The sequence below is a fragment of the Streptomyces xylophagus genome (assembly GCF_000716435.1).
GTDB classification, from domain to species: Bacteria; Actinomycetota; Actinomycetes; order Streptomycetales; family Streptomycetaceae; genus Streptomyces; species Streptomyces xylophagus.
The window spans coordinates 393,624-447,195 of the sequence record NZ_JNWO01000008.1 but is presented as its reverse complement, the minus strand read 5'-3'; the positions used below and the strand labels follow the sequence as shown (position 1 = coordinate 447,195).

The 53,572-nt window shown below is 70.3% G+C and carries 50 protein-coding genes (1 of these 50 running past the window's edge); 22 read left to right on the top strand and 28 right to left on the bottom strand.

Annotated elements, in window-relative coordinates; all coding sequences use genetic code 11:
• Positions 1-448: 448 nt before the first annotated feature.
• Positions 449-874, bottom strand: coding sequence for an ATP-binding protein (locus OO70_RS22055; protein ID WP_043674132.1), 426 nt, complete (start codon positions 872-874; stop codon positions 449-451).
• Between the two features lie 112 nt (positions 875-986).
• Here OO70_RS22055 and OO70_RS22050 point away from each other — a divergent pair, with 112 nt between their 5' ends.
• Positions 987-1,799, top strand: a complete 813-nt coding sequence (locus OO70_RS22050; RefSeq protein WP_043673916.1) for a helix-turn-helix domain-containing protein — start codon at positions 987-989, stop codon at positions 1,797-1,799.
• Complete coding sequence (locus tag OO70_RS22045; protein WP_043673914.1) at positions 1,796-1,987, top strand: DUF397 domain-containing protein; 192 nt, start codon at positions 1,796-1,798, stop codon at positions 1,985-1,987. The genes OO70_RS22050 and OO70_RS22045 overlap by 4 nt, the downstream gene beginning before the upstream one ends.
• Here OO70_RS22045 and OO70_RS22040 read toward each other — a convergent pair.
• The gene (locus tag OO70_RS22040; protein ID WP_043674130.1) at positions 1,977-2,900 is read right to left on the bottom strand and encodes an NADP-dependent oxidoreductase; all 924 of its coding nucleotides are present in this window, start codon (positions 2,898-2,900) and stop codon (positions 1,977-1,979) included. The two genes, OO70_RS22045 and OO70_RS22040, sit on opposite strands and share 11 nt — an antisense overlap.
• A gap of 125 nt (positions 2,901-3,025) precedes the next feature.
• Positions 3,026-3,559 carry a MarR family winged helix-turn-helix transcriptional regulator gene (locus OO70_RS22035; RefSeq protein ID WP_051741482.1) on the bottom strand — a complete coding sequence of 178 codons (534 nt, stop codon included), beginning with the start codon at positions 3,557-3,559 and terminating at the stop codon, positions 3,026-3,028.
• 95 nt (positions 3,560-3,654) lie between these two features.
• Here OO70_RS22035 and OO70_RS22030 point away from each other — a divergent pair, with 95 nt between their 5' ends.
• Entirely contained in the window at positions 3,655-4,083 is a 429-nt protein-coding gene (locus OO70_RS22030) for a nitroreductase family deazaflavin-dependent oxidoreductase (RefSeq protein ID WP_043673912.1), read from the top strand.
• A 24-nt stretch (positions 4,084-4,107) separates the two neighbouring features.
• Here the strand turns inward: OO70_RS22030 and OO70_RS22025 are convergent, their stop codons facing one another.
• Positions 4,108-4,668: a hypothetical protein gene (locus OO70_RS22025; protein WP_043673909.1), complete on the bottom strand. Its 561-nt coding sequence runs from the start codon at positions 4,666-4,668 to the stop codon at positions 4,108-4,110.
• A gap of 80 nt (positions 4,669-4,748) precedes the next feature.
• Positions 4,749-7,334, bottom strand: a complete 2,586-nt coding sequence (locus OO70_RS22020) for a bifunctional FO biosynthesis protein CofGH (protein ID WP_043673907.1) — start codon at positions 7,332-7,334, stop codon at positions 4,749-4,751.
• A gap of 238 nt (positions 7,335-7,572) precedes the next feature.
• Between OO70_RS22020 and OO70_RS22015 the strand changes: the two genes are divergently transcribed.
• Entirely contained in the window at positions 7,573-9,114 is a 1,542-nt protein-coding gene (locus OO70_RS22015; RefSeq protein ID WP_043673904.1) for a CehA/McbA family metallohydrolase, read from the top strand.
• Positions 9,115-9,131: 17 nt separating this feature from the next.
• Here the strand turns inward: OO70_RS22015 and OO70_RS22010 are convergent, their stop codons facing one another.
• A complete protein-coding gene (locus OO70_RS22010) occupies positions 9,132-9,983 on the bottom strand; it encodes an endonuclease/exonuclease/phosphatase family protein (protein ID WP_043674125.1) in 852 nt (283 codons plus the stop codon).
• Between the two features lie 52 nt (positions 9,984-10,035).
• Here OO70_RS22010 and OO70_RS22005 point away from each other — a divergent pair, with 52 nt between their 5' ends.
• On the top strand, positions 10,036-10,428 hold the full coding sequence (locus tag OO70_RS22005) for a nitroreductase/quinone reductase family protein (protein ID WP_043673902.1): 393 nt from the start codon (positions 10,036-10,038) through the stop codon (positions 10,426-10,428).
• Positions 10,429-10,464: 36 nt separating this feature from the next.
• On the opposite strand, the gene OO70_RS22000 is transcribed toward OO70_RS22005, so the two are convergent.
• The 4 genes from OO70_RS22000 to OO70_RS21985 form a co-directional block, all read right to left on the bottom strand.
• A complete protein-coding gene (locus OO70_RS22000; RefSeq protein ID WP_051741492.1) occupies positions 10,465-11,946 on the bottom strand; it encodes an aldehyde dehydrogenase family protein in 1,482 nt (493 codons plus the stop codon).
• A 5-nt stretch (positions 11,947-11,951) separates the two neighbouring features.
• Complete coding sequence (locus tag OO70_RS21995; protein ID WP_043673900.1) at positions 11,952-13,673, bottom strand: N-acyl-D-amino-acid deacylase family protein; 1,722 nt, start codon at positions 13,671-13,673, stop codon at positions 11,952-11,954.
• Positions 13,674-13,776: 103 nt separating this feature from the next.
• On the bottom strand, positions 13,777-14,895 hold the full coding sequence (locus tag OO70_RS21990; RefSeq protein WP_078651497.1) for an LLM class flavin-dependent oxidoreductase: 1,119 nt from the start codon (positions 14,893-14,895) through the stop codon (positions 13,777-13,779).
• A gap of 88 nt (positions 14,896-14,983) precedes the next feature.
• Positions 14,984-15,754 carry an SDR family NAD(P)-dependent oxidoreductase gene (locus OO70_RS21985; RefSeq protein WP_043673895.1) on the bottom strand — a complete coding sequence of 257 codons (771 nt, stop codon included), beginning with the start codon at positions 15,752-15,754 and terminating at the stop codon, positions 14,984-14,986.
• Between the two features lie 160 nt (positions 15,755-15,914).
• On the opposite strand from OO70_RS21985, the gene OO70_RS21980 reads away from it, so the two are divergent.
• A complete protein-coding gene (locus OO70_RS21980; RefSeq protein ID WP_199827370.1) occupies positions 15,915-16,649 on the top strand; it encodes a hypothetical protein in 735 nt (244 codons plus the stop codon).
• Between the two features lie 61 nt (positions 16,650-16,710).
• The gene (locus OO70_RS21975; RefSeq protein WP_043673891.1) at positions 16,711-17,511 is read left to right on the top strand and encodes a hypothetical protein; all 801 of its coding nucleotides are present in this window, start codon (positions 16,711-16,713) and stop codon (positions 17,509-17,511) included.
• A 21-nt stretch (positions 17,512-17,532) separates the two neighbouring features.
• Here the strand turns inward: OO70_RS21975 and OO70_RS21970 are convergent, their stop codons facing one another.
• The 3 genes from OO70_RS21970 to OO70_RS21960 all read right to left on the bottom strand — a co-directional run bounded on the left by OO70_RS21970 (position 17,533) and on the right by OO70_RS21960 (position 20,474).
• Positions 17,533-18,183: a response regulator transcription factor gene (locus tag OO70_RS21970; protein WP_043673889.1), complete on the bottom strand. Its 651-nt coding sequence runs from the start codon at positions 18,181-18,183 to the stop codon at positions 17,533-17,535.
• Between the two features lie 126 nt (positions 18,184-18,309).
• The gene (locus OO70_RS21965) at positions 18,310-19,233 is read right to left on the bottom strand and encodes an LLM class F420-dependent oxidoreductase (protein WP_043673887.1); all 924 of its coding nucleotides are present in this window, start codon (positions 19,231-19,233) and stop codon (positions 18,310-18,312) included.
• Positions 19,230-20,474, bottom strand: coding sequence for an amidohydrolase family protein (locus OO70_RS21960; RefSeq protein ID WP_043673885.1), 1,245 nt, complete (start codon positions 20,472-20,474; stop codon positions 19,230-19,232). The genes OO70_RS21965 and OO70_RS21960 overlap by 4 nt, the downstream gene beginning before the upstream one ends.
• A gap of 209 nt (positions 20,475-20,683) precedes the next feature.
• Between OO70_RS21960 and OO70_RS21955 the strand changes: the two genes are divergently transcribed.
• Together OO70_RS21955 and OO70_RS55385 are read left to right on the top strand one after the other, a co-directional pair.
• Entirely contained in the window at positions 20,684-23,641 is a 2,958-nt protein-coding gene (locus OO70_RS21955) for an AfsR/SARP family transcriptional regulator (protein ID WP_043673883.1), read from the top strand.
• Between the two features lie 273 nt (positions 23,642-23,914).
• Entirely contained in the window at positions 23,915-24,076 is a 162-nt protein-coding gene (locus OO70_RS55385) for a hypothetical protein (protein WP_199827369.1), read from the top strand.
• A gap of 69 nt (positions 24,077-24,145) precedes the next feature.
• On the opposite strand, the gene OO70_RS21950 is transcribed toward OO70_RS55385, so the two are convergent.
• A complete protein-coding gene (locus OO70_RS21950; RefSeq protein ID WP_043673881.1) occupies positions 24,146-25,726 on the bottom strand; it encodes a FadD3 family acyl-CoA ligase in 1,581 nt (526 codons plus the stop codon).
• Positions 25,727-25,839: 113 nt separating this feature from the next.
• Between OO70_RS21950 and OO70_RS21945 the strand changes: the two genes are divergently transcribed.
• From OO70_RS21945 to OO70_RS21935, 3 genes are read left to right on the top strand one after another with little or no spacing between them, the layout of a single operon-like run.
• Positions 25,840-26,988, top strand: a complete 1,149-nt coding sequence (locus OO70_RS21945) for a lipid-transfer protein (protein WP_043674120.1) — start codon at positions 25,840-25,842, stop codon at positions 26,986-26,988.
• A gap of 17 nt (positions 26,989-27,005) precedes the next feature.
• Positions 27,006-27,422, top strand: coding sequence for a Zn-ribbon domain-containing OB-fold protein (locus OO70_RS21940; protein ID WP_043673878.1), 417 nt, complete (start codon positions 27,006-27,008; stop codon positions 27,420-27,422).
• Entirely contained in the window at positions 27,419-28,189 is a 771-nt protein-coding gene (locus tag OO70_RS21935) for an enoyl-CoA hydratase/isomerase family protein (RefSeq protein ID WP_043673876.1), read from the top strand. Before OO70_RS21940 ends, OO70_RS21935 begins: the two co-directional genes overlap by 4 nt.
• Here the strand turns inward: OO70_RS21935 and OO70_RS21930 are convergent.
• The 3 genes from OO70_RS21930 to OO70_RS21920 all read right to left on the bottom strand — a co-directional run bounded on the left by OO70_RS21930 (position 28,186) and on the right by OO70_RS21920 (position 31,972).
• Positions 28,186-28,647: a hypothetical protein gene (locus OO70_RS21930; RefSeq protein WP_234336900.1), complete on the bottom strand. Its 462-nt coding sequence runs from the start codon at positions 28,645-28,647 to the stop codon at positions 28,186-28,188. The genes OO70_RS21935 and OO70_RS21930 overlap by 4 nt on opposite strands.
• 77 nt (positions 28,648-28,724) lie before the next feature.
• Positions 28,725-31,070: an outer membrane protein assembly factor BamB family protein gene (locus OO70_RS21925; RefSeq protein WP_043673873.1), complete on the bottom strand. Its 2,346-nt coding sequence runs from the start codon at positions 31,068-31,070 to the stop codon at positions 28,725-28,727.
• A gap of 179 nt (positions 31,071-31,249) precedes the next feature.
• Positions 31,250-31,972 carry a VOC family protein gene (locus OO70_RS21920; RefSeq protein ID WP_078651496.1) on the bottom strand — a complete coding sequence of 241 codons (723 nt, stop codon included), beginning with the start codon at positions 31,970-31,972 and terminating at the stop codon, positions 31,250-31,252.
• A 122-nt stretch (positions 31,973-32,094) separates the two neighbouring features.
• Here OO70_RS21920 and OO70_RS21915 point away from each other — a divergent pair, with 122 nt between their 5' ends.
• Positions 32,095-32,742, top strand: a complete 648-nt coding sequence (locus OO70_RS21915; protein ID WP_199827368.1) for a TetR family transcriptional regulator — start codon at positions 32,095-32,097, stop codon at positions 32,740-32,742.
• Between the two features lie 45 nt (positions 32,743-32,787).
• On the opposite strand, the gene OO70_RS21910 is transcribed toward OO70_RS21915, so the two are convergent.
• Both OO70_RS21910 and OO70_RS21905 read right to left on the bottom strand, forming a co-directional pair.
• On the bottom strand, positions 32,788-33,273 hold the full coding sequence (locus tag OO70_RS21910; RefSeq protein WP_043673865.1) for a nitroreductase family deazaflavin-dependent oxidoreductase: 486 nt from the start codon (positions 33,271-33,273) through the stop codon (positions 32,788-32,790).
• Positions 33,270-34,460: an acyl-CoA dehydrogenase family protein gene (locus OO70_RS21905; protein ID WP_043673863.1), complete on the bottom strand. Its 1,191-nt coding sequence runs from the start codon at positions 34,458-34,460 to the stop codon at positions 33,270-33,272. Before OO70_RS21905 ends, OO70_RS21910 begins: the two co-directional genes overlap by 4 nt.
• A gap of 76 nt (positions 34,461-34,536) precedes the next feature.
• Between OO70_RS21905 and OO70_RS21900 the strand changes: the two genes are divergently transcribed.
• Complete coding sequence (locus tag OO70_RS21900) at positions 34,537-35,709, top strand: thiolase C-terminal domain-containing protein (protein WP_043673860.1); 1,173 nt, start codon at positions 34,537-34,539, stop codon at positions 35,707-35,709.
• Between the two features lie 975 nt (positions 35,710-36,684).
• On the opposite strand, the gene OO70_RS21895 is transcribed toward OO70_RS21900, so the two are convergent.
• From OO70_RS21895 to OO70_RS21875, 5 genes are read right to left on the bottom strand one after another with little or no spacing between them, the layout of a single operon-like run.
• The gene (locus OO70_RS21895; RefSeq protein ID WP_043673858.1) at positions 36,685-37,371 is read right to left on the bottom strand and encodes a pyridoxine/pyridoxamine 5'-phosphate oxidase; all 687 of its coding nucleotides are present in this window, start codon (positions 37,369-37,371) and stop codon (positions 36,685-36,687) included.
• Positions 37,372-37,381: 10 nt separating this feature from the next.
• Positions 37,382-38,260 (bottom strand): GNAT family N-acetyltransferase, encoded by an 879-nt coding sequence (locus tag OO70_RS21890; RefSeq protein WP_043673855.1) that lies wholly within the window; start codon positions 38,258-38,260, stop codon positions 37,382-37,384.
• Complete coding sequence (locus tag OO70_RS21885; protein ID WP_043673852.1) at positions 38,257-38,856, bottom strand: GNAT family N-acetyltransferase; 600 nt, start codon at positions 38,854-38,856, stop codon at positions 38,257-38,259. The genes OO70_RS21890 and OO70_RS21885 overlap by 4 nt, the downstream gene beginning before the upstream one ends.
• Positions 38,857-38,868: 12 nt before the next feature.
• The gene (locus tag OO70_RS21880) at positions 38,869-39,297 is read right to left on the bottom strand and encodes a Zn-ribbon domain-containing OB-fold protein (protein ID WP_043673849.1); all 429 of its coding nucleotides are present in this window, start codon (positions 39,295-39,297) and stop codon (positions 38,869-38,871) included.
• A complete protein-coding gene (locus tag OO70_RS21875; protein WP_043673844.1) occupies positions 39,297-39,746 on the bottom strand; it encodes a hypothetical protein in 450 nt (149 codons plus the stop codon). Before OO70_RS21875 ends, OO70_RS21880 begins: the two co-directional genes overlap by 1 nt.
• A gap of 232 nt (positions 39,747-39,978) precedes the next feature.
• On the opposite strand from OO70_RS21875, the gene OO70_RS21870 reads away from it, so the two are divergent.
• From OO70_RS21870 to OO70_RS21850, 5 genes are all read left to right on the top strand, one after another.
• Positions 39,979-41,583 (top strand): subtype B tannase, encoded by a 1,605-nt coding sequence (locus OO70_RS21870; protein ID WP_043673840.1) that lies wholly within the window; start codon positions 39,979-39,981, stop codon positions 41,581-41,583.
• Between the two features lie 280 nt (positions 41,584-41,863).
• Positions 41,864-43,057, top strand: a complete 1,194-nt coding sequence (locus OO70_RS21865; RefSeq protein WP_043673837.1) for a flavin-containing monooxygenase — start codon at positions 41,864-41,866, stop codon at positions 43,055-43,057.
• Positions 43,058-43,183: 126 nt separating this feature from the next.
• Positions 43,184-45,409 carry an acetate--CoA ligase family protein gene (locus OO70_RS21860; RefSeq protein ID WP_043673834.1) on the top strand — a complete coding sequence of 742 codons (2,226 nt, stop codon included), beginning with the start codon at positions 43,184-43,186 and terminating at the stop codon, positions 45,407-45,409.
• On the top strand, positions 45,406-46,203 hold the full coding sequence (locus tag OO70_RS21855) for an enoyl-CoA hydratase/isomerase family protein (RefSeq protein WP_043674116.1): 798 nt from the start codon (positions 45,406-45,408) through the stop codon (positions 46,201-46,203). The genes OO70_RS21860 and OO70_RS21855 overlap by 4 nt, the downstream gene beginning before the upstream one ends.
• A gap of 36 nt (positions 46,204-46,239) precedes the next feature.
• On the top strand, positions 46,240-47,727 hold the full coding sequence (locus tag OO70_RS21850) for a hypothetical protein (RefSeq protein WP_043673830.1): 1,488 nt from the start codon (positions 46,240-46,242) through the stop codon (positions 47,725-47,727).
• Positions 47,728-47,782: 55 nt separating this feature from the next.
• On the opposite strand, the gene OO70_RS21845 is transcribed toward OO70_RS21850, so the two are convergent.
• On the bottom strand, positions 47,783-48,376 hold the full coding sequence (locus tag OO70_RS21845; RefSeq protein ID WP_043673827.1) for an HAD family acid phosphatase: 594 nt from the start codon (positions 48,374-48,376) through the stop codon (positions 47,783-47,785).
• Between the two features lie 244 nt (positions 48,377-48,620).
• Here OO70_RS21845 and OO70_RS21840 point away from each other — a divergent pair, with 244 nt between their 5' ends.
• A complete protein-coding gene (locus OO70_RS21840; protein ID WP_043674112.1) occupies positions 48,621-49,229 on the top strand; it encodes a flavin reductase family protein in 609 nt (202 codons plus the stop codon).
• Between the two features lie 163 nt (positions 49,230-49,392).
• On the opposite strand, the gene OO70_RS21835 is transcribed toward OO70_RS21840, so the two are convergent.
• Complete coding sequence (locus OO70_RS21835; protein ID WP_043673824.1) at positions 49,393-49,971, bottom strand: TetR/AcrR family transcriptional regulator; 579 nt, start codon at positions 49,969-49,971, stop codon at positions 49,393-49,395.
• 91 nt (positions 49,972-50,062) lie between these two features.
• On the opposite strand from OO70_RS21835, the gene OO70_RS21830 reads away from it, so the two are divergent.
• Both OO70_RS21830 and OO70_RS21825 read left to right on the top strand, forming a co-directional pair.
• Positions 50,063-50,509: a DUF1772 domain-containing protein gene (locus tag OO70_RS21830; protein ID WP_043674109.1), complete on the top strand. Its 447-nt coding sequence runs from the start codon at positions 50,063-50,065 to the stop codon at positions 50,507-50,509.
• Between the two features lie 89 nt (positions 50,510-50,598).
• Positions 50,599-51,144, top strand: a complete 546-nt coding sequence (locus tag OO70_RS21825; RefSeq protein WP_043673821.1) for a VOC family protein — start codon at positions 50,599-50,601, stop codon at positions 51,142-51,144.
• Between the two features lie 56 nt (positions 51,145-51,200).
• Here the strand turns inward: OO70_RS21825 and OO70_RS21820 are convergent, their stop codons facing one another.
• Together OO70_RS21820 and OO70_RS21815 are read right to left on the bottom strand one after the other, a co-directional pair.
• The gene (locus OO70_RS21820; RefSeq protein ID WP_043673818.1) at positions 51,201-52,496 is read right to left on the bottom strand and encodes a hypothetical protein; all 1,296 of its coding nucleotides are present in this window, start codon (positions 52,494-52,496) and stop codon (positions 51,201-51,203) included.
• Positions 52,497-52,732: 236 nt separating this feature from the next.
• Positions 52,733-53,572: the 3' portion of an MFS transporter gene (locus tag OO70_RS21815; RefSeq protein ID WP_043673816.1), read on the bottom strand. It continues 501 nt past the right edge of the window; only the last 840 of its 1,341 coding nucleotides appear in the window; the start codon falls outside the window, past its right edge; its stop codon occupies positions 52,733-52,735.

The window sequence follows — 53,572 nt, the reverse complement described above, 5'->3', positions numbered from 1 at the left end:
GGGTGGGGGCAGCCGCATCGGAGGGTGGGGGTTGCTGGAAGCCGGGTCCCGGACTAGCCACTCACATACCCCATGACAGGTTAGAAATTACCCCAGCCTGCAGACCCCCCGACCACCCGATGCGGGTGCCCCCACCCACCAGCCCACCGGCCGTTGGCCGCCGAGCCAGCCCGGCGTGCAGGCGAGACGCGAGCGCGCCCCCACCACACCGGCCCGCAAGGCAGCCCAGGCAAGGGAAGACATGCCTGGGCCACCCGTTCCCCGGGGCCGCCCGCTCGCTTCTCAACCGGGCTGGAGTGCACCGAGTCAAGGGTGCAGCGAAGCGGAATCGGCGCAGCCGACGCGCAGCGCAGCGGAGCGCCCTTTACTCGGGGCACGGAAGCACGACACTGACCAAGAAGCGGGCGGCCCAACGTTCACTTCGCAGCTCAGAGCCACCGCAACCCCCTCACCCCCGCCCCAACACGAGTTCCGCCCACACGGTCTTGCAGGGGGTGGGTGCCTCATCGACACCCCAACGGTCCGCGTACGCGGCCACGAGCAGCAACCCGCGCCCCGATTCCGCGCACACCGAGGCCGAGTTCGGGATATGGGGGACCCGATCACCTCGGGCGTCCGTCACCTCGATACGGAGCATGCCGAATGCGTCGAGCCGTAGGTCCAGCCTGAAATCGCGCCCCGGTACCCGTCCGTGCACGACGGCGTTCGCGGCGAGTTCGGCGACGACGTGCTCCGCCGCCTCGGACGGCAGTCCCCAGTCGGCGAGTTGACGTTCCGTGAGGAGCCGGGCCAGGCGGGCTCCCCGCCGGGTCGCGGACAACAGCACGGTGAAGTGCCGTACCAGGGGCGCGGCTTGAGTGATTTCTTCGTTCACATCACTCAGCGTGGTCACTCCTGTCTACCCTGAACAGCATTCATGTCGGTACGGAGCGCGACTGTCCGGGTGCTGTCCGGGGTCGTCCGGCTCGTGTGCGGAAGGTGGCGGTGTGGACGACGAAGAGGCCATGGCCGTACTGAAGGCGGTCGGCCGTCAGATCAAGATGTGGCGGGAGGCCGCCGGGCTGTCGCAGGCGGAGTTCGGGGTGAGGGTCGGGTACAGCGAGGAGATGGTGTCCTCGGTGGAGCGAGGGCGACGGGCCGCCAAGCCGGAGTTCCTCGACAAGGCGGACGAGGCGACAGGGGCGGGCGGGAAGATCTCCGCGATGAAGGAGGACGTGGAGCAAGCGCGCTACCCGAAGAAGGTTCGCGACCTGAAGAACCTGGAGGACGAGGCCGTGGAAATGGGGGCCTACACCGCCCTGCACATTCACGGCCTGCTCCAAACTCCGGAGTACGCACAGGCGTTGTACGAGATGCGGCGCCCCGCGTATACGGAAGAGGAGATCGAACGTCTCGTTGCCGCTCGCATGGCGCGCAAGGAGGTCTTCGAGCGCGTGCCTCGGACGTTGATCACCTTCGTCCAGGAGGAGTCGACGCTGCGCCGGCCGGTCGGGGGCAGAATGGTGCAGCGGCAACAGCTTGAACACCTGCTGGAGGTAGGCAAGTTGCGGCACGTGGAGATCCAGGTGATGCCCACGGACCGGGAGGACCACGCGAGCGTGAGCGGCTCGTTCCGTGTGCTGAAACTCCGGGGCGGAAAGACGCTGGGGTACTCGGCGGCCGAGCTCCACAGCCGAGTGATCAGCACTCCTCGGGAGGTCCAGATCTTGGAAATGCGCTATGGGATGATCCGAGCGCAGGCTCTCTCGCCTCGGGAGTCGCTGTCGTTCATCGAGAAAATGCTGGGAGAAGAGACATGACCTCCTCAAGCTTGGTGTGGTTCAAGAGCAGTTACAGCGGCAACGACGAGCCTGACTGCGTCGAGGTCGCCATCGCCCCTGCCGACCCCACCATCCACGTACGCGACTCAAAGGACAAGGCGGGCGCACGCCTCGCGATCACAGGTGCCGCCTGGGGCGAGTTCGTGGGGTTCGCGGTCAGGGCTTGAGGACGATCTTGCCGTGGGTGTGGCGGCGTTCGAGCTCGGTGTAGGCCTCTCGGACCTGCGCCAGCGCGTAGACGTTCGCGATGGGTACCTCAAGATGTCCGTCGGCGATCAACCCGGCCAGTTCGGTGAGTACCTTGGCGCCCGGCCCGGCCGCTGCCCCACCGTCGGTTTTCACGCCGTACTTCGCGGCGGCCGCGAAATCGGCGATGGTGTCGATCCGCTCGGCCGCGACTCCGAGGGCGAGGGCCAACTCGACATAGCCCTGGCCGAAGGTGTCGATGAAGGCGTCGACGCCGTTCGGCGCGGCGGCGCTGATCCGGTCGGCGACTCCGTCGCCGTACGCGACCGGGACCACTCCGTGGTTCTTCAGCCACTCGTGGTTGCTCTCGCCGGCCAGGCCGATGACCGTGGCCCCGGTCCGGCGCGCGAGTTGGACGGCCAGCGAGCCGACACCCCCGGCGGCTCCGGAGACGACGACGGTCTCGCCCTCCTTGGGCTGAACGGCGTGCACCGCCCCCCACGCGGTCACGCCGACGACGTACAGGCTGCCGGCCACCTCCCATGAGACGTTCGCCGGCTTGTGGGTGAGGTCGCCGGCCTCGACCAGGACCAGTTCGGCCTGGGAGGCCCGCTTGTTGCTGAACCCGATCACCTCGTCGCCGGGCGAGAATCCGCCGACTCCCGCACCGACTTCCTCGATGACCCCGGCGAGGTCGCTGCCCTGCCCGGACGGGAACGTCGACGGGAACAGTTGGGCCACCGCCCCGGTGCGGATGGCTGCCTCGCTGGGGTTGATGCCGGCCGCCTTCACCCGCACGAGAACCTGCCCGTCCGTGGGTGCCGGGCGTTTCACCTCGTCGACCCGCAACACGTCGATCCCGCCGAACCCGTCGTACCTGACTGCCTTGGGCATGATCTCCACATCTCCATTCGGCTGGAGCAGGCTTTCGTTGTCATGTAAACAAAGCACTCACACGCTAAGTCTTGAATGGTTACACGTCAACAAAATGGAGGGTCGGGTCGGGCCGCGCCGGACCGTCAGTCCGTATCAGGCCGTTCAGTTCGCCCGGGCAGCGCCGCGCTGTAGTGGCTGTCGATCGTCTCGGCGCCGGAGTCGTGGTGGGCGCTGTAATGGCCGTCGATCGTCTCGGCGACGTCGATGAGGGCGTCGAGTTGCTTCCGGGAGAGCACGTCGGCGAAGCAGTGGCGGATTCCCTCCACCCAGGCCGGCCAGGCGGCCTGGAACGCGGTCCGGCCCGCAGCCGTCAGGACGATGTCGTAGCCGCGGGCATCACCCTCGCTCGGTGCGCGCGCGACCGTACCGCGCGTCTCCATCCGGGAGACCTGGCGAGACAGGCGGCTCCGCTCCCAGTGCAGCGCGGTCGCCATGTCGCGGGCGCGCAGCCTGTGCTCCGGGCTTCTGGACAGCCTCAGCAGGACCACGAAGTCCGCCTCGGTCAGCCCGAAGTCGCGCGCCAGCCTGCGGGCGAGCACCTCGTTCACCTCGATGCGCATGCGCTGGAAAGCGATCCAGGCCCGGGTCTCCCGCTCGTCCAGCGCCTCCTGATCCATACCGCCGAGCCTACCCGGGGTGTACTTTGGGATCGGGCGATTGTTTACATGACAACATGCGACCATCCTGGGGCAGCGAACAACAGGAGTCCGACATGACCGACCCGAACGACTGGAACGCGAAGACCATCGCCGAGTTCCGAGCGAACGAGGGCCAGGTCGGCGGGGTGTTCGAGGGCGCCCCGATCGTCCTGTTGCACCACCTCGGCCGCAGGAGCGGGCAGGAGCACGTCACCCCGGTGATGTACCTTCCGCACGAGACCGAGCCGGGCATCATCTACGTCTTCGCGACCAGGGGCGGAGCACCCGCCAACCCGGACTGGTACTACAACCTGGCCACTGCCGGTGGCGGCAGCGTCGAACGCGGAACCGAGACATACGGGGTGACGATCCGCGATCTGTCCGGCGCCGAGCGCGACCGCGTCTACGCCGAGCAGGCACGGCGCTACCCCGGCTTCGCCGAGTACGCGCGCCAGACCGCGGGAGTCCGCACCATCCCCGTTCTCGAACTCACCCGGTCGTGACGGCCCGGCGATCGGGAATCTCCCCTACTTGACGACCGTCACCTTCGTGCCCGTCGTCCCGAACGTCCACAGCGCCGCCCCGTCCGCCTTCCCCATCCGCACGCCGCCCGTCAACTTGCCCGCAGCCGGCGGGGGCGAGGAGCCGTCCAGCGCGTTGGAGAAGGCGATGTTGAGGCCGGACTTGGTGGCGAAGTAGACGATGTTCTCGATCTGGACGCCGTCGGAGCCCGTCGTGGCGTCCTTGCGGACCGAGACGGTGTACTTGCCGGGGTCGGGGCTCACCGTGCCCGGCCAGACCGGGAACGTGCGGGACGCCTTGTCGCTCGCGTCGACCAGCCAGACCCGTTTCTGGCCGACGGCGTAGACAATGCGCCGGCCGGTACCGGAGGAGGCCGGTACCGCGGCTGCCGTCGTGTGCGGCTTGGGGGACGTGGACGCGTGGGCGGACGCCGAGGCGTGCGGGCGGGCGGCGGACGCCTTCGGGTGCGGCCCCTTGTTGGCCTGGACGGCCAGGACCGTGACCGCGGCGATCGCTCCCACCGTCAGACCGGTCACCCAGACCTTCGAGGCAGGCACGGCACGCATCTCCTCAGCTACACAGCCCCCACATCCCTATCGAACAGGGGTCGGATCATCGTACCGGCCCCCATCCGCACACCCTGACCTCAGTCCAGCACCGGCAGCAGCTCCGGCAGGTGCCCGTCCGACACCGCCGCCGTCCGCTGCCGCTCCTCCGGGACCTCGCCGTAGAGCGTCGTGCGCGGCCTCGCGGGCCTTCCCGCCAGTTCCGCCACGGCGACCAGATCCCGCACCGACTTGTACGAGCCGTACGACGAACCCGCCATCCGCGAGATCGTCTCCTCCATCAGCGTGCCGCCGAGGTCGTTCGCCCCGGAGCGCAGCATCTCCGCCGCGCCCTCCGAGCCCAACTTCACCCAGCTCGTCTGGATGTTGGGGATGTGGGGGTGGAGCAACAACCTCGCCATCGCCACCACCGCCCTGTTGTCCCGCATCGTCGGGCCCGGGCGCGCGATCCCCGCCAAGTACACCGGCGCGTTCGTGTGGATGAACGGCAGCGTCACGAACTCCGTGAAGCCGCCGGTCTGTTGCTGGATGGAGGCCAGGGTGCGGAGGTGGCCCAGCCAGTGGCGCGGCTGGTCGACATGGCCGTACATCATCGTCGACGAGGAGCGGATGCCCAACTCGTGTGCCGTGGTGACGACTTCGATCCAGGTCGCCGTCGGCAGCTTGCCCTTCGTGAGGACCCAGCGGACCTCGTCGTCCAGGATCTCCGCCGCCGTGCCGGGGATGGTGTCCAGGCCCGCTTCCTTCGCCGCCGTCAGCCACTCGCGGATGGAGAGGCCGGTGCGCGTCGCGCCGTTCACCACCTCCATCGGGGAGAAGGCGTGGACGTGCATACCGGGGACGCGTTCCTTCACCGCCTTCGCGATGTCGAAGTACGCCGTGCCGGGCAGGTCGGGGTGGATACCGCCCTGCATGCAGACCTCGACCGCCCCTACTTCCCAGGCCTGTTGGGCCCGGTCCGCCACCTGGTCCAGGGAGAGCGTGTACGCGTCCGCGTCCGTACGGCGTTGCGCGAAGGCGCAGAAACGGCAGCCCGTGTAGCAGACGTTCGTGAAGTTGATGTTGCGCGTGACGATGTACGTCACCTCGTCGCCGACCACCGACTTCCGTACGTCGTCCGCGATCCGCGTCAGCGCGTCCAGCGCCGGGCCGTCCGCGTGCAGCAGGGCGAGGGCCTCCGCGTCGGTGAGCTTCGTCGGGTCGTCGGCCGCCGTCACCAGTGCCTGTCGTACGTCCGTGTCGATGCGCTCGGGGACCATGCCGGGCGCCGCCGCCTCGCGCAGGGCGGCCCAGTCGCCGTAGACCTCGTCGAAGTCGTCACGGCGGTCGGACGTACGGCCCTCCGTGTCGATGGTGGTGTGGAGGTCCGTGCGGCCGGATGACACGAAGGCCTCCTCCGGCTCCTGCCACGCGTGGCCCTCGACCTTCGCGTCCTCACGGGCCAGGCCCGTCTCCGGGTCCGCCAGTGCGCGTACGTGCGGCAACAGGCGCGGGTCCAGCCAGGGTTCGCCGCGGCCCACGAACTCCGGGTAGACGCAGAGGCGTTCGCGTAGCTCGAAGCCCGCTTCCGCCGACTGGTCGCGCAGCAACTCGATCTGCGGCCACGGGCGTTCGGGGTTCACGTGGTCGATGGTCAGCGGGGAGACTCCGCCCCAGTCGTCGATGCCCGCACCGATCAGGCGCTTGTACTCCGAGTCGACGAGGTTGGGGGGTGCCTGGAGGCAGGCCGACGGGCCCATGATGTGCCGCGCCACCGCGACCGTGGCCACCAGCTCGTCCAGCTCCGCGTCCGGCATGCCGCGCATCGCCGTGTCCGGCTTGGCGCGGAAGTTCTGGATGATCAGTTCCTGGATGCCGTGGTACGACCGGGAGATCTTGCGCAGGGCGAAGAGGGAGTCCGCGCGCTCCTCGTACGTCTCGCCGATGCCGATCAGGATGCCGGAGGTGAAGGGGACGGAGGAACGGCCCGCGTCCTCCAACACCCTTAGCCGTACGGCGGGTTCCTTGTCCGGGGAGCCGTAGTGCGGGCCGCCGGGCTCGGACCAGAGGCGGGTCGCGGTCGTCTCCAGCATCATGCCCATGGACGGGGCCACCGGCTTCAGGCGCTGGAAGTCCGTCCAGGTCATCACCCCGGGGTTGAGGTGGGGCAGCAGGCCCGTCTCCTCCAGGATGCGGATGGAGATGGCGCGGACGTACGCGATCGTGTCGTCGTAGCCGTGCGCGTCGAGCCACTCGCGCGCCTCGGGCCAGCGGTCCTCGGGCTTGTCGCCGAGGGTGATCAGGGCTTCCTTGCAGCCGAGTTCGGCGCCCCGGCGCGCGATGTCGAGGACCTCGTCCGGGGACATGAACATGCCGTGGCCGGCGCGGCGGAGCTTGCCGGGGACGGTGACGAAGGTGCAGTAGTGGCACTTGTCGCGGCACAGGCGGGTGAGGGGGATGAAGACGCTCTTGGAGTACGTGATCACGCCGGGGCGGCCGGCCGCCTCCAGGCCCGCGTCGCGCACCCGGGCGGCGGACGCGGTGAGGTCGTCGAGGGCCTCGCCGCGGGCCTGGAGCAGCACCGCCGCTTCCGTCACGTCGAGGGCCACGCCGTCACGGGCGCGTTTGAGGGCGCGACGCATGGAGTTCTCGGTCGGGCCGGTTCCGGAGCTCGCGGGAGTCGTCATCCTTCGAGCATACGATCGGTGTGATCAGGCCAAAGAGGGACGCCCGATTCGTTCCGGCCGGGCAGATCGTTACACGGTGTCACTGGCAGCGGGGCGCTCCGCCCTCCCCGTTCCGACTCCGGTTTCCCGACACCCGCCGATTCCCTGTCCTTGCACGGGAGTTCACAGCCGACTATCAGAGTCGTACAGGTCAGCTCTGCACCATCCCTGTCACTCACGACACCCCGGGAGCAGCAGCATGTGCGACGACGATCACGGAACCGGTCACGAAAACGGGATGAACAGACGCGCGCTGATCGTGACGGGCGCCACCGCCGCGCTTACGTTGGGAAGCGTGACCTTCGCGAGCGGTGCGGCGACCCCGGCAAGCGGCGCCCAGGAGACCCGGACGGTACGGGGCACGCTCCCGACCGGCTCCCCCGACTTCGTGTACGTACCGGTCGAGGTCCCCACGGGGGTCAACGAGATCAAGGTGGCCTACACGTACGACAGGCCGTCCGTACCGGCCGGCACCCAGGGCAACGCCCTCGACATCGGCATCTTCGACCAGCACGGAACGGACCTCGGCGGCCGGGGTTTCCGGGGCTGGTCGGGCGGGGCGCGCACGGAGTTCTTCATCCGGGTGGACGACGCGACGCCCGGGTACATCCCCGGCCCGGTGCACGCCGGCGTCTGGCACGTCGCGCTGGGCCCGTACACGGTGTCCCCGCAGGGACTGTCGTACGAGCTCACGATCACGCTCACCTACGGCGAACCGGGCGTCGCGCCGCAGCCGGTGTATCCGCCGGAGCGGGCGAAGGGGCGGGGGCGGGCCTGGTACCGGGGTGACTGCCACCTGCACTCCTGGTACTCGGACGGGCGCCGCACCCCCGCCGAGATCGCGGCGCTGGCGCGTGCGGCGGGCCTGGACTTCATCAACTCCTCCGAGCACAACACCCAGTCCTCGCACCCCCATTGGGCCTCGGAGGCGGGCGACGACCTGCTGATCATGGTGGGCGAGGAGGTGACGACGAGGAACGGTCACGTCGTCGCCCTCGGCACCGAGCCGGGCACCTTCGTCGACTGGCGGTACCGGGCGCGCGACAACCGCTTCGGGCGTTTCGCCCGCGAGATCCGCCGGGCCGGCGGCCTGGTCGTGCCCGCCCATCCGCACGCCACCTGCATCGGCTGCGCCTGGAAGTTCGGCTTCGGCGAGGCGGACGCCGTCGAGGTGTGGAACGGCCCCTACACGCCCGATGACGAGGTCGCCCTGGCGTCCTGGGACGCGACGCTCGTGGCGTCCGTGCGGGAGAACCGGGAGTGGCTTCCGGCGATGGGCAACAGTGACGCCCACCGCGCCCCGGACGCGATCGGCCTGCCCCAAACCGTCGTCCTCGCCGAGGACTTGACGAGGGAGGCGATCCAGGACGGCATCCGGGCGGGGCACTCCTATGTCGCCGAGTCGAACAACGTCTCGCTGGCCTTCACGGCGACGGGACCCAAGGGCGAACACGCCGGTATCGGCGGGCGGTTGGAGGTCGCCCGGGACACCCCGGTCACCGTCCGTCTGGAGGTGACCGGTGCGCCGCGCTGCTCGGTCCGTTTCGTGACGGACCAGGGCACGCTGTTCACCAGCGATCCGCTGCCGGTCGCGGGCGCGGGCACCGTGGAGTGGCGGACGACTCCGTCCTACGCGGCGTACGTACGGGCCGAGTTGAGGCACGAGACGGCGGCGGGACCGGTGCCGGGGGCGTTGGCCGCGTTCACGAATCCGATCTTCTTGGGCGAAGCCAAACGGTGAACTGGGCGGCCGGTGAACTAGGCCGTTCCATCGCCCAGTTCGTCGCTCAGGTCGACCACGACCGCCGCGTGATCCGTGGGCCACACCCCGTCGACCGGCCCGTCCCCCGCCCGCCGTACGCCCCGCACATGCCCGAGCCCGCCCTTCCCCGTCGGCTCCACGAAGACGTAGTCGATGCGGACGTTCGGCCCGAACGTGCCCGCGACGTAAGGATTCGCGAGGTCCCAGGTGGCAGAGGGAGCCCCCAGCTCGGCGAAGTCCCAGGCGTCGATGAGGACTTGGCCGGGCACGGGCGGCGCCGTCCTGTACCCGCCGAACAGGCGCACCTCGTCCGAGTCCGGCCAGGCGTTGAAGTCGCCGGTGACGACGGGCGGGAAGGGCCCGTCGCCCCGGTGCGCGGCGACGAACTCCGCGAGCGCGGTGACCTGTTGGCACCGTACGGCCGAGGCGTCGGTGGCGGAGGAGAGGTGGACGGTGAAGAAGGGGACGCGGTGCCCCGGCGCGTCCAGCCCCGCGTACAGCGCGAGCCGGCCGCCGTCCCCGTCGCCCGGCGGCAGGGGCAGGACGGCCTGCTCGGCGATGGGCCAGCGGCTGAGGACGGCGTTGCCGATACCGACGGTGGGATCGCCGAGGCGCCGCTGCCAGAACCCGGGATCGTGAGAGGCTCCCCACGTCCAGTGCAGGCCGAGCTCCCCGGCGAGCCACTCGGCGAGATTCTCGCGACCGGAACCACCGGAACCACCGGCATCCCACACCTCCTGCAACCCGACGACATCGGGCCGCAGTTCCCGCAACACGGCGAGAATCGCCTTCTGCCGGGCCTCCCAGGGCCCGTACCGCCACCACAGGTTCCACGTCACGACGCGCACGGGATCATTGAAGTCCACGGACACAGCCAGCCGACAGGAGATCCGGAAACCGATGCCGAGCACCCCCGAGTCCAAGTACCGCAATGTCACGAGATTCCAGCGCCTGCTGAACTCGGTGACGCGCCGCCTCCCCACCCAGACCGTCCTGGAGACCACCGGCCGCGTCTCCGGCGAGCCCCGCCGCACCCCGCTCGGCGGACGCCGCGTCGGCGACACCTTCTGGCTGGTCTCGGAGTTCGGCGAACTCTCCCAGTACGTCCGCAACATCAAGGCGAACCCGGAGGTACGGGTACGCATCCTGGGCCGCTGGCACACCGGCACCGCCCACCTGCTCCCGGACGACGACCCTCAGGCCCGCCTGCGCACGCTCCCCCGCTTCAACAGCGTGGCGGTGAAGGCGATGGGGTCGAGCTTGCTGACGGTGCGGGTGGATCTGAAGAAGTGAGCCGAGGGCAACGGGCGGGGTACGGAGGATCTGGCCTCACCCCGGCCAGACGATCGCCTGCACCTCGCTGTACGCGTGCAGCGCGTACGAGCCGACGTCCCGTCCGACCCCGCTCTTCTTGAACCCTCCGAACGGCGCCTCCATGTTGCGCCCCACGGTGTTCACGCCCACTCCGCCGGCCCGCAGCAGCCGGGCCACCCGGAACGCCCGGGCCACGTCGCCCGACCAGACGTAGTCGATGAGGCCGTAGTCGCTGTCGTTGGCGAGGGCGATTCCTTCCTCCTCCTCGTCGAAGGGGACGACCACGACGACCGGGCCGAAGATCTCCTCCCGGACGACCCGCATCTCGGCGCCGCAGTCGGCCAGGACGGTGGGGGCGACGTGGAACCCCGGTCCGTGGGACGGGCGTTCACCGCCCGTGACGACCACCGCGCCTTCCTTCCGGCCCAGTTCGACATACGACTCGACGCGCTCCCGGTGGGCCGCCGAGATCACCGGTCCGACCACCGTGTCCGGCGAACGCGGGTCCCCGACCTTCAACCGGCCCGCGTAGGCAGCAAGTTGCTCGACCACCTGGTCGTACACGCCCCGCTGCGCCAGCACCCGCGTCGGCGCCGTGCAGATCTGCCCGCTGTAGAAGGAGAAGGTCGTACCGATGCCGGAGACGGCGGAGGCGAGGTCCGCGTCGTCGAAGACGACGGCCGCGCCCTTCCCGCCCAACTCCATCAACTGGCGTTTCATGTCCCGCCCGCACACCTCGGCGATCCGCTGCCCGACCGCCGTGGACCCGGTGAAACTGACCATGTCGACATCGGCCGACTCCACGGCCGCCTCACCGACCTCCACCGCACGCCCGTTGACCACGTTCACGACCCCGCGCGGCACCCCGGCCGCCTCCAGCGCCTCGGCCATCCGGTAGACGGACAGCGGGTCCTGCGGCGCCGGTTTCACGACGACCGTGTTGCCCATGGCGAGGGCGGGGGCGATCTTCCCGGCGGGGTTCGCCCACGGGTTGTTGTACGACGTGATGCAGGTGACGACACCGACCGGCTGCCGTACGGCGAGCGCGCCCATGACGGCGGCCCGCCCGAACGGTCCGGCCTCGTTGACCTGCGGCGGGATCGCCCACTCGGCCGGCTCCACGGTCGCGTACCGCCGGAACCGGGCGGCGGCCACCCCGACCTGCATGCCCCGCGCGGTACCGGTCGTCGCACCGGTCTCCGCCTGGGCGAGTTCGGCGTACGGCACCAGGTGGCCACGGATGATGTCCGCGGCCCGCCCGAGGATCGCCGCGCGTTCCTCGGGCGGCGTACGCGACCAAGGCCCGAGGGCTTCCCGCGCCGCGGCGGCGGCGGCGAACACCTGACTCCGCGAGGCCTCCGGCGCCCACCCCACGGTCTCCTCGGTCGCCGGATCGACCACGGCATAGTGCCCGCCGTCCGGCTCGACCCACTCCCCACCGACGAACAGCCGCTGCCCGTCCGCCACTTGGGAGGTCCCAGAGGTCCCAGAGGTCAAGGAGCTCACCTGGTGCTCACCGTCCTGGTGTCCCGCCCCGACCGCAGCACCCGCCCCGGCACGTTCCCGCTCACCACGTCGTCCCGGATGGCCTCAACTCCGTTGACCCACACGGCCCGTATCCCGATCGCCTTCGAGTCGAGGCGCGGGCTGTCACCCGGCAGGTCGTGCACCAGGGTGGCCTTGCCGGCGTCGATCCGTTCCGGGTCGAAGAGCACCAGGTCCGCATGCCAGCCCTCCCGCACCTGCCCGCGCTCCCGCAGCCCGAACAACCGAGCCGGATCATCGGTCAGCATCTTCACGGCCTGCTCAAGACCCACCAACTTCCGCCCCCGCAGACAGTCCCCGACAAACCGAGTCGTGTACGGCGCCCCGCACATCCGGTCCAGATGCGCCCCCGCGTCGGACCCGCCGAGCAACACGTCCTCGTGCTGCCAGGTCTCGGCGCGCAAGGCCCAGGAGGCCGGGTCGTTGTCGGAGGGCATCGGCCACAACACCGTCCGCAGCTCGTCGGCCGCACAGATCTCGACCAGACACTCGAAGGGCTCCTGCCCTCGCTCCGCGGCGATGTCGTTCACCACCCGCCCGGTCAGCCCCTCGTTGGCCGCGCTGTACGTGTCCCCGATCACATACCGCCCGAAGTTCGCGAGCCGCCGGAAGACCCCGGCCTCCTTGCTGTTGGCGTTCCGCAGCATCTCGGCCCGTACGTCCGGCTCGCGCAGCTTGGCGATCCGCTCCGGCACGGGCAGGCTCAGGATCGGCCCCCATCCGGGTATCAGGTTCAGCGCGCAGAAGGTGCCGAGGGACATGTTCATCGGCGTGAGGATCGGCATGGTCAGGGCGACGACCCGCCCCCCGGCCTTCCGAGCCCGCTCACTCGCGAACAACTGCCGAGGCACGCGCTCGGGCACAGCGGCATCGACGGTCAGCACATTCCAGTTCAGCGGACGCCCCGCCACCGCGCTCATCTCGACGAACAGATCGATCTCCGCATCACTGAACTGATCCAGACACCCGGCGACGATCGCCTCGATCTGCGTCCCCTCGTGCTCCCCGACGGCCCGCGAGAGGGCCAGCAGTTCCGCCGGGCGGGCATGCCGGGAGGCGACCGGCTGTCCGTCGCCGTCCGAGTGGGTGGAGGACTGGGTGGTGGAGAAACCCCAGGCACCCGCGTCCATGGCCTCGTGCAACAGCCCCACGATCTCCGCGAGTTGCTCCTCGCTCGGCTGCCCACCCACGGCATCCGCCCCCATCACGTACCGCCGCAACGCACAATGCCCCACCATGAACCCGGCGTTGACGGCGATCCGCCCTTCCAGCGCGTCCAGATACTCCCCGAACCCACGCCAGCTCCAGGGCGCCCCCTCCTCCAACGCGACCAGCGACATCCCCTCGACCTTGGACATCATCCGGCGCGTGTAGTCGGCGTCCTGCGGTTTCAGGGGCGCGAGGGTGAACCCACAGTTCCCGGCGGCGACGGTCGTCACCCCGTGGTTGAGGGACGGCGTGGCATACGGGTCCCAGAAGAGCTGGGCGTCGTAGTGGGTGTGGGGGTCGACGAAACCGGGGGCGAGGACGAGCCCGGCGGCATCTTCGGTGGTGCGGGATTCCTCGGTGACAGTGCCGATGACGGCGATCCGGCCGTCGCGGATACCGACGTCGGCGATGGATGCGGGCGAGCCGGTCCCGTCAACAACCGTCGCCCCTTTGATGACGTGATCGAGCACGAGGGCCAGCCTCCTCAACTCCGTGATGAACAATGCCCTTTGCTTTTAGGGGCGCGGGGAACTGCGCGACCAGCCCCCACGCACCCGCAGCCGCCGTACAACCTCAGGCCGTCTCCCGGAACCGCGTAGTCCGGTGAACAGGATCCGTGTCGATCTTCGGAATCACGTGCTCCCCGATCAACCGAATCGTCTGCAACGTCTCCTCCTTCGGCACCCCCACCGGCAACCCGAAGCTCAACTGATCCGCCCCGGCCTGCTCCCACCGCTTGCACTGAGTGAGCACCTCATCCGGATCCCCACAGATCAACAGCTCCTCTTCCACGAGGAGTTCGACAAACTCCGGCGTGTACTCAGGCAGGGTCTCCGGCCACACAGGGAACCCCTCGGGCCGAGGGAACGTGTCGTGGTACCGGAACACCAACGAGGGCAGATAGTGCAGCCCCCCACTGGTCGCGATCCGGATCGCCTCGTCATGCGTAGGCGCACAGATCGCTGTGGTCGTCACCATCACGTTGTCGTTGACGAACGCGCCCACCGGCTCGGCGTCCACGATCGCCGTCTTGTACTGCTCCAGCACCCACTCCATGTCGGACACCTTCTGGATGCTGAACCCGAGGACACCGAGCCCCTTCCGCGCGGCCATGGCGTACGAGGGAGGCGACCCGGCGGCGTACCACATCGCGGGGTGCGCCTTGCCGTACGGCTTGGGCAGGATCTTCCGCGGCGGCAGCTGCCAGTGCTTGCCCTGGAAGCCGACGTACTCGTCCTGGAGCCACATCTTGGGGAACTCGGCGATGGTCTCTTCCCAGATCTCCTTGGTGTAGTTCATATCGGTGACGCCCGGTATGAACCCGAGAATCTCATGGCTGCCCGCACCCCGCCCGCTCCCGAACTCGAAGCGGTTGCCGGTGAGATGGTCGAGCATGGCGACCTTCTCGGCGACCTTCACCGGGTGGTTGACCTGCGCGAGGGGGTTGAAGATGCCCGACCCGAGATGGATGCGGTCCGTCGCGTGGGCGAGATAGCCGAGGAAGACGTCGTTGGCCGAGAGGTGCGAGTACTCCTCCAGGAAGTGGTGCTCGGACGCCCAGGCGTACTTGAAGCCGGACTTGTCCGCCTGGATGACGTACTCGGTCTCCTCCATCAGCGCCTTGTGCTCGGCCAGCGGGTCGGTCTCGGCTCGCTTGCCCACGTATCCCTGTACAAAGAGCCCGAATTCCAAGGAGGTTCACCGTCCCAAGTCCAGATGGTCTCTATGAGTGCTACGACTTTCTGACGTAGCGTCAGATTCGTCAATAGATGACGCCTCGTCAGATAACGGAGACCCCCGCCAGCCATCCCCCGTCGATCACGAACGGCTGCCCGGTGATGTACGACGAGTCGTCCGACGTCAGGAACAGCGCGAGTCGCGCCACCTCGTCGGCCCGCCCGATCCGCCCGAGCGGCACGAGCTTGCGGTACAGCTCGTCCAGGGCCCGGGTCATCTCCTCCGGGTCGGCGTCCGGGTCCAGCCGCGCCGGGTTGGACATCGCGGTGTCGACGGCGCCGGGGCAGACGGCGTTGACCCGTATCCGCCGGCTCGCCAGCTCCAGCGCGGCCACCCGGGTGAGCCCGAGGATGGCGTGCTTGGTGGCGGTGTACGTCCCCACCGCCGCCATCCCCGTCACCGCCGTGTACGAGGCCGTGTTGACGATCGTGCCGCCGTCCTCCATCACCGGCGCCACGGTCTTGATCCCGAGGAAACAGCCGACCTGGTTGACCCGCACGACCTCCATGAACTCGTCGAGAGGCGTGTCCACAAGGGAGTTGAACCGCAGGATGCCGGCGTTGTTGACCAGCCCGTCGATCCGCCCGTACGTCTCCTTGGCGGCCCCCACCGCGGCACCCCAGTCCGCCTCGTCGCCGACATCGAGATGGACGTAGGACGCGCCCAACTCCTTCGCCAGCGCCTCCCCTTGCTCGTCCAGCACATCGGCTACGACGACCTTCGCCCCCTCGGCCGCGAACAGCCGCGCCTCCTGCTCCCCCTGCCCGCGCGCCGCCCCGGTGACCAGAACGACACGCCCGTCCAACTTGCCCATGCGGGCCTCCTCGGGATCGGTGGATGCAGGTCATCGTAGCGCCGTATCTGACGAAGCGTCAGATGAAGACCGCGGGATTGCACAAGCACACTTGAAGTGACCGCGGGGTAGGGACATTTGACCCTGGCCATACCTCGCCTTGACTCCAACAATGCGTGTCATGGCAAAGCGGAGATTGCGCAACAGGAAAGTCAGGTACGTGGCGATCGGCGCGGCACTCGCCACGGGCGGGGCGGTCGTCACCCTGCTGCCGTCGGCGAACGCGGCCGACGCGAAGACACCGGACCAGATCGTGGCCATGTGCGAGAGGTCCGCGGTGGTCAATGGCGAGCAACGGTCGGTGGAGGATTTCGGCGGCGCCTTCGCGGACGGTTTCGCGGCCGACAACTGCGATTTCGTCGAGACGAACTTCGAGACCTTCGACGGACCCACCGAAAAGGCGTCCATCGACTTCCCGAACTGCGAGCCCAACGCGACCGATCCGGCCAAGGTCTCCATCACCTGGTCGTCGACCGCGGCCCAAGGTCAGGGAAAGTACGTCTCCACCCAACAGGGCGGCGGCGGTGGCCTGTTCGGATTCCTGAGCGGGTCCTGGGCCAAGCACAAGGGAACCCTGGACATGACCGTGAAGTCGGCGACGGCCGGGGACACGGAAGCGCGGGACGTGCCGGTCGGCAAGGTGCTCCACATGGAGTTCACGCCGAAACTCCAGCGGATGACCGGCGAATGGCGGGTGCGGATCGACGCCGATCCCGGCAGCTTCGCCGTGAACCCTTCCCCCGAACAGAACTTCGTGGCACCGGACGTCGTCGAGGGACCCGTGATCCTGCCGGGCGCGGCGGGCGCCCCCGGTGTCGTGGACGGCACCTCCAAGGCGGTCCTGGAGGACTGCTGAGCCTCCGGCCGGCCTTCACAAACCCGCAGCTCAACTCCCTTACACCCCACAGGAGATACCCATGTCCCGGACCGGCCGCACCAGAAGCCACCGGAGCAAGAAGAAGCGCATCACCCTCGCCCTGGCCCCCGTGGCGGCGCTCGCGGTGATCGTCCCGCTGATGAACCAGGCGAACGCCGCGACCCCCTCCGAAGTGACCGCCGACTGTTCCGCGGACTCCGACAAGTTGGCCAACTGCGAGTTCGTCGACGTCCAGTTCAAGGCGAACAGCCTCGGGCCCAACGAACGCGTCTCTCCGGTGAGTGACAACTGCGGTTCCACGAGCACCGCGACGAAGACTTTCAACGTCAGTACGTCGGTGACCCGGACCCTCCAGGTGGAGGAGGGGACCGTCACCGAGGCCGGCACGAAACTCGGGAGTTCACTCTTCGAAGTCGGCCTGGAATTCAGCACGTCGACCATCAACATCACGCGTGACGACAAGACGACCACACTGGCGTTCAGCCGGACGGACACCGTGCAGGCGGACAGCACCGCCTTCTACATGTGGTCCGCCAAGCGCACCGATGTGAGCGGATTCCTGAAGGCCACGTACAAGGAGGCACAGGACGGTCAGACGGTGTTCTTCGCGCCGAGCGAGGGCGCGGCGACGGTACACGTCTTCTATCCGCAGATCCTGAACAACGGAACGCCCGACGGGCGGCTCTGGCTGCGGAATGTGAAATGCGAGACCACCGCGGCGGACTCGGTTCCGAACTCCACGAAGGCCCTCCAGTCCGAATCCGAACAGGCCGGATTCGGTCAGGGCGGCGACAATGTCACCGACGTGGAAATACCGTTGACGGAGGTCCCGGCACCCTGATCCGGAGTTCCCGGACGGTTCTCAGGTGCGAAGCACGGGCGTGGTTCCCAGCCAGCGCAGTACCGCGTCCGTGCCGCTCCTGGCGTCCAGCTTGGCGTAGATGTTGCTGAGGTTGTTGCGGACGGTCTTCTCGCTCAGCCGTAATCGCTGCCCGATCTGCCGTGCGCCGAGGCCGGTCGACAGCAGCTCCATGATCTGCTGCTCGCGCGGCGAGAGCAGCGCGCGCAGCCGCTGCATCGCGTCGTCGGTCGCGGCCATCCGCCCGGCCCCCTCGCGCAGGGCGTCGCAGGCGGACGGAGAGAGGTAGGTGTGCCCGACGGTGGCCGCCATCACCGCCGAGGACATCATCGCGGGGCAGTGGTCGCCCTCGACCAGATAGCCCGCCCCGGCCCGGAACACCTCGACCACCGCTTCGGTGTCCTGGCGCGGACTGACCACGAGCGCCGGGACACCCCGGGTGCGGAGGACCTCCAGCAGCCCCGGAAAGGACACGGCCGGATCCTCACAGTGCAGCACGACGACGTCCGCGGTTGTCTCCGCCAGCCCGTCGTAGGGCGGGGAGACATGCAGGACACCGCTCACGTACGGATCGTCCGGGGGCGGCCAGTCCTCGTGCGGCCAGGTACAGCCGGCGGAGGCCAGGGCGACCACGAATCGCTGGGAGGATCGCACGTAAGGGGTCCTTCCGCCGGAGCCATGACGTCCGTACGTCCATACATACGCGGCTCGGCGTGACCATGTTCAAACAGGCCGTGACTGCGTTCAAACAGGCGGTGATCATGCTCGAAGAGGAGGTGATCAGAGCAGGGGTCCCACCTCCGCCCCGAACTCGGTTATCTGGTCGGTGAGTTCGGCCCGGTCCCGGTTGCGGAAGCGGACCTGGATCTGGTCCACGCCCATCGCGCCGTAGGCACGCAGCGACTCGGCGAGGACTTCGGGTGCGCCGGTGAGCGTGCGCCGCCCGACCTCCCACCCCGGTTCACCGATGTACAGCGGTTCGGTGATCGCCCCGAACACGAACGGGCCCTCGATCCCGGCCTCTTCGCGCAGTCGCCGTATCCGTTCGAGCTGCGCGGGCAGTTTGGCGCGCGGGTCGCCCTGCGGCAGCCAGCCGTCGCCCTTGAGCGCGGCCCGGCGTACGGCGGCGGGGGACGATCCGCCGACCCAGAGGGGGACGTGTTCCTGCGCGGGGCGTGGCCGCTGCCCGAGTCCCTCGAAGTCGTACAACTTGCCGTGGTGCTCGGGGAATTCGTCCGGGCCGAGGGCCGCGCGCAGGGCGTCGATCGTCTCGTCGAGGACCGGCCCGCGGCGCTCGAAGTCGACCCCCAGCACCTCGAACTCCTCCTGCACGTGCCCGGCACCGACCCCGAGGATCAGGCGGCCCCCGCTCAGGTGGTCGAGGGTGGCGTACTGCTTGGCGGTGAGCAGCGGGTGCCGTAGGCCCACGACCGCGACATGGCTGAGGAGTTGGACGCGCTCGGTGACGCCCGCGAGGTAGGAGAGGGTGGCGACGGGGTCGTACCAGATCGTGCTCATGGCGGTGGCGAGGCGGCGCGGGACGCCCACGTGGTCGCAGCCCGCGATGTAGGCGAAGCCCGCCCGGTCGGCGGCCTGCGCTATCTCGACGAGGTCGCCCGGACCCGCGTCGGCCTCCCAGGGCTCGGCGTAGATGGTGCTCTGGGACTGGACGGGCAGCTGGATGCCGTAGGCGAGGCCGGTCACTTGGGGCCCTCCCACAGGCCTTCCGGCGTCAGCCCCAGCAACTCGATCGCGTTGCCTCGTACGATCCGCTCGACCACGTCCGGTGCCAGGTGCCCCATCTGGGCCTCGCCGACCTCGCGGGACTTGGGCCAAGTGGAGTCGGAGTGGGGGTAGTCGGTCTCGTAGAGGACATTGCCCACGCCGATCGAGTCCAGGTTCTTCAGGCCGAAGGCGTCGTCGAAGAAGCAGCCGTAGACGTGGTCGGTGAAGATCTCGGACGGCGGGCGGTGGACCTTGTCGGCGACTCCGCCCCAGGCGCGGTTCTCCTCCCAGACCACGTCGGCGCGCTCCAGGATGTAGGGGATCCAGCCGATCTGGCCCTCGGCGTACATGACTTTGAGGTCGGGGAAGCGTTCGAACTTGCCGCTCATCAGCCAATCCACCATCGAATAGCAGCAGTTGGCGAAGGTGATCGTGGAGCCGACGGCGGGCGGGGCGTCGGCCGAGGTCGACGGCATGCGGCTGCTGGAGCCGATGTGCATGGCGATGACCGTCTGCGTCTCGGCGCAGGCTTCGAGGAACGGGTCCCAGTCGTCGGTGTGGATGGAGGGCAGGCCGAGGTGCGGGGGTATCTCGGAGAAGGCGACGGCGCGGGTGCCCCGGGCTGCGTTGCGGCGGACCTCGGCGGCGGCCAACTCCGGGTCCCAGAGCGGGATCAGGGGGAGCGGGATGAGGCGGCCGCGCGCGTCGGGGCCGCACCACTCCTCCACCATCCAGTCGTTGTAGGCGCGCACGCAGAGCAGCCCGAGTTCGCGGTCGGCGGCCTCGGTGAACGTCTGGCCGCAGAAGCGGGGGAAGGTGGGGAAACAGAGCGCGGACTGGACGTGGTTGACGTCCATGTCGGCGAGCCGGGACGGGACGTCGTAGGAGCCGGGACGCATCTGCTCGTAAGTGATGACTTCGAGCTTGATCTCGTCCCTGCTGTAGCCGACGGCGGTGTCGAGGCGGGTGAGGGGGCGGTGCAGATCCTCGTACACCCACCAGTCGCCGATGGGTCCGTCGTCGCCGGGCTCGCCCATGACGGGCTTGAACCGGCCGCCCAGGAAGGTCATTTCCTTCAGTGGCGCGCGGACTATGCGAGGTCCTGTGTCCAGGTATTTCTTGGGCAGCCGGTGCTGCCAGACGTCGGCGGGCTCCACGGTGTGGTCGTCGACGGAGATGATCAGTGGGAGGGTCGCCGGGTCGGTGTTCTGGGTGTCCATGGCGCCACGGTAGCGCCGATCTGACGACCCGTCAGCTAGCTGGATACGGGTTCGGGGTGCTCGGTTGTGTGCGGAACTGTGCGCAGGCCGTGTGAGGGCCTTGTGATATCCCGCGCGGCCAGGTGTGAGCGGTGTCTCCGAGAGCTGACGCATCCGCCGCGGACAAGGCAAACTGTCGTAGTTATCAGGCATGCCTAGGGGGAACGGCGATGGACGGTGGACCGCGAGTACCGGAGCAGCGGCGCCCTGAACCCGGCTCGGAAGAGTCGACGGCGCTGCGGTTCAGCGTGCTCGGTCCGGTACGTGCCTGGCGGGGCCCTGTTTCGCTGCCCACGGGATCTCCCCAGCAACGCGCCCTGCTGGCCGCGCTGTTGCTGCGCGAGGGGCGGACGGCGACCGCCGGCGAGCTGATCGACGCGCTGTGGGGTGACGACCCTCCGTCGCAGGCGCTGGCCGCGGTACGGACGTACGCGTCCCGGCTGCGCAAGGCGCTGGACGCCGGGGTCCTCGTCAGCGAGTCGGGCGGGTACGCCGTACGGGGGTTGCCCGAGGGCGCGTTGGACGCGTCGGTGGTGCACGACCTGGCGAACGAGGCGGAGAAGGCGAAGTCGGCGGGTGACCTGTGCCACGCGCGGGATCTCCTGGGCCGGGCGCTGGCGCTGTGGGACGGGGAGCCGCTGGCCGGGCTGCCGGGTCCGTACGCGGAGGCACAGCGGGTCCGCCTGGAGGAGTGGCGGCTCCAACTCCTCGAATCGCGCCTGGACATGGACCTGGAGCAGGGCTGCCACGCGGAGGCGGTCAGCGAGCTGACGGCCCTCACGGCCGCCCACCCGCTGCGGGAACGCCTCCGCGAGCTGCTGATGCTCGCCCTGTACCGCTCCGGCCGCCAGGCGGAGGCCCTCGCGGTCTACGCGGACACCCGGCGCCTGCTCGCCGACGAACTCGGCGTGGACCCGCGCCCGGGCCTGCGCGAACTCCAGCAGCGCATCCTCCAGGCCGACCCCGGCCTCGCGGAGCCGTCCGCACCGGCCGCGGAGACCGTGCCGGCACCGGTCCGGCCCCACCAACTCCCGGCGACGGTCCCCGACTTCACCGGACGCGTGTCCTTCGTATCGGAACTGAGCGATGTCCTGGCATCCGCCGAGGGCCGCGTGATGGCGGTCTCGGCGCTGGCCGGCATCGGGGGCGTCGGCAAGACGACCCTCGCCGTGCACGTGGCCCACCAGTCGCGATCCGCCTTCCCGGACGGGCAGTTGTACGTCGACCTCCAGGGCGCGGGCTCGCGTGCGGCGGAACCGGAGACCGTACTGGGCGCGTTCCTGCGGGCGTTGGGCACCGCGGACTCCGCGATACCGGACTCCCTGGAGGAACGCTCGGCGCTGTACCGGTCGGTGCTGGACGGCCGCCGGGTGCTGGTGCTGCTGGACAACGCTCGGGACGCGGCCCAAGTGCGCCCGCTCCTCCCCGGTACCGAGGGCTGCGCGGCGCTGGTCACCTCCCGGGTCCGGATGGTGGACCTGGCCGGAGCGCATCTCGTCGACCTCGACGTGATGTCCCCCGAGGAGGCGTTGCAGCTCTTCACGAAGATCGTGGGCGCCGAACGGGTCGCCGCGGAACGGGAGTCCGCCCTCGACGTGGTCGCCGCATGCGGCTTCCTGCCGCTGGCGATCCGGATCGCGGCATCCCGGCTGGCGGCCCGCCGTACGTGGACGGTCTCGGTCCTCGCCGCCAAACTCGCGGACGAGCGGCGCCGGTTGGACGAGTTGCAGGCCGGCGACCTGGCCGTGAAGGCCACCTTCGAGCTGGGCTACGGGCAGTTGGAGCCGGCGCAGGCGCGGGCGTTCCGGCTGCTGGGGCTGGCGGACGGTCCGGACATCTCGCTGGCCGCGGCGGCGGCCGTACTGAACCTGCCCGTCGAGGAGACCGAGGACGTGCTGGAGTCCCTCGTGGACACGTCGCTGGTGGAGTCGGCGGCTCCGGGGCGGTACCGGTACCACGACCTGGTGCGGCTCTACGCGCGTGCGTGTGCGGAGCGGGACGAGTCGCCGCCGAGCGGGCGGGAGGCCGCGCTCTCCCGGTTGCTGGACTTCTACCTCTCCACCGTCTCGGGCGTGTACCTCATCGAACGGCCCGGCGACCGGCTGGTGGACCACCTGGAGCACGCCGAGTACCCGGGGCTCGTCTTCTCGGACCGGCACGCGGCACAGGACTGGCTGTACGCCGAGGCGGTCTCCCTGCTGGCCTGCGTCCGCCAGGCCGCCCACACCGGCACGCTGCGGCGGGCCGTGGACACCCTGTGGGCCGCGTGCGACCTGGCGGAGTCGGGCACCAACTCCAAGGAGTACGAGGCGGTCGCGGAACGGCTGCGCGAAGTGGCCCAGGAGACGGGCGACTCCCGGTCCGAGGCACGGACGTTCATGGCACTGGCCTTCGTGCACCACGTCTCCGGCAGCCGGTTCGACGCGGCCGTCCAGGAGGGCGAGCGGGCCATCGAGCTGGCCGAGACGGAGGGCGACGCGCTCACCAGCTGCTGGTCGTCGAACATCAGCGGCGCGGTCGCCATGTACCAGAGCCGCTTCGAGGACGCCGAACAGCACTTCACCCGCGCCCTCGACAACTTCCGGGTCGTCGGGGACCGTCCGGGAGAGGCGAGCGCCCTCTGCAACCTCTCCCGCACCCACCTGTCGACCGGCCGCACGGAGAGCGCGGTCGCACTGGCCCGGCAGGGCACCGCGATGTACGACGACATGGAGCACGACCTGAAGGGGGCCAACGGCCGCTACGCGCTTGGCCTCGCGCTCACTCAGAGCGGGAGGCTGGCCGAGGCGACCGAGTGCCTCCAGGAAGCCCTGCGGGTGTTCCGGGACCGACGGCAGCGCCTGTGGGAGGGCATGACCGTCTTCCGGCTCGCCGAACTCGACCTCACGGCACGGCGTCCCGCCCAGGCGGCGGCGAACGCCGAGATGGCACTGACGGTGCTGCGCGGCGTCGGCGGCGACTGGCGGCAGGGCAACGTCCTCACGGTGCTCGGCCGCGCCCTCACCGGCATCGGCCAGCTGGACCGGGCGCAGGTCTGCTGGCGGGAGGCGCTGGACATCTTCGAGACGCTGGGCGCTCCGGAGGCGCAGGAGGTCAGGGGCCTGCTGACTCCGTCGGCGGCGGCCTGAAGGCACGGCGGCACGGGCTCCGGAAGGGGCCCGCGCGTGGGGTTCCCGCCCGGGCCCTCCCCGCGCACCCGCCGTGCTCTGGGCGGGCGTTCATCGTTCGTTTATCGCGGCCCGGCACTCTCAATCGTGTCGGGCCGTCGCGTCGGGGGGCAGGCGGAACGACACAGGGCCGGACCTTTAGGGTGAACCGGCCCGCAAGATCCGTCCGGCAGTCCTCGGGGGAGTTGCCGGGCGGATCTTGTCCAGTCACCGCACAACACAGGGGAGCACAAGATGAGCGACGAGAACACCACCGACAACGTCCACGTCACCGACGAGCCGCTCGTCGCCACGACGGGCAACGTCCACGTCACCGACGAGCCGCTGACCGTCACGGCCGCGGACACCGGCACGGTCACGACCGACAACGTCCACGTCACGGACGAAGAGGCCTGAGGGACCTGCCTCCACACGGGGAACTCTGCCGCGACGGCCCGGAGGGGGAGCCGTCGCGGCAGAGGTGTGTCACCGCCCCCGCAACTCCCCCTTGACCACCTTCCCGCTCGCGTTCCGAGGCAGCTCCCCCACGAACTCCACCGCCCTCGGCACCTTGTAGTTCGCCATCTCCCGCCGGGCCCAGGCGATCAGGTCGTCGGCGGTGAGGGTCACCCCCGGCCGTCGTACGACGTACGCCTTGCCGACCTCGCCGAGCCTCGCGTCCGGTACGCCGATCACCGCCACGTCGGCCACATCTGGGTGGACGCCGAGGAGTTGCTCTATCTCCGCCGGGTACGCGTTGAAGCCGCCGACGATGAACATGTCCTTGATCCGGTCGGTGATCCGGAGGTTGCCCTCGCCGTCCAGGACGCCGACGTCACCGGTCCGCAGCCAGCCGTCCTCGCCCAGGACGTCCGCCGTGGCCGCCGCGTCCTCGTAGTAGCCGCGCATCACGTTGAAGCCGCGGACCAGCACTTCGCCCGGCAGGCCGAGCGGCGCCGCCACCCGCACCTCCGTGCCCGGGATCGCCCGCCCCGACGTCGACGCGATCACCGCCGGATCGTCCCCCCGCCGGCACATGGTGACGATGCCGCTGGCCTCCGAGAGGCCGTACGCCGTGAGGACCGTCCCCACTCCCAGCTCGCCCCGCAACCGCTCCACCAGCCGCAACGGCACCACCGCCGCGCCCGTGACCACGAGCCGCAGCGCCGAGAGGTCGTGGGCGTCCCGCGCCGGGTGGTCCAGCAGGGACTGGTGCAGGGTGGGCGGGCCCGGGAGGACCGACACCCGTTCCGCGGCGATGTTCGCCAGGACCGTGTCCACGTCGAACACCGGCTGCGGGATCATCGTCGCGCCCCGCATCAGGCAGGCGATCACACCCGCCTTGTAGCCGAAGGTGTGGAAGAAGGGGTTCACGATCAGATAGCGGTCGCCCTGCCGCAACCCCGCCAGATCGCTCCAGACCTCGTACGCCCGCAGCGTCTGCGCGTGTGTGATCACCGCGCCCTTCGGACGGCCCGTCGTGCCCGACGTGAAGATGATGTCCGAGACCGTCGAGCCGTCCAACTCCCGTGCCCGCTCCCGCACTTCGGCATCCCCCACCCCTTCCCCGCCCGCCAGGAAGTCCTTCCAGGTACGGAAGTCGGCGGGGGCGTCGTCCGCCAGCACCACCACCTGTTCCAGCGCCGGGAGCCCGGGCAACGGGCCGTCGCCCACGCCCTCCCCCGCGGCCCGCCGCAACGACGCCACGTACGACGTGCCCAGGAACGTCCCGGTCACGAACAGCAGCCGTGCCCCGCTGCTCCGCAGTACATACGCCGCCTCGCTGCCCTTGAAGCGCGTGTTCAGCGGCACCAGTACCGCGCCCGCCGACACCGCGCCCAGCGCCGAGACGATCCAGTCCGTGGAGTTCGGCGCCCAGATGCCCACCCGGTCGCCGACCTCCACCCCGGCGGCGAGACAGGCGGCAGCCGCGCGCTCCACCCGGGCGCCCAGCTCGGCGTACGAGATCCTCGTCCGGCCCTCGACGACCGCCTCGGCGTCCGCGTACCGCTCGGCGGCGGATCGCACCAGGCCCGGAATGCTGCCCCATTCCACGTCTCCGCGCATGAACGGCCTCCCTGAACCCGGTAGCTGACTACCCGTCAGATTAGCTGTAGCCTGACGCTCTGTCAGCAGCCCCGGTGTCACGCGGAGGTGCACAGATCATGGCCGGACAGCGCATGGCCGGACTGAAGGACGCGACCGCCGTCGTCGGGATCGGGCAGACCTCCTTCGCCAAGCAACTCCCCGAGGACGAGCGGACCTTGGCCTGCCGTGCCGTGCTCGCCGCCCTCGACGACGCCGGGATCGCGCCGGCCGAGGTCGACGCCCTCGCCTCCTACACGATGGAGGAGACCGACGAGGTCGAGCTGGCGAAGGCGGTCGGCTTCGGGGACCTGACCTTCTTCAGCAAGGTCGGTTACGGCGGCGGGGGTTCGTGCGCCACCGTCGCGCACCTCGCGACCGCCATCGCCGCCGGACAGGCGACGGTCGGCGTGGCCTGGAGATCACGGAAGCGCGGCAGCGGGCCCAGACCCTGGACCAACACCGCCCGCCAACTCCCCACCCCCGCCCAGTGGACCCGCCCTTTCGGGCTCCTCCGCCCGGCCGATGAGATAGCCATGCTCACCCGCCGCTACATGTACGAGTACGGCGCGACCCGGGACCACCTGTTCAACGTCGCCCTCGCCTGCCGGAACCGCGCCAACCAGAACCCGGCCGCGATCATGTACGACCGCCCCCTCACCCGCGAGATGTACATGACCTCCCGCTGGATCAGCGAACCCCTCTGCCTCTTCGACAACTGCCTGGAGACGGACGGCGCGTTGGCCTGTGTGGTCGTCTCCCGCGAACGCGCCCGTGACTGCCGGCGCACCCCCGTCCACATCCACTCCGCCGCCCAGGGCCTCCCCGCCCAGCACCACGGCATGGTCAACTACTGGAACGACGACCCCCTCACCGGACCCGCCTGGACCGCCGCCCGACACCTGTGGAAACACGCCGACTTCACCCCGCAGGACGTCGATGTCGCCCAGATCTACGACGCGTTCACCGCCCTCGTCCCCCTCTCCCTGGAGGGCTACGGCTTCTGCGGAAGGGGGGAAGGCGGTGCCTTCACGGAAGGGGGCGCCCTCGAGATCGGCGGCCGGCTCCCCCTCAACACCAGTGGCGGCGGGCTCTCCGAGGCCTACGTCCACGGCTTCAACCTGATCAACGAGGGCGTACGGCAGTTGCGCGGCACCAGCACCGCCCAGGTCCCGGACGCCGCCACCTGCCTGGTCACGGCGGGCGAGGGCGTCCCCACCTCCGCCCTGCTGCTCACGAAGTGAAAGAGGAGTCGACCACCATGCTCACTCCGCTCACCGACGCCGACGGCGCCCCCTTCTGGCAGTACGCCCGCGAAGGCGAACTCCGCGTCCAGACCTGCGCCGACTGCGCCGAACCCCGCTTCCCGCCCCGCCCCTGCTGCCCCCACTGCCAGTCCTTCGCGAGCGACTGGCGGCAGGTGAGCGGGCGCGGGAGGATCTGGTCGTACGTCTTCCCGCACCCCCCGCTCCTTCCCGACTACGCCGCCGTCGCGCCCTACAACGTGATCGTGGTGGAACTGGCCGACTTCCCGCGCATCCGGCTGGTCGGCAATCTCGTCACCGGGCCGGGGGCCGCCCTCAACTCCCTTGCCCCTGAACGCGTTCGGATCGGGGCGCGGGTGCAGGTCGTGTTCAGCGAGGCAGGTCTGCCGCAGTGGGTTCTGGAGCGGCCATGACTCTCGGTGTCTCCGTCGACAAGGACACCGGTGTCGCCGTCGTCACCCTCGACCGGCCGCACCGGCTCAACGCCATCGACCTCGCCACAGCCGCCGAACTCGGCGCCATGTGGCGGGAGTTGCGGTTCGACGACTCCGTACGGGCCGTCGTCCTCACCGGGGCCGGGGAGCGCGCCTTCTGCACCGGGCTCGACCGGGACGCGGTCGTGCCGCAGCCCAACTCCCCGTACATGCAGGACGATCCGCTGCTCAACATCGGGCCGAAGGCCAACGACCTGTGGAAGCCGGTGATCTCCGCCGTGCGCGGGATGGCCTGCGGCGGGGCCTTCTATCTGCTGGGCGAGAGCGAGTTCGTCATCGCCGACCCAACCGCCGTGTTCTTCGACCCGCACACCACCTACGGCATGGTCAGCGCGTACGAGTCCGTGCTGATGGCACACCGGATGCCGTACGGCGAGGTCGCGCGGATGATGCTCATGGGGACGGCGGAGCGGATCTCGGCGCGGCGGGCGTACGAGCTGGGGCTCGTGTCCGAACTCACCGCGCCCGGCGGGGCGTTGGAGGCCTCCCTGGCCTGCGCGACCGTCATCGCCGGGTATCCGACCGAGGGCGTTCAGGGGACCGTGCGGGCGTTGTGGGCGGCGAAGGAGGCGGCGCGGGCGCAGGCCTACGCGCAGGCGCCGCCGTTGATCGCGCTGGGGAATCTGCCCGACGAACGGCAGGCTGAGCTGTTCGCCGGGCGGCAGCGGGAGTACCGGCTGCGTTAGGAGGACGTGACGTCGGCTTCCTGGTCCACTTTGCAGTGGTCGACCGGGGTGGAGGTGCCGAGCACGGGGACACGGACGGTCGCCCTGCCGTTCGCCGGCACCTTGACGTCCGCGTAGTTGAAGTCGACCTCGTTGTCCTGGGCGTCCTTGAAGGTGACGTCGACGGAGAAGGTGGCTTTCCGGTTGTTCGGGTTGCTCACCTCGACGGTCGCGTACCGCTTCTTCGCGGTCGCGCAGCTCACCAGCTTCGCCGTACCGTCCTGCAGGCTGCTGGTGCCGCTGCCCGAGGAGGCCGTGGAGCCGGGTGTGGAACGGTAGTTGGACCGCCGGTTCGTCGACGTGTCGTGATCTTGGCGGGAGCTGCTGCACCCGCCCCCTCCCCCGCTGCTCCCGCTCTTGTGACGGCTGCCGCTGTGGTGCCGTCCGGTGGAGAAGCCGGTGAGGGTGAGAACCGTCATTGCCAGTACTGCCGTGAATCTGAGCCTGCGCCCCCGCGTATGCATCCGATCATGGTATCGGCCTCAACGGGCGCCGCTCACGCGGTCCTTGCGGTGCCCGTCCCCTTCTCCGCGTCCAGGGCGTACACACAGCGGTCCTTGCTGCACGCGTACACGACGCCGTCCCTGACCACCGGTGCCCCGGTGATCTCGCCGCCGGTGGCGAGCTTCCAGCGGAGGCGGCCGTCGTCGGCCTTGAGGGTGTAGAGGAGGCGATCGGTCGAGCCGAAGTGGATACGGCCCTCGGCGACCGCGGGGGCGCCCACGATGTCGCCGCCCGCCTGGAAGCGCCACTTGGGTGTACCGGTGACCGCGTCGAGCGTGTAGAGGCCCTTGCCGCTGCCGACGTGGACGTGGCCGGCGGCGACCAGGACCGGTTCGATCGACGCCCGGGACTCCGTCGCGATGCGCCAGCGGTCGCGGCCGTCGGCGGCGTCGAGGGCGTAGACCGTGCCGAGGTAGTCGGCCAGATAGATCCCCCCACCCGTCACCGCCGGGCCGGGCGCGAAGGTGGGCGGGCAGAGGAAGACCGCGGGCGCCTCGAAGTGCCAGCGGACCCGGCCGCTCGCCACCTCGACGGACAGCACGCGGGTGCCGGCGGAGACGTACACATGGCCGTCGGGTGCGGGGGTGATCCGTACGGGCACGCCACCGCAGGAGGCCGCGTCGCCGATCGGGTACACCCATCGCTCGTCGCCCGTCCGGGCGTCCAGGGCGCGCAGCCGGGCGTCCTGCCACACGTACACGGTGCCGTCGTGCAGCGCCGGGCCCGCCTCCGGGGACTCGAAGTCGGTCTGCGCGCCGGACAGCTGCCACAGCTTCTGCCCGGTGGACGCCTCCCAGGCCTGCACTCCGCCGCCGCGCGTCCCGGTGACGACGGTGCCGCGCTCGGCCTTGAGGGAGTACACCCAGGCGTCCGTGGACAACCGCCACAGGTCACCGCCCTCACGGGCGTCCAGAGCGAAGAGGGTGGGCCCGTCCGAGGCGTGGATACGGCCGTCCGCGACCGCCATCGACCAGGCGACGTCCCGGGTCTTGAAGCTACGGCGGCCGGTCGCGACGTCGAGTGCGTGCACCTCGAAGGAGGTGACGTAGACGAGGTCGCCGGCGACGGTCGGGGTGCCCCAGACGTCGTTCGACATGCGGAACCGCCAGGGGCGCCAGCCGGAGGCGGTCTCCGGGGGCAGCGGCGGCGGTACGGGGACGGCGGGGCCCACGGCGGCGTCGGTGCCGTTGACGCCGGGCCGGGGCCGGGACCAGGAGGCGACCAGGCCGGCCTCCGGAGGGGGTGCCTTCACGGCGGCGGCGCGGGCGTCGGCGACGCGCGGCCCGGGGCCGATCGGCACCGGGGCGCCGGCCAGCCGTACGGGCCCGGTGTCGGGGGCGCCGACCGGGACCGGCACGACGGGGTCGTGGGAGGGCGGCGGCGGTACGGCGGCGCGCCCGCCACCGCTGCGGCCTGCGGTGGGCGTCGGTTTCACCGGCGGGCGGCCACCGCGCCGGGTCTCGATCAGGGTCACCGCGCGCTCGGGCAGCCAGGCCGACGCCGTACCGCTGTCGTCGGAGCCGGAGCCGAAGAGGTGGGGGGCGAGCTGGGCCTGGAGGTCGGCCGGGTTGGGGCGGCCGGTGGCCTCCATCTGCATGCAGGACTCGATGAGGGGGCGCAGTTCGTCCGGGAGACCGGCGAGGTCGGGGCCCTCGCGCAGCAGCATGAAGACGGTCTCGACCGGGTTGGCGCCGTGGAACGGGGGGTGTCCGGTGGCGGCGAACACGAGCATCGAGCCGAGCGAGAACACGTCGCTCGCGCCGGTGACACTGCGCGAGTCCTTCGCCTGCTCCGGGGACATGTAGGCGGGCGTACCCACCGCCACGTTCGTCATCGTCAAACGGGTGTTCGACACACCGGAGGCGATACCGAAGTCGATGACCCGCGGCCCGTCCTCGACCACCAGCACGTTGGAGGGTTTCAGGTCCCGGTGCACGAGCCCGGCGCCATGGATGGACTGCAGCGCCTCCGCGACCCCCGCCGCGAGCCAGCGCACCGCCTGGGCCGGCATCGGCCCGCACTCGTTCACTATCTCTTCGAGGGAGGGCGCGGGAACGTACGCGGTGGCCAGCCACGGCACGGCGGCCCGCGGATCGGCGTCGACCACGGCCGCCGTATAAAAGCCGGAGACCGCCCGCGCGGCCTCGACCTCACGCGTGAAACGGACCCGGAAGAGCTGGTCCTCGGCGAGTTCCGTCCGCACGGTCTTGATCGCCACGCGCCGGCCGGACGCCGAGCGCGCGAGATAGACCAGCCCCATGCCGCCCGCACCCAGCCGTCCCAGCACCTCGAACGGCCCGATCCGCCGCGGATCGTGCTGCGTCAGCTGATCCACCACTTGCCTGCCACCTCCCCGTACGAGCCGCGGTACCCACGTATGTACGCGACCCCGTGCAGCGTCTCACCACCGCACCGCCATGGCGGCACGCACCCTGATTCTTCCTGGCCTGGCCACAGGTTGCGAACCCGGCGACTAATCGGGGTGTCTCGACATATCTACGGACAAAAGTCCAGGTGTCAGCGTTGCAGCAGCGCGAACGACGCCCCTTGATTGTCTGTGACGACGGCCACTTTTCCGTACGACGTCTCGAAGAGCGGAACCTGGACCCGCCCGCCGAGCCGGTGCACGGCCCCCAGAACAGCCGCGATGTCCTCGACCCGGAAGTGGACGAGGAAATGCGGCGGCATCTCGACCGGGAACACATCGGAGACGGGCGCCCGCCCGAAGTCGGGAACGGCCTCCGGTCCGAAGAGCGCGTCTGTGAAAAGTTCGCCGTAGAAAGTGTTCGCGGCCTCGGTGTCACGGGCGTACAGCTCGGCCCAGCCGAAGGTGCCGGTCTTGTGCCGGACCCCGAAACCGGGGTGCCGGGCCGCCTGCCACAGCCCGAAGACGGCACCCTCCGCATCCGCGGCGAGGGCGGCCGTGCCCAGTTCCCCCACGGCGATCGGCGCCATGACGACCTGCCCGCCGGCCGCCCGGATACGCCCGGTCAGCCGCACCACGTCCGGTGTCGCGAAGTACACCGTCCACACGGTCGGCATCCGCCCGTCCGTCTTGTGGGCGAGCGCCGCGACGGGCTCGCCGTCCTTGCGGGCCCACACGGAGCCGCCGTACGCCTCCTCGAAGGTCCACCCGAAGAGCTCACCGTAGAACCGCCTGCCCGCCTCCACGTCGGGAAGCTGCGCGTCCACCCAGCAGGGGACGCCCTCTCCGTACGCGGATGCCCTGTTTTCGGCCATACCGTCAAAGTAACGGCGACTCACGCACCCCGCAGACCAGGCACACCACCCTCTGGACCCTCGTGCACCCCATTTGCAGTCGGCCGAATCGCGCTCCGATCACCCCTCGGTAAGCTGACGGCATGACAGGACAAGTGCGTACCGTCGACGGCCGCGTGGCCGGCCGGCGTGGGCAGGCGACCCGGCAGAAGCTGCTCGACTGCCTCAGCGAGATGCTCAGCTCCTCCCCTTACCGGGACGTCAAAGTCATCGATGTCGCCCGGAAGGCGGGGACTTCACCCGCGACCTTCTACCAGTACTTCCCGGACGTCGAAGGCGCCGTCCTGGAAATCGCGGAGCAAATGGCCACGGAGGGCGCCGGGTTGACCGAGTTGCTCGCCGGCCGGACCTGGGTCGGCAAGGCCGGCTGGACCACCGCGCAGGAACTCGTGGACGGATTCCTCGAGTTCTGGCGCAAGAACGACGCGATCCTGCGGGTCGTCGACCTCGGAGCGGCCGAGGGCGACAAACGCTTCTACAAGATCCGCATGAAGATCCTCAACTCCGTGAACAACTCCCTCTCGGACGCGGTCGCCGAACTGCAGGCCAAGGGGCGGGTCGACAAGGACGTGAACCCGGCGGCGGTCGCCGGTTCACTGGTCGCGATGCTCGCGGCGGTCGCCTCGCACCAGAAGGGTTTCCAGACGTGGGGCGTCAAGCAGGCTGAACTCAAGCCGAACCTGGCGCTGTTGGTCCACCTGGGCGTGACCGGCAAGAAGCCGACGAAGTAGCAGTTTCTGCTTCCAGGTCCCAAGTCCTGTCTCGCGGGCGGTGGTTCACTCCGGTGGACCACCGCCTGCCCTGCGTGTGATCCGGAACAGCCGGATCTCCCGCTCCACCCGCGCCTGATAGGTGGCATACGGCGGCCAGAAGGCGAGCGCCGCCTTCCACACCTCGGCCCGCTCCTCCCCCTCCAACAACCGGGCGCTGACCGGGATCTCCTCACCTTTCCAACTGACCTCGGCGTCGGGATGGGCGAGGAGGTTGTGCGTCCAGGCGGGGTTGCCGGTACGGCCGAAGTTCGACCCGATGAGAATCCACCCGTCCTCCACCGGCATACAGGCGAGGGGACTGTGGCGGAGCTGTCCGCTCCGCGCACCGGTCGAGGTCAGGATCACCCCCGGCAGCATCTGCGCGCTGAGCAGCACCTTCCCGCGCGTGAGCCGGTGCACGGCCCGGTCGAGAGCGGGAATGACATGGGGGGCGATCCGCGCGAACGCCCGGGTCGACGACACCTTCTGCACCGCACGCACACCGATCACACCGTCACCTCGCGGCTCTCGAAGAGATGCGCGCCCTCGGCGGCGTACGCCCGCAGCCGGTGCACCGGCCCGAAGAGCAGTTCGTCACCGGCGGCGCGCTTGAAGTACAGGTGGGCCTCGTGCTCCCAGGTGAAGCCGATCCCGCCGTGCAGCTGAATCCCCTCGGCGGCGGCCCCTCGCAACGCCTCCAGGGCCTGAGCGAGGGCGAGCCCACCGACCCGCTCCCCGTTGCCGATCGCCCAAGCAGCGTAGTAGGCGGCCGACTTGGCCGCCTGGACCTGCACATACACATCGGCCAACCGGTGCTTCACCGCCTGGAACGACCCGATCGCCCGCCCGAACTGCTCACGCTGCTTGACGTGTTGAACGGTCCGCTCCACCACACGGTCGGCGGCCCCCACGGCCTCGGCGGCGAGCACGGCGGCGACGGTGTCACCGAGCGCGGAGAGCTCCCGCAGGACGAGAGGACTGTCGTCGGCACCGAGCAACTCAGCTTCTACGTCCCGCAGTTCGAGCCGCGCCTGCGGCCGGGTCGCGTCAAGTGCGGTCTGCCGAGTCCGTACGAGCCCGCCGGCATCCCCCGCAACCAGGAACAACAAGATCCGCGACCGGGCGAACCCCCCGGTGTGGGCGGCAACGAGCAGCAAGTCGGCACTGTGCCCGTCGAGAACCTGCTCGACCTGCCCGTACAACCGCCACCCGTCCTCCCCCTCCCTCCGGGCCTGCACCCCACCCGCACGCCCGCCCCCCGCCCACTCCCCGTCGTTGTCGCCGGTGAGGGTGAGGGCGGTGGTGAGTGCGGTGCCGGGTACGGCGAGGGCGGCGGTCAGGGACCCGGCGGCGACACGGGGCAACAGCCGGGCGCGCTGGCTTTCACTCCCGAAGGCGAGCACGAGCGGAGCGACGAGAACGGCGGTGGCGAGGAGCGGAGAGGGCGCGAGAAAACGCCCTGTCTCCTCACAGGCCAGGGCCAGTTCGGTGGACGTACAACCGACCCCGCCGTAGGCCTCCGGAAGCGCGAGCCCCGGCAGGCCGAGCTGATCGGCGAGGGCGGTCCACAGCACGGGATCGTGCCCGGCGGGGCTGTCGAGAGCGGTGCGGAGGCGTTCCGGCCCGCAGCGCTTGGTGAGGAGTTCGCGGAGGGTACGGCGGATCTCGTCCTGCTCGGCGGTGAAGCTGGCGTCCATGACACTTCCCTCCAGATCTGACGGTCCGTCATATTAGGAGTCCGGGCACGATATGCACAGAGGGAGGAGGCGCCTCATGACACCGGGGAGCCGCAAGGTCGCCGTGGTGGGCGTGGCGCTGTCCGACTGCGGACGCGTGGACGACATGACCCCCTACGCCCTGCACGCCCAGGCGGCCCGCCGCGCACTGGCGGACGCGGGCCTGGACCGGGGCGTGGTGGACGGCTTCGCGTCGGCGGGCCTCGGTACGCTGCCCCCCGTCGAGGTGGCCGAGTACCTGGGCCTGCGCCCCACCTGGGTGGACTCGACGGCGGTGGGCGGCTCGACCTGGGAGGTCATGGCGGCCCACGCGGCGGACGCGATAGCGGCGGGCCACGCGAACGCAGTTCTGCTGGTCTACGGCTCCACGGCCCGCGCCGACATCAAGGCCGGCCGCCGAACCGGCAACCTCTCCTTCGGCGCGCGGGGCCCGCTCCAGTTCGAAGTCCCCTACGGCCACACGCTGATCGCCAAGTACGCGATGGCCGCGCGCCGCCACATGCTCGAATTCGGCACGACGATCGAGCAGTTGGCGGAGGTGGCGGTACAGGCCCGCGCCAACGCCGCCCTCAACCCCGAGGCGATGTTCCGCGACCCGATCACCGTGGACGATGTCCTCTCCGGCCCGATGATCGCCGACCCCTTCACCAAACTCCACTGCTGCATACGGTCCGACGGCGGCGCGGCGGTACTCCTGGCCGCCGAGGAGTACGTACAGGACTGCCGTACCGCACCGATCTGGGTACTCGGCACCGGGGAGTCCGTCTCCCACGCCGCGATGTCCGAGTGGCCCGACTTCACGGTGTCCCCGGCGGCGGTGAGCGGCCGCCTCGCCTTCGCACGGGCCGGGGTCCGCCCGGAGGAGATCGACTTCGCCGAGATCTACGACGCGTTCACCTACATGACGTTGGTGACGCTGGAGGACCTCGGTTTCTGCGCGAAGGGCGAGGGAGGAGCCTTCGTGGAGAAGGGACGCCTGCGGGTGTCGGGCGGAGAACTCCCCGTGAACACGGACGGGGGCGGCCTGTCGGCCCAACACCCCGGAATGCGGGGCCTGTTCCTGCTGGTGGAGGCGGTACGGCAACTCCGCGGAGAGGCCGGCGCGCGACAAGTGACCGGCGGAGACGGAGAGTTGCCGCGCCTCGGAGTCGCCTCCGGAACGGGTGGCTGGTTCTGCTCCTCGGGGACGGTGGTGTTGGGCCGGGGCTGAGTTCAGGGGGTTGGGGTTGCCGCACGGGGCGCTGACGCCAAGGCCGCTCACCAGTTGCTGTTGGGCCACTCGCTTCTCAGCCAGTGTCGGGCTTCCACGCCCCGAGTAAAGGGCGCTCCCTACGGTCGCGTCGGCTACGCCGATTCCGCTCCGCTCCACCCTTGACTCGACCCGCTCCAGCCCGTGAGAGAAGCGAGCGAGCGGCCCGAAAGAACGGGTGGCCAGGCACACATCCCCCTACCTGAACTACGCCCCGGGCCGGTGTCCCGGGACGCGTCAGCGCCTCGCCAGCACGCCGGGTCGGCTCAGCGGCCAATGCCCGGTGGATGGCACGCCCTCGCGCCTCGCCAGCACGCCGGGTCGGCTCAGCGGCCAACGGCCGGTGGGGTGGAGTGGAGTGGGGCGAGGCGGGGGGGTCGCTGGAAGCTGTAGGACAGACTAACCACTGACCAACTAGTTGACTGGTTACAAATGACCCCAGCTTCCGGAGAGGGTGGTCGGGGAGTCGGGGAGTCGGGGAGTCGGGCTGCAAAGTGTGACACTTTCGCGCCGACTGTCACACTTCGGCGGACCGGTACCCCCGGGGAGGGGCCACCGGCAGCTTCAGGCCACCGCCGGACCACCACCCGGCCCCACCCCCGGCCCGGAGCCTCCACCCATCACCCGCATCCCCTCTCAATGCGGATGTCCCCACCGGCCGTTGGCCGCTAAGCCCACCCGGCGTGCAGGCGAGACGCGAACGCGCCCCCACCACACCGGCCCACGACGTAGCTCAGGCAAGGGGATGTATGCCCGGGCCACCCATCCCTCCGGGCCGCCCGCTCGCTTCTCACACGGGTTTGCGTGAGACGAGTCAAGGGTGGAGCGAAGCGGAATCGGCGCAGCCGACGCGACCGCAGGGAGCGCCCTTTACACGGCTCACGCACACCCGACACTGACAAAGAAGCGGGCGGCCCAACAGCAACCTCCGCCGGCTCAGGGCCAGAGCAACCCCTTCGACCAGCCTCCATCTCCCTCCCGGATATAACGCAGGCGCACGTGTCGTCGTAGGGCGTCTCCCTGGAAGAACTCGATCTCGTCGGGGAGTACGCGGTAGAGGGTCCAGGACGGGACCGGGGTCTGTGGCTGCTGTTGGGCCAGTTCCCAGGCTGTTTCGGAGGTCTGTTTCAACTCGGCCAGGGACGAGAGAGGTTCGCTCTGGTGGCCGGTCAGGGCCGCTGCGAGGGCGCCGGTGGAGTGGGCGTGGAGGTCGGACCGGGATTCGGCCGGGGTGGCTGGGACGACCGGGCCTCGTAGGCGGACCTGGCGGCCTAGGCGGGGCCAGTAGAAGGTGAGGGCGGCGTAGGCGACGGCCTTCAGTTGGTGGCCCTTGCGGCTCGTGGCGTGGGTCGCGAAGGACCAGCCCTGCTCGTCCGCGCCGTGCAGCATCACGATCCGCGCGTCCGGGAGACCGTCGGCGTCCGTTGTCGCGAGGGACATCACGTGCGGCTCGGTCTCCCCCGCCGCCACCGCCTCCGCGAACCAGGTGGTGAAGAGGGGCAGGGGGGTGTCCGGAGCCGTGGCCGGGTCCAGCGGCGGCAGCTTGGTCACCTCCGGGGCCCATACCCGTAGTGACTTCAACAGTTCGTGGAGATTCGTTCCCGATCCTGATCCCGTTGCCATGGGGTGAGTATCACCTCGGAGCCGAGGCGGGGTGGAAGTCGTAGCCCGCGAAGTCCGCCACCGGGCGGTACCCGATCCGTTGGTACAGGGCGTTGCTCGTCGGGTTGGCCAGGTCCGTGAACAGCAGGACCTCCTGCGCGCCCGCCGCCCTCGCCATCCTGCTGACCTCGACCGTGACCGCACCGGCGTAGCCCCGGCCCCTGAGGTCCGCGGGGGTGTAGACGGGGGCTACCCGGATCTGTCCGGCCACCTTCGTCGTGAGCCCGGCCATGGACACCGGCGTACCGTCCGGCGTCTCCCAGAGCGTGATCCCGCCGTACGCGATCCGGAAGTCGGCCCACTCGCCGGGGTCCTGCGAGGTGCCGCTCTCGCCGATGGCCTTCGCGAACTCGACGTACCAGCACATGAGTTGTTCGCGATCCTTTGCCGTCGCGACTCTCGGGCGGCCCGGCGGAACGGGCCCCGGGATCGTCAATTCGCCGAGGCGGTAGAGGCGTTGGCGCGCGTGGAGCTCGGGTGCGGATCCCGTCCGTCGCGCCCACGCCTCCGCGAAGGCCGACGCCGTGTCCCGTTCACTCATGACGCCCGGCAACTCGTCGCCTCGGGCGGCCAGTTGGGCCGCCAGCGCGGTGGCCTCCCCAGTGCTGAGGGCGGTGAGCATCAGGCGGCCCGGGGGTGTGCGGAAGAAGGCCGCCCTTACGGCGCCGTCTCGTTCCAGCGCGCCGAAGACCGGGGTTCCCTCGCCGTACAGGTGCAGCCCGCGTCCGCGCAGCGCGCCCGTCACCGTCAGCGGGACCGTGTGCAGCGCCGGGCGGGAACGCAGGAACTCCCCTGCCCGGGTGAGGAATTGGTCCAGGTCCTCGGTGAGGTGCCAGGCGTCGGCCGTCACGCTTTCACCTCCGGGTCCGTCGCGAGGCGGCCGTGCAGGTGTACGTCGCGGAACGCGTCGCGTCGGCCCGCCTCGAACATCGCCCCGCGCAGTGTTCCCTCGGCCGGGAAGCCGCAGCGTTCGGCGATGTGGCAGGAGGCGTCGTGGCCGAGGGCGTGGCCCAGTTCGAGGCGGTGCAGGCCCAGGTCGGTGAGGGCCCAGCGGGCGGCGAGGGTGAGGGCGCGGGAGGCGACGTGCCGGCCGCGGGCCTCGGGGAGGGTCCAGTAGCCGACGCGGGCGACGCGGACGATGTGGTCGATGTCGTTGACGCCGATGTGCCCGAGGGTCGTACCGCCGGCCGCGTCGGTGACGCAGAACGAGGCGCTGAGGCCGTCCTCCGCGTTCTCGGCGCGGGAGCGGAGCGAGTTGCGGGCGCCGGTGAGGTCCGTGATCGGCCGCAGCGGGGTGTTCCAGCGCTGGAACTCGGTGTCGGACACTCCGCGCAGCCAGTCGGCGACATCGGTGTCGTCGTCGGCGTCCCAGGGGCGCAGCCGCAGTCCGTGACCGTTCAGCTCGGGGAGGGGGTGCTGGAGGGACCGCTCGCGTATGTGGGCCATCGCGCCATTGAATCAAGCCCCCTGTGCGCCGGATACATGATTTTCCCTCGGCCTGAACACCGGTATGCCGTCCCTGAACGCCACCTCGACCGGCATTCCGGCCCGCAGTGCGGCCGGCTCGGATTCCACGACTTCCGTCATCATCCTCGGGCCCTCGGCGAGATCGACGACCGCCGCCACGTACGGCACCCGCTGCCCGAAGGGCGGCAGATCGTTGCGGTGGACGACGGACCAGGTGTAGAGCGTGGCGTGGCCGCTCGCGTTCTCCCAGGTGACGGCCTCGCTCCAGCAGTGGGGGCAGAACTCGCGGGGGTAGTGGTGGGACCGTCCGCAGTCCGCGCAGCGCCGGAGCAGGAGTCGGCCCTGCGCTGCGGCCTCCCAGTAGGGGTGGGTGAAGGTGTCGACCTCGGGGAGGTCGTGGCGCGGGTCGCCGTCGGGCATCAGAACCACCCCAGCGCCGCGTCCACCGACCACACCTGCCAGGACATCGCGAACAGCGCCACCACCGAGATGAGCGCCATCATCGCGTTCTGCCCCTGCTCCGCCCAGTCGTGGATCATGAGCGTGAAGTAGAGGACGTTGAGGAGCAGGCCCCCGACGAGGGCGGCCGGGGTGAGGAAGCCCACGACCAGGCCCAGGCCGACCGCCAACTCGGCGTAGACGACGACGTACGCCATCGTGCGCGGGCGCGGCGCGACCATCACGTCGAAGCCCGAACGGACCGCCGTCCAGCGGTGTTTGGCGGCGACGTCGGCCGCCCAGGCGATGCCGGTGCCGCGTTCGAACCAGGCCTTCTTGTCCTTGTGCCGCCAGCTCTCCAGCCACCACAGGCCGAGTCCTATACGCAGCACGGCGAGCCAGTCGGCTCCGCTGAGCCAGATCGCGTCCATGAATCTGACGGTACGTCAGAAGCTGAGGAAAGCCGAGAGGGGGCCATGAAAATCCTGTGCGCGGGCGCCACCGCTGTGGGTCCCCCATGAATGCCCGGCAGATTGTTGACGATTTTGTTCGCCGCCGATTACGTTCGCAAGCGCAAGGACAGGGAGCGGTCGGGAAGACGCGGTCAGGAAGACGAGAGGCAGCACGGTGAAGCACAGGGCAGTGAAGCGCAGGACGGTAGTCATGGGCATCGGCGCGACCGCCGGTGTCGCGGCGGTCGGCGGCATCGCGCTCAGCGCGAACGCGAGCGACTCGAAATCGTCGTCCTCCTCCTCGGACGCCCTGGTCTTCGACCCGGACGCCTACACGAAGCTGACGAAGACGATCACGGACACCGAGGGCACGGAGCACACGGTCGTCTACCACTTCTGGAAGGCGATCACGTACGTCGCCGACCCGGTGGACGCCACCTACCAGTCGCTGATCGTCAGCTCCCCGGTCGAGATCGACGGCAAGGCGGTCGACGCGAGCAACGCGCCGATCCTGCTCGCCAACTCCATCGGCGGTTACCTGCCCGCCTCCGTGGCGACGGCCACCGAGGTCGGCGGCGGCGGTTCGGCGATGGGCGGCGGCGCGGCCCCCAGCGGCGCCCCCAGCGCCTCGACCTCGACCTCGGCTTCCGCGAGCGCCTCCGCCCCCGGCGCCAACGGCAACACCAACGCCACCGGCGGCGCGACCTCCAGCAACCAGCTCCTCGCGCTGGCCGCCGGCTACGTCGTGATCGAGCCCGGCGCCCGCGGCCGTACGCTCAAGAACTCCAGCGGCGAGTACTACGGCACCGCCCCGGCCGCGATCGTCGACCTCAAGGCCGCCGTCCGGTACATCAAGTCCAACAAGGGCCGCATCCCCGGCAACGTCGAGCGGATCGTCTCCGCCGGTACGAGTGCCGGTGGCGCGCTGTCCTCGCTGCTGGGCGCGTCCGGTGACAGCCCGATCTACGACAAGTACCTCAAGGAGCTGGGCGCGGCCGACGCGTCCGACGCGATCTTCGCGACCGGCGCCTGGTGCCCGATCACGGACCTGGAGCACGCCGACGGTGCCTACGAGTGGAACTGGGGAGCCAACGACCTGAGCACCGGCAAGCAGGTCGACCAGACGGTGTCGAAGGCGCTGCGCGGTCAATTCGCCGAGTACCAGGCCGGGTTGAAGCTGCGCGGCCTCGGCGGCTTCGGTCCGCTGAACGCGCGCAACCTCGACGCGTACATGGTCGAGCAGTACCTGGAGCCCTCGGCGACCACGTACCTCGCCGCCCTCTCGGACTCCGCCCGCGAGACCTACCTGAAGGCCAACACCTTCATCACCTGGGCCGACGGCAAGGCCACCTTCACCTGGGCCGACTTCCTCACCCACGTGGGCGCCCGCAAGAAGGACACCCCGGCCTTCGACGCCTTCGACCTGTCGGCCGGCGAGAACAACGAGTTCGGCACGGGCACGACGCTGGCCCGCCACTTCACGACGTACGGCGCGAAGAACGACTCAACGGGCCTGAGCAGCAAGCGGGTTGCGAGCGACATCCCCGCGAAGCTCGACCTGATGAACCCGATGTTCCACCTGGTGGAGAAGGTCAACCAGAACCGCTCCAAGCACTGGTGGATCCGCCTCGGCACCAAGGACTCGGACACCTCGCTGACGGTCGCCGCCAACCTCGCCGCCCGCCTCGACAACCTGGGCGACGACGTCAACCACCTCTACTACTGGGACGAGGGCCACGGCGCCAACACCGACCCGGGCGACTTCATCAAGTGGATCGCCCAGGTGACGGGCCACAAGGCCAAGCGCGGCAAGTAGATCCCGGCCTCTCGCAGTCCCCAAGGACGCGGTACCGGTTTCCCGTCATACATTCCGGTCACCGCCTCACGACGCCGAGCCCCGCCGCGCACCGTGCGGGCTCGGCGTCGTGTGCTTTTCCCACGATCTCTTTTCCCAGGGTCCCTTTTCCCACGGTCCCCACAAACCAGAGGCCCTACGTCACCGGCCGCACCCGGTTCTCCACACCCGTGATCAATCCGCAACCAATTCCGGTCTTGACCGAGACCCAACAACGTGGGATGTGATTACGCTCGCGCTCATGGCCGACTCCACAGCGTCCCCGACCCCCGCGGCGCAGCACCACGCAGACCGCCCCGTGTACGTCATCGGCGGCGGCCCCGGCGGTCTCGCCGCCGCGTACGCGCTGCGCGCGCAGGGCATCCGTGCCGTCGTACTGGAGAAGGCGGACCGGGTCGGGGCGTCCTGGCGCGGGCACTACGACCGCCTGCACCTGCACACCACCCGGCGTCTGTCGGGCCTGCCCGGGCTCGCGATGCCGCGCCGGTTCGGCCGCTGGGTCTCGCGGGACGACGTGGTGCGCTATCTGGAGAAGTACGCCGAGGTCCACGAGCTGGAGATCGTCACCGGCGTCGAGGTGTCCCGCATCGAGCGGTCGGCGGACGGCACCGGCTGGCTGCTGCACGCCACCGGCGGCCGCGAGCTGACCGGCCGCGCGGTCGTCGTCGCCACCGGCACCAACCACACCCCCCGGCTGCCCGACTGGCCCGGCCGCGACACCTACACCGGCGAACTCCTGCACGCCGCCGACTACCGCAACCCCCAGCCCTACGCCGGCCGGGACGTCCTGGTCGTCGGCGTCGGCAACACGGGTGCGGAGATCGCGGTCGACCTGGTGGAGGGCGGCGCCTCCCGCGTGCGCCTCGCGGTCCGCACGGCCCCGCACATCGTGCGCCGCTCGACCGCGGGCTGGGCGGCCCAGTACACGGGCATCGTCGTACGACGGCTGCCGGTCCGCCTCGTCGACCGGCTCGCGGGGCCGATGGCCAAGCTCAGCGTGCCGGACCTGTCGGCGCAGGGGCTGGCCCGGCCCGACACCGGGCTGTACAGCCGGGTCAACGAGGGGTCGATCCCGGTGCAGGACGTCGGTCTGATCGACGCCGTGCGCAAGGGTCAGGTCGAGGTCGTGACGGCCGTGGAGGGCTTCGAGGACGGCAAGGTGATCCTCGCCGGCGGCGACCGCATCGGGCCCGACGCCGTGATCGCGGCCACCGGATACGTCCGTTCCCTGGAGGGCCTCGTCGGCCACCTCGGCGTCCTGAACGCCCGCGGCAAGCCGGTCGCGACCGGCGCGCACACCCCCAAGGACGCGCCAGGCCTGTACTTCACCGGGTTCACCAACCCCATCAGCGGCATGTTCCGCGAGATGGCGATCGACGCCGAGAAGATCGCGAAGGCGGTCGCCAAGAGCGTCCGCAAGGGTCAGTTGGCATAGGGATCGCCCGCCGCGGGCCGAGGCATCTGCGTTCTTTGCGTGCACGACAGTTCCTGACGCAGTGTCAGTTCAGTAATCTGACACTGCGTCAGTTAATTGTGCTGTCACACAGGAGCGGGCGGACCGATGCTTGGATCAACCCACGGCACCCTCACCACCGACTCCCGCCGGGCCCGGGTCATCGCCTGCGGTGAGCAACCCGGCCCCGCCGTCCACGGCAGGCCCGCCGACGTCGACGATCTCGACGTCGGCGGACGGCCGTTGTACGCCGGCGTACCCGACCTGGACCGATTCTTCCGCCCCGAGTCGGTCGCCGTGATCGGCGCCTCGGACGCGGAGGGACGCCCGAACACGGGCATCACCCGCCAACTCATGGCCTGGGCGGACCGGGTGGGGGCCCGCCTGCACCCGGTCCACCCCACCCGCACGGCGGTCTTCGACGTCCCCTGCTTCCCCTCCGTCCCCGATCTCCCCGAACAGGTCGACCTGGCCGTGGTGTTGGTGGCCGACCCGCTCCCCGTGATCGAGCAACTCGCCGAGGCAAAGGTGAAGTTCGCGGTCGCCTTCGCGTCCGGCTTCGCGGAGACGGGCGAGGAGGGCGCACTGGCGCAGGACCGACTGGCAGCCGCCGTAGGCCGATCGGGCCTGCGTCTCCTCGGCCCGAACACCAACCTCAACGCCTTCGAGAACTTCCGCGAGGATCTCGACGGCCCCGCGATCGCCCTCATCACCCAGTCCGGCCACCAGGGCCGCCCGGTCTTCGCCCTCCAGCAACTCGGCATCCGGCTCTCCCACTGGGCCCCGACCGGCAACGAAGCCGACCTGGAGACAGCGGACTTCATCTCCTACTTCGCCGAACGCCCCGAAGTAGGCGCCATAGCCTGCTACGTCGAGGGCCTCAAGGACGGCCGCTCCTTCCTCCTGGCCGCCGACCGCGCCGCCCGCCGCAAGGTCCCGGTCGTGGCGGTGAAGGTCGGCCGCACCGAGACCGGCGCCCGCACGGCCGCGTCCCACACCGGCAAACTCACCGGCGCGGACACGGTGGTGGACGCCGCGATGCGCCAGTTCGGCGTGATCCGCGTCGACGGCCTGGACGAACTCCAGGACACGGCAACGCTGTTGGCCCGGGCGAAGCCGCCCTCGGCCGAGGGCGTGGTCGTGTACTCGATCTCCGGCGGCACGGGCGCGCACTTCGCCGACCTGGCGAGCGAGGCGGGCCTACGGCTGCCGCAGCTGTCGTCGGCCAAGCAGTCCGAGCTCCATGAGTGGATACCGCCGTACCTGAGCGTGGCGAACCCGGTGGACAACGGCGGTCACCCGGTGGGTGATTGGCGCGGCCGGAAAATCATCGACGCGATACTCGACGACCCGGAGGTCGGGGTGCTGGTCTGCCCGATCACGGGCCCGTTCCCGCCCCTCAGCGACAAGCTGGTGGAGGACCTGGTGGCGGCGGCCGAGCGCACGGACAAGCTGGTGTGCGTGGTGTGGGGCTCACCGGTGGGAACGGAACCGGCGTACCGCGAGGCGCTGTTGGGCTCCTCACGGGTGGCGACGTTCCGCACGGTGGGCAACTGCATCACGGCCCTGCGCGCCTACTTCTCCCACCACCGCTTCGTCCGCGCCTACCGCTCCCCCTTCGACGAGGCCCCCCGCACCGTCTCCCCGTCCTTCCGCAAGGCCCAGGCCCTGATGCGCCCGGGCCAGCAACTCAGCGAGCACGCGGCGAAACAACTCCTCCGGGCCTACGGCATCCGGGTCCCCCGCGAGCAGTTGGTGACCAGCGCGGCGGCGGCCGTACGGGCGGCGGGGCTTGTGGGCTACCCGGTGGTGATGAAGGCGTCGGGCGCGCAGATCGCGCACAAGACGGAACTGGGCCTGGTGAAGGTGGGCCTCACATCGGCGAGCCAAGTCCGGGACGCGTACCGCGAGTTGACGGACATCGCCCGCTACGAGGACGTGACCCTGGACGGTGTGCTGGTCTGCCAGATGGTCGAGCGGGGCGTCGAGATGGTGGTCGGCGTCACCCAGGACGAGTTGTTCGGGCCGACGGTGACGGTCGGGCTGGGCGGGGTGCTGGTCGAGGTGTTGCGGGACGTGGCGGTACGGGTGCCGCCGTTCGGGGAGGACCAGGCGGCCGAGATGCTCGGCGAGTTGCGCGGCCGTCCCCTGCTCGACGGGGTACGGGGACGCCCCCCGGCGGACCTGGACGCCCTGGTGGAGGTGATCCTGCGTGTACAGCGGATGGCCCTCGAACTGGGCGCCGTGCTCTCGGAGTTGGACATCAACCCGCTGATGGTGCTGCCCCGGGGGCAGGGCGCGGTGGCGCTGGACGCGCTGGCGGTGTGCCGATGACCGGGCCGACGACCGAGGTCGAGCACGCTGTCGCGGGCCAGGTCACGTACCTGACGCTGAATCGCCCCGAGACCCTGAACGCCCTCACCCCGGACCAACGGGACCGCCTGATAACCCTGTTGGCCGAGGCGTCGGCGGACCCGTCCGTACGGGCGGTGGTCCTCACCGGCACCGGCCGCGGCTTCTGCGCGGGCGCGGATCTGCGGGGATCGACGGCTTCCGGGGAACGAGTGGCCGGTGATGTGGCCCGCACGATCCGCCAGGGTGCGCAACGCCTGATCGCCGCCGTCCTGGACTGCGAGAAACCGGTGATCGCGGCGGTGAACGGCACGGCGGCCGGCCTCGGCGCCCATCTGGCCCTGGCCTGCGACCTCGTACTGGCCGCAGAGTCGGCGAGGTTCATCGAGGTGTTCGTACGACGGGGCCTGGTCCCGGACGGCGGCGGCGCCTATCTCCTGCCGCGCCTGCTCGGCCCGCAGCGGGCGAAGGAGCTGATGTTCTTCGGCGACGCGGTGGGCGCGGCGGACGCGGAACGGCTCGGCCTCGTCAACAGGGTCGTACCGGACGGGGAGTTGGAGAAGACGGCCAGGGAATGGGCGGAACGCCTCGCCACCGGCCCGACCCGGGCCCTCGCCCTCACCAAGCAGTTAGTGAACGTCTCCCTGGACAGCGACCGGGCGACCGCGTTCGCGGCGGAGGCGGCGGCACAGGAGATCAACATGACGACGGAGGACGCGCGGGAGGGGGTGGCGAGTTTCGTGGAGCGGCGGAGCCCCGGGTACCGGGGGCGCTGACGGGCTCTCCCGGCCCGCACTCTCTACGCTGTGTCGATGCTGCCGTACGAGGAAATGACCGCGCCGGAGCGGGAGTTGTGGGACGCCTTCCCCGAAGGCCGCCGGGTGGACCTGCGTGTGGGCACGCCGAGCGGGGACGATCCGGCCGAAGGGGCGGACTGGGGGCCGGAGCGCACCCTTCGGGCGGCCGTCGTGACGGCTCTGGCGCGGGGGGCGAACGCGGCACCGCCGGGAGCGGTCACCGCGCTGCGGGTGGCCGGCGCGCGGATCACCGGTCGACTCGACCTCGCCGACGCGGACATCGGGCACATGCTGTGGTTCGAGGACTGCTGGTTCGAGGAGGCGCCGAGCTTCTACGGAGCCGCCACGCGGACGATCGGGATCATCGGCTGCCAAGTGCCCGGCATCGACGCGAGGTTGGCCTCCATGGCGGGCACCCTCAGCCTGGAGCGGTCGGTTCTGCACGGCAGGCTCTCGCTCATGAGGGCTCGCATCGCGGGCGAACTGCAATTGGGCGGGGCGACGTTGTCCGCCCCGAACGGCTGGGCGCTGTTCGCCGGTGGTCTGGTCATGGAGGGTGGGGTCTTCTGCCGCAGAGGCTTCACCGCACACGGCGGGATACGACTGCTCGGAGCGCACCTGCCCGGCGGCCTGTTCATGGAGGGAGCCCGGCTGGACAACCCCGACGGCCCGGCGCTCCTCGCGGACAACGCCGTGGCGCAGACCCTGGTCTTCTCCGACGGCTTCACCGCGCAGGGGACCGTACGGCTGCGCGGTGCGCAGGTGTCGGATCAACTCACCTTCGACGGCGCCCTCTTGAACGGCGAGGACGTGGCCCTGGACTGCTCGCGGATGCAGGCGGCGGATCTCCACTTCACCCCCGCCGCACCGCCCGCCGGCGCGGTGGACCTGCGAGGAGCCCACGTCTCGGTCCTGCACGACGGCGAGAGCAGTTGGCCGGGCGTCGTGAGACTCCAAGGGTTCAGCTATGCCTCCCTCCAGTCCAAGGACGGTCCACGAGGCCACGACGTGACGCGCCGCGTCGCGTGGATCCGACGCGAGCCCGGCTACGCCCCGCAGCCCTACGAGCAGTTGGCGAGCTGGTACCGGCAGATCGGCCACGAGGACGACGCCCGCAAGGTTCTTCTGGCCAAGCAGCGCCACCGCCGCAGCACTCTGCATCCGGCCGGCCGGGTGTGGGGGCACCTGCTCGACGGCCTGGTCGGCTACGGCTACCGCCCCTGGCTGGCCGGAGTGTGGATCGTCGCCCTGGCCGTCCTCGGCACGGTCGTCTTCGACGCCGGGTCGCCGAAACAGACCCAGGCCGGCCAGGGCCCGCCGTTCAACCCCCTCGTCTACACCCTCGACCTGCTGATCCCCATCGGCGGCCTCGGCCAGCGCACCGCCTGGTACTGGGCGGACGGAAGCCCCGCGCAATGGCTCGCCTACGCCCTGATCGCGGCCGGCTGGCTGCTGACGACGGCAGTCGTCGCGGGCGTGACGCGGTCGCTGAACAAGAGCTGAGACCCCCGCCGACGTGATCGGCAGGGGTCCGCGTGTGCCGGGTGCGCGGCGCGCGTCAGTCCAACAGGCCGTCGTAGTCCGGCAGTTTGTACGTCGTGTCGGCGTAACCGCCGGACAGGTCGGTCGTGTTGTTGCCGATGTTGGCGATGATGTCGTAGCCGTTGGCTTCGATCGCCTTGCGCTGGGAGGTCTTGAAGTCGGCGATGGACTCGGTCAGCAGCTGGGCGACCGTGCGGGCGTAGAGGCCGTCGACCGTGTAACCGACCGAGGTCAGGTTGGACTTGGTGACCAGGTTGAACAGGTTGCTGCGGGCGCTGACGAAGAACACGCTGATGCCCTTGGCGTGCGCGTCCTGGGCGAGGGCGAGCACCGGCGGGGTGGCCGGGACGGTGATGCCGCCCTCGAAGTAGGTCTCCAGCGAGGTGTTGTCGATGTCGAGCACGATCGCCTGCTTGGCGCCCGAGGTGTTGGCGGCGGCACGGGAGTCGATGTAGGTCTGCGCGGGGCCGGTGACGGCGGCGACGTCGGTCAGCCACTGGGACTCGGTCACGGTCGAGTCGGCGGCCTGCGCGGGCAGGGCGGCGGCGAACGTCAGGGCGAGTCCGGCCACGACGGCTGCGGCGCCGGTGCGTGCGGTGAGACGGTTCATCGTGTGAGTACTCCTCGGGTTACGGCGGCCACGGGTGAGGTACCGGCGGCAGTCGTTCCGCAACGCTGCTGGGGGTGGGTGTGCTGGAGGTGACACCAGGAGGTCCGCGCGGCGACGTAACTCCCATGTTCTGCCCGGGAATCTGTGAACCGGCCGTGCGGACCGGTACGGCCCGCACCCCCACACCCCCGCGCCTCCGCACCCCTTCCTATCTGATGACCCGTCAGCTTCAATGGGTGGTGTGATGGGACAAGCAGGAGCGGCAGCGGCCGCCGTCCGCTACCTCAGGTCTGCCGGAAGCGCTCCGGCCGCGCAGCCTGTCGAGGCGCTGCCGCGGCCGGAGCTTCGGTGCGTCGGGGACGACGAGCGGGCGCCGCTGGACCAGGGTGAATTCCGGCGCGTACTGGGCTCGTTCGCGACCGGCGTGACCGTGATCACCGCCCCCGCGGCCGCCGGCGAACCCGGCCCCGCCGGCTTCGCCTGCCAGTCCTTCTCCTCCCTCTCCCTCGACCCGCCCCTCGTCGCCTTCATGGTCGGCCGCACCTCCACGACCTGGCCCCGCATCGCCCGCGCCGGCGTCTTCTGCGTCAACGTTCTCGGCGCCCACCAGGGCGAGTTGTGCCGCGGCTTCGCGATCAGCGGCACGGACAAGTTCGCGAACGTGCCGTACGACGCGTCCCCGGCCTCCGGGTCCCCTCGGCTCAGCGGCGCCGCGGCGTGGATCGACTGCACGATCCACGCGGTGCACACCGGGGGCGACCATCTGATCGTGGTGGGGCGGGTGGACGCGCTCGGGACTGCGGACGACGGGGGCGAGGCGCCGCTGTTGTTCCACCGGGGCCGCTTCCTCTGACCGCCGGCTCGCGTTCGACCGGTTCGGCGGGGCTCGATGCCCTTGCCCTGGTGGAGCGACTGGAAGCGATGATGCCGTAGGCAGGTAGGTACATAGATAGGTGGCAGGGCCCGAGCGCCCCGGCCGCGCGCTCGCCGGGGCGGTGGAACGCCGGGACCGTGGGTCAGAGCATGGCGAGCCGGTCCACCAGCAGCTCCGTCCGCCGCTCGGTGTCCTCCGGCGGCAGCCGCCCCGCCCGGGTCAGGGTGGCCAGCCCGTGCAGGGCCGCCCAGAACAGTTCGGTGAACAGTGCCGGGTGGACGCCGTCCCCGGCGACCTCGCCGAGGCTTTCCAGCAGGGCGGCGAAGGCGTCCTTCAGCGGCTCCGGGGTGTCCTCGTGCGCGAACGCCAGGCCGCCGTCGAGCTGGAACATGGCGTCGTAGACCGCCGGGTTGCGTGCGGCGAAGTCGAGGTAGGCGCGGGCGAGGGCGATGACCCGGGCGCGGGGGCCGGCCGCGGCGGAGGTCGCGGCCCGCAGCGCCGTGGCCATCTCGGCGGCGCCTTCGAGGGCCACGGCGCCGATGATCTCGCGCTTGCCGCGGAAATGGCTGTAGAGGACGGGCTGGCTGTACTCGATGCGCTCGGCGAGCCGGCGGGTGGTGACCGCGTCCCAGCCCTGCTGCTCGGCGAGTTCGCGGGCCGTCGCCACGATGAGGCGCTCGCGGCCCGCCCGTTCGCGCTCCTTGCGTTCCTGTACCGACATGAATCGATCCTAGCACCGCTAGACAATCGAGCGGCAGTAGGTCTAGCGTTGCCTCATCGGCTAGCGACGCTAGATTCTGGAAGGGGTCATGATGCTCAACGCACTCGAGGTCTTCACCACCGTGGTCGTCGGCCTGATGGTGGGGGTGGAGTTCTCCGTCGCCTTTGTCATCAACCGGATCCTCGACGCCCTCCCCGAGGACAGTGGCCAACTCGGCCGCGCCCACGGGGGCCGGATGCTCGGCGCCCTGATGCCGTTCTGGTACATCGGCTCGCTCGTCCTCGCCGCGGTCTGGGCGGTCGCCGAATGGCACCACCCCGGCGTCGGCCTCGTCGTCACCGCCGCCGCGTTGCTGATCGTGAGCGTGATCATGTCGATCCTGCTGCTCGTCCCGATCAACAACCAGGGCAAGACGTGGACCCCCGAGAACCGGCCCGACGACTGGAAGGAGCAGATGAACCGCTGGGACCGCTACCACTACGTCCGCGTCGCCGTCATCATCGCCGCCTTCACCCTGCTGGCCACCGCCCTCACGTGAACCGCCGCACCGGGCTTCAGTAGGTCAGAGATTGACCTACCCCGCCCCTACGGTCGCCCCGACACCCGGCAGCGACGAAGGGAACCCCCATGCCCCAGCAGACCAACTCCGCGCCGGAGGGCTACACCACCGTCGCGCCCTGGGTCGTCACCGACGACACGGGAGCCTTTCTCGACTTCGTCGCCGCGGCGTTCGGCGGGGAGGAGCTCGGGCGGGTGGTGACCGAGGACGGGGCGGTCGGGCACGGCGAGATCCGGGTCGGGGACACGGTCGTGCTCGCCTTCGACCGAGCCGCGGACTGGCCCGTCATGCCGAGCCTGCTCCGCGTGTTCGTACCCGACGCCGACCGGGCGTTCTCCCGGGCCGTCGACGCCGGCGGCCGCGTCGTCACTCCCCTGGCGAACCACGCCTTCGGACAGCGCGGAGGGCGGATCAAGGACCCCTTCGGCAACATCTGGTGGGTGGTCGCCCACGTCGAGGACGTCCCCGAGGACGAGATGTGGAAGCGGCTGCGGCAACCCGAGTACGCCGAGGCCATGCGCGTCGCCCAGGAGACGTTCGACACCGAACTCAGGGGCCGGGGGCGGGGGCGCAGCAGCGCCCCGGTGCGGACGCCGACTGACGGAAGCGACTGAGCGGGGTGTGCCCGGGACCCATGGCGCCCGGGCACACCCCGCTCACCGGGCAGGTCCTAGTCGGACGCCGGCACGAAGACAGTCTGCGAAGTCGCCGACTGGAAGTTGTTGTCGGCGTCGAAGACGGCCCGGTAGTAGCCGGCACCGCTCTGGTCGAGGTCCGCGGCGAAGTCGTTGCCGTCGCCGCCCCAGGAGGCCTCGACCGTGGTGAGCGTCGACCAGTTCACGCTGTCGGGCGAGTACTGGAGATGGACGTGGATCCGGCCGGGCGACCCCCCGTCGGGGAAGTCGATGATCCCCTCGGCGTGGACCTGTCCCGCGTCGGAGCGGGCGGCCGTGAAGGCCGTGAACTTCGACGCCCCGTGCACGTGGACGACATCGCTCGTACCGGTGCCGGCCTGGAGGAACGGGTCGTCCGAGGTGTCCAGGGCGAACTGGAAGTAGCCGCCCCGCCAGGGCGTGTACGTCATGGTGAAGGTGCCGTCGTCGGCTGTGGTGAAGCGGCCCACGCCATCTCTCTGCGCGTCGTCGGGGCCGAACAGGACGCCCCCGGAGAGCCCGGCCAGCGGCACCCAGCCGTCCGCGGTCTCCTGCTCGACCTTGACGCTGACCGTGACCGGCTGACCGAGGTCGATGTCGGTCGCGCTCACGGTGGACGTGAACCGGGTGGGAATCTGGTCGACACCGATCTGTATCAGCTCGGACTCCCCGGGCAGCACCGTCGGCGTGCCCCCGTCCATGGCGAACACGGCCTGGACGGACGCGGCGGCGTCGAGCCGTACGGAGGCGGTGAAGTGGCCCTGGGCGTCGGTGGTCACCGTGGTCTGCGTCCAGTAGTCGACGTCGATCTGGACCTGCCGTGCGGCAAGAGGCTTCACCTGACGGGTCGGCCACCGCCCGTACAGCGTCCCCTCGACCTGTACGTCACGGTGGTCCCGGTCGATGGCGGTGCGGTCGACGGTGAGCGCGCCGAACTTCGCGATGACGAAGTAGGCGAAGTCCCCGGCGGACTGCTGGAACACATGGCCGCCGTCGGCGTCCGTCACCTCCACGTCGATGCGGTACGAGCCGAACTCGGGCAGTTTCACCGGCTTCTTGGTGCGCCAGGTGCCGTCCTGGCGGGTGCCGGAGAAGAGCCGGAAGTCCTTGGTCCCGATCTCGGCGACCTCGGTCTGCGAGGCGTACGAGACCAGGTGTGCCGTGATGCTCTTGATGTCGGCCCCGGACCTGGCACCGATCTGCAGGATCCCGAGGTCGTCCGACACGCTCGCCGCGTAGGTGACCTCCGGCGGGTCCGCCGCGTGCGCGGCCGTCGCTCCCCCCATGCCGAGCGCGGCGGCCGCCACGGCCACCGTGATCCATCTGCGTACTCTCCGCAACAACACTGTCGATCCCCACCCCTGACGCGTTCGAGACGGCGGGGGCCTCTCCGGACCACCCGCCCGGCCGTCCGGCCGACCGGGTCTTTATACCGACCACCCGGCACGGACGCACAGCAATTAGGGGCCGGGCGCGGCGGGGCTCCGCCGGCGTCAAGTGCGCCCGGACAGTGGGGACTTGGCAGGGTTACGGCGCCGGGTCCCCCTCCTCACACCGCCACCGCCGGCGTCATCGCGGACGGCACGCCCCGCCGCCGGATCACCAACGCCATCAGCGCCGCCACCGCGCACAACGCCCCGGACACGTACCAGACCATGTCGTACGACCCGAACGCGTCCCGGGCGACCCCGCCGAGGAAGGCGACGAGGGCCGCGCCGATCTGGTGGGAGGCGAGGACCCATCCGAAGACGATCGCGCTGTCCTCGCCGTACTGCTCACGGCACAGGGCCAAGGTGGGCGGGACGGTGGCGACCCAGTCGAGGCCGTAGAAGACGATGAAGAAGAGCATGGGCGGGTGGACCGTCGGAGCCAGCAGCATCGGCAGGAACAGGAGCGAGATGCCGCGCAGGGCGTAGTAGACGGCGAGCAGGCGGCGGGGTTCGAAGCGGTCGGTGAACCAGCCGGAGGCGATCGTGCCGACGACGTCGAAGACGCCGATCACCGCGAGCAGGGAGGCCGCCGCCGTGATGGGCATGCCGTGGTCGTGGGCGGCGGGCACGAAGTGGGTCTGGATCAGGCCGTTCGTGGAGGCGCCGCAGATCGCGAAGGTCCCGGCCAGCAGCCAGAAGGGGCCGGTGCGCACCGCCTTGAAGAGGACGGCGATCGTACGGCGGGCTGCGCCCGGCACCGGTTCCGGCTTCGGTACGAACTCCGTTGCGCCGTACGGCTTCACGCCCACGTCCGCCGGGTGGTCGCGCAGCAGCAGCCAGACGAAGGGGACGACCGCGAGGGCCGCGAGGGACACCGTGACGGCGGCCGGGCGCCAGCTGTGCTCCTCGACTATCCACGACAGCAGGGGCAGGAAGATCAGCTGGCCGGACGCCGAGGC

What these genes read in the sequence shown, in the direction of transcription:
- OO70_RS22045 (WP_043673914.1), top strand. Translation starts at nt 1,796, where the DNA reads ATGACCTCCTCAAGCTTGGTGTGGTTCAAGAGCAGTTACAGCGGCAAC.
- OO70_RS22040 (WP_043674130.1), bottom strand. Translation starts at nt 2,900, where the DNA reads ATGCCCAAGGCAGTCAGGTACGACGGGTTCGGCGGGATCGACGTGTTG.
- OO70_RS22035 (WP_051741482.1), bottom strand. Translation starts at nt 3,559, where the DNA reads ATGGATCAGGAGGCGCTGGACGAGCGGGAGACCCGGGCCTGGATCGCT.
- OO70_RS22030 (WP_043673912.1), top strand. Translation starts at nt 3,655, where the DNA reads ATGACCGACCCGAACGACTGGAACGCGAAGACCATCGCCGAGTTCCGA.
- OO70_RS22025 (WP_043673909.1), bottom strand. Translation starts at nt 4,668, where the DNA reads ATGCGTGCCGTGCCTGCCTCGAAGGTCTGGGTGACCGGTCTGACGGTG.
- OO70_RS22020 (WP_043673907.1), bottom strand. Translation starts at nt 7,334, where the DNA reads ATGACGACTCCCGCGAGCTCCGGAACCGGCCCGACCGAGAACTCCATG.
- OO70_RS22015 (WP_043673904.1), top strand. Translation starts at nt 7,573, where the DNA reads ATGTGCGACGACGATCACGGAACCGGTCACGAAAACGGGATGAACAGA.
- OO70_RS22005 (WP_043673902.1), top strand. Translation starts at nt 10,036, where the DNA reads ATGCCGAGCACCCCCGAGTCCAAGTACCGCAATGTCACGAGATTCCAG.
- OO70_RS21985 (WP_043673895.1), bottom strand. Translation starts at nt 15,754, where the DNA reads ATGGGCAAGTTGGACGGGCGTGTCGTTCTGGTCACCGGGGCGGCGCGC.
- OO70_RS21980 (WP_199827370.1), top strand. Translation starts at nt 15,915, where the DNA reads ATGGCAAAGCGGAGATTGCGCAACAGGAAAGTCAGGTACGTGGCGATC.
- OO70_RS21975 (WP_043673891.1), top strand. Translation starts at nt 16,711, where the DNA reads ATGTCCCGGACCGGCCGCACCAGAAGCCACCGGAGCAAGAAGAAGCGC.
- OO70_RS21960 (WP_043673885.1), bottom strand. Translation starts at nt 20,474, where the DNA reads ATGGACACCCAGAACACCGACCCGGCGACCCTCCCACTGATCATCTCC.
- OO70_RS21955 (WP_043673883.1), top strand. Translation starts at nt 20,684, where the DNA reads ATGGACGGTGGACCGCGAGTACCGGAGCAGCGGCGCCCTGAACCCGGC.
- OO70_RS55385 (WP_199827369.1), top strand. Translation starts at nt 23,915, where the DNA reads ATGAGCGACGAGAACACCACCGACAACGTCCACGTCACCGACGAGCCG.
- OO70_RS21950 (WP_043673881.1), bottom strand. Translation starts at nt 25,726, where the DNA reads ATGCGCGGAGACGTGGAATGGGGCAGCATTCCGGGCCTGGTGCGATCC.
- OO70_RS21945 (WP_043674120.1), top strand. Translation starts at nt 25,840, where the DNA reads ATGGCCGGACTGAAGGACGCGACCGCCGTCGTCGGGATCGGGCAGACC.
- OO70_RS21940 (WP_043673878.1), top strand. Translation starts at nt 27,006, where the DNA reads ATGCTCACTCCGCTCACCGACGCCGACGGCGCCCCCTTCTGGCAGTAC.
- OO70_RS21935 (WP_043673876.1), top strand. Translation starts at nt 27,419, where the DNA reads ATGACTCTCGGTGTCTCCGTCGACAAGGACACCGGTGTCGCCGTCGTC.
- OO70_RS21930 (WP_234336900.1), bottom strand. Translation starts at nt 28,647, where the DNA reads ATGACGGTTCTCACCCTCACCGGCTTCTCCACCGGACGGCACCACAGC.
- OO70_RS21920 (WP_078651496.1), bottom strand. Translation starts at nt 31,972, where the DNA reads ATGGCCGAAAACAGGGCATCCGCGTACGGAGAGGGCGTCCCCTGCTGG.
- OO70_RS21915 (WP_199827368.1), top strand. Translation starts at nt 32,095, where the DNA reads ATGACAGGACAAGTGCGTACCGTCGACGGCCGCGTGGCCGGCCGGCGT.
- OO70_RS21905 (WP_043673863.1), bottom strand. Translation starts at nt 34,460, where the DNA reads ATGGACGCCAGCTTCACCGCCGAGCAGGACGAGATCCGCCGTACCCTC.
- OO70_RS21900 (WP_043673860.1), top strand. Translation starts at nt 34,537, where the DNA reads ATGACACCGGGGAGCCGCAAGGTCGCCGTGGTGGGCGTGGCGCTGTCC.
- OO70_RS21895 (WP_043673858.1), bottom strand. Translation starts at nt 37,371, where the DNA reads ATGGCAACGGGATCAGGATCGGGAACGAATCTCCACGAACTGTTGAAG.
- OO70_RS21885 (WP_043673852.1), bottom strand. Translation starts at nt 38,856, where the DNA reads ATGGCCCACATACGCGAGCGGTCCCTCCAGCACCCCCTCCCCGAGCTG.
- OO70_RS21880 (WP_043673849.1), bottom strand. Translation starts at nt 39,297, where the DNA reads ATGCCCGACGGCGACCCGCGCCACGACCTCCCCGAGGTCGACACCTTC.
- OO70_RS21875 (WP_043673844.1), bottom strand. Translation starts at nt 39,746, where the DNA reads ATGGACGCGATCTGGCTCAGCGGAGCCGACTGGCTCGCCGTGCTGCGT.
- OO70_RS21870 (WP_043673840.1), top strand. Translation starts at nt 39,979, where the DNA reads ATGGGCATCGGCGCGACCGCCGGTGTCGCGGCGGTCGGCGGCATCGCG.
- OO70_RS21865 (WP_043673837.1), top strand. Translation starts at nt 41,864, where the DNA reads ATGGCCGACTCCACAGCGTCCCCGACCCCCGCGGCGCAGCACCACGCA.
- OO70_RS21860 (WP_043673834.1), top strand. Translation starts at nt 43,184, where the DNA reads ATGCTTGGATCAACCCACGGCACCCTCACCACCGACTCCCGCCGGGCC.
- OO70_RS21855 (WP_043674116.1), top strand. Translation starts at nt 45,406, where the DNA reads ATGACCGGGCCGACGACCGAGGTCGAGCACGCTGTCGCGGGCCAGGTC.
- OO70_RS21850 (WP_043673830.1), top strand. Translation starts at nt 46,240, where the DNA reads ATGCTGCCGTACGAGGAAATGACCGCGCCGGAGCGGGAGTTGTGGGAC.
- OO70_RS21845 (WP_043673827.1), bottom strand. Translation starts at nt 48,376, where the DNA reads ATGAACCGTCTCACCGCACGCACCGGCGCCGCAGCCGTCGTGGCCGGA.
- OO70_RS21840 (WP_043674112.1), top strand. Translation starts at nt 48,621, where the DNA reads ATGGGACAAGCAGGAGCGGCAGCGGCCGCCGTCCGCTACCTCAGGTCT.
- OO70_RS21835 (WP_043673824.1), bottom strand. Translation starts at nt 49,971, where the DNA reads ATGTCGGTACAGGAACGCAAGGAGCGCGAACGGGCGGGCCGCGAGCGC.
- OO70_RS21830 (WP_043674109.1), top strand. Translation starts at nt 50,063, where the DNA reads ATGCTCAACGCACTCGAGGTCTTCACCACCGTGGTCGTCGGCCTGATG.
- OO70_RS21825 (WP_043673821.1), top strand. Translation starts at nt 50,599, where the DNA reads ATGCCCCAGCAGACCAACTCCGCGCCGGAGGGCTACACCACCGTCGCG.